We start from the raw sequence: 57671 nt of genomic DNA, 5'->3' as shown, positions 1-57671 counted from the left end.
TATGATTTTGGTTGTTTTGTTCCGTATTTCGGCGACTTTTCTTACGGGAATTCACTCCTGCACAATCAAGAGCGCCACGAATAACATGATACCGAACACCTGGAAGATCTTTAACTCGCCCCCCTCGAATAAGAATTGTAGCGTGCTCTTGTAGATTATGGCCTTCTCCTCCGATATAGGAAGTTACTTCCAATCCATTAGTTAAACGAACACGACATACTTTTCGTAATGCAGAATTTGGTTTCTTTGGGGTAGTAGTATATACGCGCATGCACACCCCCCTTTTTTGTGGGCAGGCTCCCAACGCTGGTACATTACTTTTAAAAGTTTTTATTGGACGTGCATTACGAACAAGTTGATTGACTGTTGTCATTATTAAAATCTCCATTTTTTCTGATAAAACTATATCTCAAATAAATATATGTATACTTATTTTTATTTGCTGTTATTCCTTCCCCTAACTTCAATAACAGACAACGATGCTGTTGTTATTGAATTGTAGTTCAATAAAAATCATAGCAAAGAAGTGGTATGATTATCCACTAAGTTTGATGCAGAAAACACACACTGCATAAACAAAAACGATTTTAATATATCTATCTTTTTAAATAACTCTTAATAAATAAGTATTTTAATAAAATTTTCACTATTTAGGCAAATGAAAAGACGACTATTTAACAAGTATAACATCATTGACCATACCGTATGATATTTTGTAACAAAGTAGTGTTATAAATAACAATATTGTATTCTTTTTTAAAGAATGGTTGTGGGCCAGACATAGCATTGTGTCTTTACCTTGCTTGTTTAGTTATATCGTAGTAATAACATATCCGGTAATTAATCACATTTTTCAAAAATTTATATGATAGTAAAAACTTATAATAGTTTAATTTTTCAACAATTTATGGAAATGTAAATAATTTTGACAATATATATTAATGTATAAAATTCGTCAGATTTTAGGCATAAACCATCCTCAACATTTCCTAAACTCCTTTTATAAGGTTAACAGATAATACCAGTAAGAGCAAGAGAAATAATAGAAATGAATAAAATGAATTTAACAAAAAATGATTTCATAGTTTATACCTATTATAAGATAATTTTATGTTTTATATAATTACGATTACTGTATGATTTTATTAATTTTTGAGTATATACATTTAAATATACATATCTAAATATACAAATTTAAATATCTGAATAATATTCATTTTATGAATATATAATGTGGCATAATGCATTTTGCATCAATGATTTAACAGATTTATATTTTTTAAAAATTTTTTAGTTTATGATGAAGATGCACGAGACATTTCAATATTTTGAAATTTAATCATTTAAATATAATGATATATTTATTGTAGGTGAATACAATTTAAATATTTTATAATATTAGAACTGAAATATTGTAAATATATATATTGACAGATTATGAATTGAAAGTATTTCCTATGTGTATTAGGAAATGATAAAAAAATTTTTTAATTTTAATTATTTATATTTTGTGATTTTTAGTGTTAACATCGCAACTGTTTTGATAATCAGTTGTAATTACGTATTAAAATGGTACAATTATGTAATTAAAATTAAAAAATTTTTTTTATTATTTAACTCAGATGAGTTATAGTATTTTTAATTTGGAGTATCATTGTATAATTTATAATCAATATAATTGTTTATAAATTGAATTATAAGTTATTTATGGCATATTTTGTGTCTAAAGATTAATATGACTATAATCGTCAACATATTTTAAAAATATATTGTTTGTATGAATTTTTGTATTCAGATCATAAAATGAAAAATTATGTATTGTACATTATATTAAAATTACTGTTATCTATGCATATATTAGATGCAATCGCTTGATTTATATTTTTCATTAGTGAATGACATGGCATAACTAATTTTTAAATTTTAATAAATAAACTAATTATAAAATGTATATGCAGTGTATGATTGAATTCAATTTTAAATGAAGGACAATTTTTAAGTATTTCGTTAAATAAGTTACACTGAAGATTAGTATTGAAGTCATACATTCATCTTATTTTAAAAATAAGATGAATGTATGAAGATAAACATTTATTTTTATTTATCAAATATACTAAATATGTTTTTGGAGTGTAGCATCATGATTTATAATTACTGCAAATAACAACAATCACATTTAAGTTTTTAACAAATTTGAAAAAATATTATGAAGTTAATACTTCATGAAATTGTTTAATATCTGATATCCTTGTTCACTTAAGATACTTTCTGGGTGAAATTGCACACCTTCCACGAATAGATTACAATGGCGAATACCCATGATTTCGATACATTTATCATCAACTTTGTTCCATGCAGTTATTTCTAAACATGATGGCATAGTGTTTGGATCTATTACTAGGGAGTGATATCGAACTACATTTAAAGGTTGTGTTACCTCATTAAATATTCCGTTCCCATTATGATGAATTAAAGAAATTTTACCGTGCATTACTTTTTGTGCATATTTTAATTTAGCTCCGAAAAACTGAGCTATAGCTTGATGTCCAAGACATACCCCAAGGATGGGTATTTTTTTATGAAAATAATAAATTGCATCTAAGGAAACACCCGCGTTGTCTGGCGTACCAGGTCCAGGAGAAATTACCAAACGTTCGGGAGATAATTGATCGATATCTGTAGTATTTAAAGAATCGTTTCTTCTAACTTCCACGATACCGCCCATTTCTCTAAAGTATTGATAAAGATTCCAAGTGAAAGAATCATAATTATCAATGATAAGGATCTTATTCATTATAGTTCTATAATTAGATGTAATAATAGGTTTAATTATGTCATGGTCATGTAGTTAAAAGTTTCAGATCATGGTCTTACAGATTAAGTTAATCATTAAGTAAACAATAGTTCTCAAAAATGTATTTTATATTTATTGCGTTAAAGGTAATAATAATGAATACATAAAATACAATTTATTTACATATAAATAATATAAATTAAATACAGTTGTAATTAGTACATTAAATTTTTTATTTATTTTCAATAACCAAAATTAGTATGGATGATTAATTTGAGTGTTCTGTAATAGATATTAATTTATGAAATTAATAATCTGATGAAGATATTGTTACATGTGTATTTTGATAAATTTTAACAAATATACATATTGCCGTTATTAATATGATAATTTTAAATTGATTATTTTTAATTAATCTCTCAATCCTATTGTTTTATACACTTTGTTTAAAGTAGCATTAGCTCTTTTTTGTGCTTTTTTTGCTCCTACATATAATATATTACGTAATTTGTCTTCGTTAACACGTTCAGTATAATAACGACTTTGTAATTTTTTTAACATCGATGAGACTGATTTAATAATTTCATTTTTTAACTGGGAATACGTTTTGTCTTTAAAAACCTCTTCTAAACACATAATAGTTTGATCACTTATTCCAGAAAGTATTTCTAATAAATTAGAAATACCCGGTTTGTTAACAGGATCATATTTAATCATGGGGGGTTCATCAGTATCGGTAACAGCGTGTTCAATTTTTCTTGATACTATATTAATATCGTCTAAAAGAGTAATCGTATTACCAGGTCTACTATCTGATTTGGACATTTTTTTATTTGGTTCTAATAAAGACATAATACGAGAACCACGTGTAGGAATAAATATTTCTGGAATAACGAAAATTCTTCCGTATGCATGATTAAAACGTTCGGCAATGTTACGTGTTAATTCTAAATGTTGTTTCTGGTCAAAACCAACTGGAACTAAATTAGTTTGATATAATAAAATATCTGACGCCATTAATACTGGATAGTTAAATAGCCCGATATTAAGATTTTCTTTTTGTTGTTTTAATTTTTCTTTAAACTGGGTCATACGATTTAGTTCTCCAAAGTACGTATAACAATTTAATAACCAATTTAATTGACTATGTTCTGGAACATGAGACTGAATAAATATTATACTGTTATTAGGATCAATGCCGCATGCTAAATATAAAGCTAATGTATCTAATGATGTGTTGTATAATTGGTGTAAATTATTCCGATTTGTAATTGCATGTAAATCTACTATACAGTAGATACATTGATAATCGTACTGCATTTTAACCCACTGACGTATCGCTCCGATATAATTACCGATAGTAAGTTTACCTGATGGTTGAGCCCCACTAAATAAAATTGGTTTATTCATACAGATATGTTCCATAGTGTTTATAATAAAACAAATAAAATGTTATTATTGTAAGGTTGCATAATAAAAACATGTAATTTGTATGATTATTAAATTACATAACTTAAAAATAGAATTATTTTATAAAATAAATAAATAATACATTAAATAATTTTTTTTTACATAGAAAACTATGGTAACAACATATAATGTTGCCTTTAATTATTTATCTACGAATAAAATACTAAACATCTTTCGTTATTGATTTCTCAAAACAGATCGAAAATCATGCATAACCTTGTAATAATTTGAAGATCCAAAGATGGCTGACCCTATAACAAACGTGTTTGCTCCGGCTTTTAAAATTGAATGTATGTTTTTTATATTAATGCCTCCATCTACTGCTAGATCAATATCATAATTGGAATTATCTATGAATTGACGTGTTTGACGTATTTTATTTAAAATCATAGGAATAAATAGTTGTCCGCTAAAACCAGGATTGACTGACATTAATACAATTAGGTCTATTTTATGCATTACGTATTCCAGACAGTTAAGGGTAGTACTAGGATTTAAAACTAATCCCGCTTTACATCCGTATTCTTTAATCAATTGTAGTGATCGATCAATATGTTCTGTTGCTTCTGGATGAAAACTAATATAATTTGCTCCAACAGCAGCGAAATCCGAAATTAATCGATCTATTGGTTTGGCCATTAAATGTACATCGATAGGGATATTAATGCCGTAATTACGTAGTGACCGTAACACCATAGATCCTAGGCTTAAATTAGGAACGTAATGATTGTCCATAACATCAAAATGTAAAATATCTGCTCCAGCAGATATCACATTGGTAATATCTTCTCCTAATTTAGAAAAATTAGCTGACAAAATAGATGGAGCTATTAAGAGACGTTTCATATAATTTCCATTAAAGATGATATCTTATACAATAGTTTTTTATTTTAATTTAATCAATCAAACAGACAGATAAATTGGAGGATGATATTATGATTTTGTATATAAAAATATTTTAATTTTTTTAAATCTATCAAGACAGAATTGTTACCAACAAGGATTTAGATTGTATATAGTTTGTATATGGACGCAATTAACTGTAGGTGTAAATTACTAATATTTTTATATTGCATAATGTATACATGGATCCCAAATATAATTTAAAATAAAGAACCTAATTAAATGTTACCATTGATGATAATTGAATTGAGTTACACTATAAAAAATAAACATATACGTCGATATTATTCATATATTGATATATATATTCAATTTTAATACTTTTAACCACTAAATACAGTTATTAGTGTTTAGTATCTTCAATGGATAAAGACACTAACTCATGGTTTACGTTAGAGACGGTTTTTACGTTGCCTATAGAAACAGGTAAAACTAAGTTGATCTGTCCTGATGTTGATTTTTTGTCGCGCGTCATATATTCCAAATAGTTTTCTGATGTCATTTCTTTTGGGCCGCGAACGGGTAAACCTGCTCGCGTTAATAATATTTTTATACGTCTTGCGTCACTAAAATTAAATTGATTTAAACGCAATGCAGTATTTACTGCCATCATGATACCTGCGGCTATAGACTCTCCGTGAGACCATTGTGAATAACCTAAGTATGATTCAATGGCATGGCCGTAGGTATGACCAAGATTTAAAATACTTCTAATATCCTGATCTCGTTCATCAATTGTAATTATAGATGCTTTTAATTCACAACAACGACGAATACAGTATACTAAAGATGGCAAGTGTAAAATTAACAAATCATCTAAATGGGATTCTAGCCAACTAAAAAATCTAGAATCAAGAGCTATGGCGTACTTAATGATTTCAGATAACCCAGAAGAAAACTCTTTCGTCGTCAACGTACTCAAGACGTCTAGATTAATCATAACTGCAATAGGTTGATGAAAAGCCCCAATCATATTTTTACCAAGTGTATGATTAATACCAGTTTTCCCTCCGATGGATGCATCTACTTGCGCAAGTAATGTTGTTGGAACTTGAATAAAACGTATGCCACGTTGGTATATTGCAGCTGCAAATCCAGTTATATCTCCAATGACACCTCCACCAAGAGCAATAAGTATTGTACTGCGATCATAATTTTTTTTCAGTAATTTAGTGAATATTGTGTCTAATGTAGTTAGAGATTTATTTTGTTCACCGTCTGGCAAAATTAGTTGATCAGTATTGATCCCTGATTTGATCAATAAATTAGATAATATATTTAAATAGATAGGTGCTACTCGATCATTGGTAATTACAACTACTGTATCCCCAACATTTAATGGCCAACAGGATGAAAAATTATTAAACAATTTGTCCGCAATAATCACTGGATAGCTTCTTGTTTGTAATTTTATGATAATTTTTTCCATAATAAAATCGTGAAAACTTTTAATATTACAATGATTAATTGATAATAATGAACGTCATATACCACTTTGGGCGCGAAGAGCAATAATTTTATTAACAACACTCCTGATATTTTGTTCGTTAGTAGAGATGCTTATATCTGCAATTTCTTCGTATAGCGGATTACGCTCTTTTGCTAACACTTCTAATAATGCGCGAGTATTTTTTGACACCGATGGTGATTTTAGCAATGGACGCCTTTTATCATGTTGTGTTCGCATTAATTGTTTGTCAATAGTTGTTTGTAAGTATACTACTAATCCACGATCGGAAAGATTATTTCGTGTTATGTAAGACTTGACAGAACCACCTCCAGTAGCTAATACAATTCCCTGTTTTTTCGTTAATTCATCGATGATTTTTTCTTCACGATCACGAAATTTAGCTTCTCCTTCTACGTCAAAGACCCAACTAATATTTGCTCCGGTACGAGTCTCAATTTCTTGATCAGAATCAAAAAATTCCATATTTAATTGACTTGCTAGTTGACGCCCAATGGTACTTTTTCCAGCTCCCATAGGGCCAATTAAAAAAACATTATTTTTTTTAAACATATTATTATGATATGAAAATGATTTCTTCATTTTATACGTTTCATCACTTTATATGAAGGATCTAACTGATCGATAAATGCACAGATATAAAAATATGAAGCGTTCAAATCATCGTATTTTTATAAATATACGTCCAATATATAATATATATAAACGATTACAATAATACTATTTATTCTCAGCACATGACAACATGTTATTATTGTAGTACAAATCTTTATCCAGATACAACTCAGAAACTTATTTATTCTTGTAGATCAGAATAAATTTAATAATGGATTAATGAATGCGATCACATACGGGTACGGAAATTAATTTAAGTTTTATATAGATGGAATGTTTTGATACAATGTAATGATGTTTACAATGAGTGATTTACAGTATTTTATTGTTGTAGGGTACAGAATGTTTTTATGTACAAAAGATAAATAATGGGTTTGAAAACGTTGTGTATTATAGTTTTCATCTCATTTTTACATTGACATTGATCCATAATTGATAATTAATTACTGTTGTTATACTTATGTAATTGAAATTATGTATTTCTTTCACTGAATAATATAAAATTATAAGTTATCGTGTTTTATAATTTATGCTGATATAGTATGTTAAGAATTTGGAATACATATATGTAATGTATGTATGAAGTTAGTCGTATTAATTATTATAATTATAAATTATTTTAATAAGTATTGAGCTATAGATTTCTGAATCATGAGCAATACTAATCTAATTGAAAAAAAGAAAGGTCTCATTATATTTTTAATGATAAAAAATTAAAAATTTAATATTAAGGTTCCTTAAACTTTTATTAAGTTGTGATTAGTAGCGGTATTATAAAATATTTTATTAGAATTAGTTGTTGCTGTCAGAAAATGAATGATTATTATTATTCAAATTTTTACACTGTATATACTTATATGATAAAGGTGTTTTATGGATTATACGTAGATATCATAATTATTTGTTCGTGGATTTAAGTATTCGTAAATATCTGTTATTAAAACATGATATGTCTATGAATTAATAATTATTTATGCAAGATACAATTTTTGGTTTTTTTGTGTTATATATTTTTTTAAAACATTTTTTAATTTTTTTTAAAAAATATAATAATTAATTTTCTGTCAATAGAAATCAAATTTTTAAAGCACTAAGATATATCAAATATGTTGTATCATGTTTATTTTAGGTTTTATATTATTCATATCTTGAAATGAATTGGTTATAATAACTTTGCAATATGAATAATATAGTTAATGGATTTTTTAATTTATACGCATAAACACAATTTGTATAGTATGACTTTATAAAGTAAACACATAAAAATAATATATATATATTGTTGAGAGGTATATAAAAAATACAGTTTATGCGTATATGCGCGATATACTATGAAGTATTATATCTTTAAAAAAATTAGGTATCATATCATATGATTTATATAACCCCAATTGCTCAAAAACATTTTGTTAAATTGCTAGTGGATAAAAAACCAGGAACTCAAATACGAGTGTTTGTAGTTCATCCAGGTACAGTTCATGCAGAATGTGGTGTTTGTTTTTGTCCGCCAGAAGAATTTAAATCCAGCGATATAGTTATTGATCTTAAGTTTTTTTCTGTACGCATTGATCAAGTATATGCATTTTTTCTTAAATCTGCGAAAATTGATGTAATGATGAATTCATTAGATTCTCAACTTACTATTAAAGCTCCTAACGCTACTAAAGAATTCAATAATACAAACAACAAGATGAACGATGATTCATTGGAAGAGCGAGTGAGACGTGTATTGCAATTTCAGATTAATCCTCAGTTAGAGCTACATGGAGGCAGTGTATCTTTAATACGTATTACCGAAGATCTATTAGCTGTTATTAAATTTTACGGGGGATGTAATGGCTGTACAATGGCTAGCTATACCATAAAAGAAGGAATTGAAACTACCTTAAAGAAACTTTTTCCAGAATTAAAAGGGGTATTAGATACAACGCAGCATCAACGTGGAACGCACTCTTTTTATTAAATATTTTATTTTTATTTTAATAAAAAATATTCTTAATAAGATAGAACTATAGGTGCATCTATCAATTAGTTTATTGATAGTTTTTGGTATTTGTATGTACTATTTACTTTCTTATTTTAATTATATATTTGTAAATTTAATTTTGTAAGAATAAATAAAAATTATAATAATTGACGTAACATCCTGCGTAATGGTTCAGCGGCGCCCCAAAGTAATTGGTCACCTACGCTAAAAGCTGAAATATATTGGTTGCCTGCATGCAGTTTCCTTAGCCGGCCAATAGGTATTTTAAGTGTTCCGGACACCATAACAGGATTTAATTTTTCTAATGATTGCGTAACATCGTTTGAGATAACTTCTACCCATTTATTATGAGATCGGAGTAATTCTTCTATTTCTATTAAACGAATATCTTTTTTTAGTTTTATAACAAATGCTTGGCTATGACAACGTAATGCACCTACACGTACACATAGGCTGTCTACTGTTATGATTTTAGAAGTATTGAGAATTTTATTAGTTTCTGATTGACCTTTCCATTCTTCTTGAGTTTGACCATTGAACATATAATCACCGATCCAAGGAATAACGTTGCCTACTAAAGGAACTTTAAAACAATCTACTAACAAGGAGTTAGTTTTACTAAACTTAGTGATTATATGTTCAATATCTAGAATAGCTGTTGAAGGAGGTGTTAATAAATCAGTCACTATATTGTATATTTGACCCATTTGTATTAATAGCTCACGCATGGCAAGCGCTCCACATCCAGAAGCCGCTTGATAAGTAGATGTGAAGATCCATTCGATCAAATTATGAGCAAATAATCCACCTAGAGACATCAACATTAAGCTTACAGTACAATTACCACCTACAAATGTTTTGATGCCGTTATTTATACCTTGTTCTATTAATCTTTGATTAACAGGATCTAACACAATAATTGCATCATCATGCATTCTTAAAAATGAAGCGCTATCAATCCAATACCCTGTCCATCCTATTTTTCTTAATTTTGGATACATAATTTTACTGTACGTGCTGCCTTGACATGTAATAATAATATCTAAAGAATTAAGTAGATCGGCGTTATAAGCATCTTGTAAAAATAATTCTTGTGATCCTTGAATATTTGGAGCATGTTCTCCTATTTGAGATGTAGAGAGAAATATTGAGTGAAAATGGTTAAAATCATCTTTTTCTTTCATACGATTCATTAATACTGAACCTACCATTCCTCTCCATCCAATAAACCCAACATTTTTCATTGTCAATCTCACAGTTATTATTAAGTATCAAAATATATGCATCTCAAGTAGTATAAAATACTGAACATTTTCATATAATACACTGCATATTATATGAAAAAATTACACATACATACTATGTCATGCATGTATTATAAGTAATATATTGTAATTATGTTTATAATTAATATTTATAATTTACGCTATAAAAAGCGCGGTGTACATAAAACGCAAATAACTTTTGGGAAAATAATAATGAATGAAATGATATCAGCTACAGTTTTATTGTTTTTAATCATGGATCCTATCGGAAATTTACCAATTTTTATGTCCATATTAAAAGATTTAGAACCAAAACGACGTCAAGTTATAATAATTAGAGAGATGGTAATCGCTTTATTACTAATGTTAGGATTTTTATTCGTTGGTGAATATATTTTAATATTTCTCAATTTACATACTGAAACAGTTTCAATATCCGGAGGTATCGTGTTGTTTTTAATTGCCATAAAAATGATATTTCCTTCAGAAGAAGGCAATGCTACTGGGTCTTTAGATGGAGAAGAACCTTTTTTAGTACCCCTTGCTATTCCTTTAGTCGCGGGTCCTTCAATTCTAGCAACGTTGTTATTATTGTCTCATCAATATCCCCAAAAAACTAATTTTTTAATTTTGGCATTAATTGTGGCTTGGGGATTATCTATGTTGATCTTGATGTTGTCTAATATATTTTCGCGTTTATTGGGTAGTAAAGGTATTGGTGCATTGGAAAGGTTAATGGGTTTGTTATTAGTAATGATTTCTACTCAAATGTTACTCGATGGAATACATAGTTATTTATGTGTATGATTAATGATTAATTAAAAAATTAATTTATTTCATATGTAAATATATTGGATATTTTAATTTTTATTTTTAATAGATTTTTATCATATTAACTAATGCGCATGGTTGTTTAAAAAAATAAATATATAAAATTTTATATATTTATATGTTTCGTTAAAATACAATAATCTGATTTTAATAGAATAATATATATTCCATGCATTCACTACTGTAGTGTATAATATTTCATGTTAAAAATGTGATTTTTTAAAAAATTTTATCGATTATTAAAATTATGTTTTTATTGTTTATTAAAATGATGCAAATATTTTATTATATATGAATGCAAGATATAGGATCATATACATGATACTTCGTGTAGTAAATTTGCATGGTTACTCATTGAGTAATACTACATATTAAACCATAATATTTTTGAAAAATATTATGGTTTAATATTACTCGTTAATGAAGAAATGGATTATTTATTGGCAATAAATATATTGTAAATAATGAGGTACTGCATCATCCTTATTGCTTCCAATGATCTCTAGGGAAGGAAGGGCGTCTTTTAGTCTTTGTTGTGCGTTGCTCATTATACATCCTTTTCCTGTCATTTCTAACATTTCTCGATCATTCATGCCATCTCCAAATGAAATGCAATCTTTTAGTTGATATCCTAATAATTTAACTACCTTCTCTAAAGCCTGTCCCTTAGAAACCCCTTCTGGCATCACTTCAAGACATGTAGGGAGTGAAAAACTAATATTGATTCGATGATTCCATCGTGCATGTAATTTTTTTTCTAAAGATAGCAATCGTTTGTAATTATTACTTGTGAAATATACTTTATAGATACCATGCAAGGGTGATGTATCTTTCTGATATATGTGATAATCAGATGCATATCCGTTATAAAAACAACTTTGATGTGGTTTTGATCGATTGATCAACCATTTATCATTATAAAAAATATTAGTAATAATTTGAGAATCATGGTGTACTATACGTAATAAATCAGCTGTAATTTCTGTAGGTAAATCATAAGAAGCAATTAATTTTCCGTTGGCATTATGTATTTTAGCTCCATTGGAAGTGATCATATAAGAATTAATTTTCAAATTATCACGTATTTGCATGACATTCGTGTGATGTCGACCAGTAGCAAAAACAAAATGAATATTACGAGCAGTTAACAATTTTAGAATCTTTTTAGTAAAAGATGTTAATCGGTGGTCCGGCGTCAGCAGGGTACCATCTAAATCAGACACAACGACGCGAAACATTAATTACCTCGTTTGTTTTACTGAAATGTAGCAATAACTGATATTATACATCAATGTGATTTCACATTATATCAATTAAAAGTTAATACATTATAGATATTATTTTGAATGATAATTTTGTTAAACGAATTTTTTTTTAAAAATAATTAAATATGAAAATTTTTAATTGTAAAATAAATAATTATTTTTGAAAATATTTTACAAGTTTATTAACTGATGATAATTAATATACATATTTAAAAATATCGAGTTTTTATTGTATCTTTACGTTGTAAAGATACATTCAGAATGCGATGTTAAAGTATTTCAGCTTAATCACATTAGTATTGTTTATAATGAACATTATGTATATTGATACCAATCATCATATTATTAATATTTATAGCCAATTTTTATATTTGAAATAGATGTATGGAGCAAGTCCTGATAGAATCATTAAAATAATGGCGCTAGGATAACCAAATGACCATTGTAATTCTGGCATGAATTTAAAATTCATGCCGTAACTAGATGCTATCAAAGTTGGGGGTAAAAAAATAACTGAAAAAATTTTTATAATTCTATTTTGTTCGATATTAATAAATCCCATTGCTGATTGAGTTAAAGAGCTTACTTGATGAAATACATATTCATTATGAGGTAATAGCGATGTAATTTCACTTAAAATATTATTAGCATATTGTTGTTGTACTACAGATAATTTTACTTTACGTATTAAAAATTTTATTCCTCTTTCAGTATCTAACAAGTTAACACGGATTTTCCAACCTATATTTTCCAATATAGCTAAATCAGAAAGTGCATGATCGTATTCTTCGATTTGTTGACCGTTCATAATGACAGAACTCAATGTTTCTAAAGTGGAATAAATATGTTCTATTTTATTTGCTAGATCATCAAGTTTTACCTCAAATAAATTTAATAATAATTCATAAGCATTTCCATTAATCAACAAATGATTATGTAAATGTTTTTGGTACATATAAAATACCGGAAATTCTTTTTTACGTGAGGTATATAGACATCCATTGTGAATGGTAAAGAACACACTAGAGTTATCCATTTGTTTTTGGTTGTTATATGTAAGGAAAAAAGAATGAATGTGTAATCCATTTTTATCTTTAAAAAAACGTTCAGTTTTGTTGATATCTTTCAGTTTAAAAAATTTTATTTTTTGGTGAAGTAATATATTTGGCATATAATTATGGTTATCGTCATGTGAATCTATTATATCAATCCAAATAATATTATTTAATAATGATGTTTTATCTTTTTCATTAATACGAAATAAATGATTATTTTTTAATTGAAATATATTAAACATATATTATTGTTTCCTTAAAGAATACAATTAGTCATACGCTATGATCACAATAACTAAAATTAGATAACCCAATAACTATTTTTTGTCACATAATGTCGATAATATGCATTACATAACACAAAAGAACAGTTATAAATAGTCGCCATGAGGTATTAAATATCTGTAACGTGTAAATAATTCGTAAGGTTTTTTATTTATTTAATAAATATAATTCAATTATGATAATATATTTAAATATATCTGTGGATGTTATTTACTGAGATATTATAAGTCTAATCTTCAGATTAGAGCGGGCATGTTACGCCTAGAATGAAAAGGTTGTCAAATATTTATAAACATTTTCTATCTCAATATAGATATGTTTGAATTATATAATAATCTTAATGAGGATTAGAGTAATAACTCTCTGAAAATTTAATAAAATAGCAATACAAGCCCCTACCAATAACAGGGCTGCGCTCCTGATGAATGATGTCAACATACTTTTAAAAAGTCCTATTGGTAATTTATTTTAACAAAATCCAGATAGTGATTGAATGACCTTTTTCTGTAAATATAACGAGTTTCAGCATAAACTAATTGTTAATTTATGTAAGAACGTGTGATGTCAAATATCAATGAATCTATGGTTTTCTTTTAATAAATCCTTGTTAGTTAAAGAAATAATAATTTGGAAAATCAAGCCTATAATGAATACTTGGGAAAATTCTAATCCTTTTGAAGGATGTAGCATCATGTGTTGTACTGCATCTGGATAAGTGTTAGATGAATTTTATTCAAATTATTATAAAAATAAATATACGATAAAAATTGTTGTAACGGATGCGTATTTATTGTTAATTCTGATAGAATGTTTGTATTGTTCATTCATTGCTATCAACTCTTCAACATTTGTATATTTTCATAATATGCTGGTGTTGATGTATTTTTATACATATCCCATAATCCAATTTGTCTAACAATACAACAATTTGTTCATGAAAAGGTATAATTGGTGGGTATTTGACTTCTTAAAGAATCTATCAACATAATAAATTATTTTAAAGGCAATAGCAGATCTTCCTTTAAAAAATTTTTGTTTGAAATAAATAAGCTGCTTTCCACAAGCTTAAGTGACTTAAATGAGCGGATATTATTTATTAAATAATTTCTACAGTATGTTGACTAATTCTTCTATTAGGTGTACATACTTCGTATGTAATCAGTGTTACTATTTCGTGAACAATAAATTTTAATAAGCTATGATAATATCCTTAATTTCTTTGTGTTCAAAAAATCCTGTCCCTCTGTATATTTGGTGAGATACATTATTTTTAATAAAAAATTTTTTTATAAAAAAGATTTGAAAATTATTTCAATATAAAACAATATGCGCATTTAGTGAACTATTTCATTTTTCTTTTTAATTGATTAAGTTATTTTCTATGAATATAATTTCTTTTATTACGATATCAGAACGATAAAAATCTTTTATTTTTACGTGTTTATAAATTTTTTAAAACGAAATATGTTTAAAAAAATGGGGATATCTGTAGTATCTTCAGATACTATCAGTGATCGGTAGTTTTTTTATAATTTTATATCTTCAAAATTTTCTAAAAATTGTTAAAAATTTTTTTAATTATGTTCCTTTTCAATTATAAATAAACAATCATCATCTCAACAATGATTAAAAATTTGTCATCACCCCTGATGACGGTGTAAATTAATCATATTGAGGTATATTGATATTTTGAAATTCATCTACCAAATAAAATATTAAGAAATTTTTTTGATAATCTAAAACATCTGGATAATTTTAAAATAATATATATATTAATAATTCATGAAAATCTACTAATCCGGAACGGATTATATATTTTGTAGTAAAGGTTCTAAATTCGGAACTATGACATTTATGTTGAATTTCTATTAATGTTTTTACTTAGATTATCCCAATCTTATCTTTCTCTGTATTGATAGAGTGCATAGATTGCATACGCTATATTTATTTTTTGTTTAATTTAAGTAAACGTGCGTATTAATTTTTTAAAAAAGTTGAATATTGGTGGTTCTTATCAAGAATTTGAAAATTTTTTGGTAATAAATTTACATCATACGTAATGAGCATGTAGTTATCTATTTGACAATCCACGAAAGCATTAGTCCACAAATTATTTGTTTTTTGAATACCAATATACGTATGCAATACGATTGTATTCGTAAAAATAATTGCCATTATTAACTATGGTATATATTTTTTACTAATTGTAACTAAGGAGTACGATTATTATTAATATTCGAGTGGTCCGTTACTATTTTAGATAACACCAATATATTTTTAAAATTATTAGAAGTTATTATTTCTTGCTGTCTGTCATTTAGTGGATCAAGAAGATTATAAATATTAATTAAAATATTGCACGCATGGTAAATAATCGTTTATAAATATGTGAATCAACACAATTACGCATATTATAATAAATATGTTAATGATGCTAATTTTGAAATTTTCAAATGTGGTAACAATTTTGTATCAATTGAAAAAAAACGATTTAAATTGTATTGGCTAATCCAACAGGACTGCATTCCAGCATGTATAGCTCCTTTTACATCTGTGTTTAAGTCATCTCCTACATGTAAAATATTTTTACAGGATATTCCAAAACGCTTAGAAGCCAAATAATACATATCTGTATAAGGTTTAGCGCGGCCATGAATTCCAGCGCGTAATACATCTTGAAAATATTTTTGTAATCCACAAAAAACAGGATTTGCATTACCATTAGTGATTGCAATTAATGGCCATTTAGAACTTAATGCTGATAATACATCATGTGTACTAAAAGAGATACTGATTTTGTTGCGCCAATGTATAATAATTTCCATAGTATAATCAGCTCCTAATTGTGCTTCATGTTTAGTTAAACCTGATTGTAGTAAAATTATTTTTAAAGATTTCCAACGCCAATAATTTACATCATGGTAAATATCTGGTTCCGTAAGTCGAAGTGTTTTACGTGCTTGATAATAATCCTTTTTTTGTATTTTAGATAATGCGGGATGATATTGTTGTAAAAACAATAGTGATTTTTCTTCAGCTTGATTTATTATTGGATAATTATCGTATAATGTGTTATCTAAATCTAGAGTTATAGCATGAAAAGGTTGTAATGTACGGTAAAAATGCATAAGTTGTACCTTTAATGTTGTTAAATTAGAATCGTTATATCTTTCGTCAATGAAAGATGTATATATACGATCATCATACACATAAAATTAGGTATTAATTAAATTTTAAATATAAAAATATGTGCGTTGAAAAATAATATTTGTCGCAGGTTTATTGTATGTTTTGTAAATTAATGTGCCCATCATATACATAAGACGTTGATCCAATCATGTACAATGCATTACTTGCTCCTTTCCAATTTATTGATATAGTACCTCCGGGCAAGTTTACGTTTACTGATTCATATAATAACCCTTGTTGAATACCTACGGCAACTGCCGCGCAGGCGGCGGTTCCACAAGACTGAGTTTCTCCTACGCCGCGTTCATATACTCGTAATTGAATGTTATTACGATTGATTATTTGCATAAAACTTACGTTAACTCGTTCTGGAAAACAGTGATGATTTTCTAATGCTGATCCTAATGAAGTAACTTGGATAGTTTTTATTGATTCTACTAAAATAATACAATGAGGATTACCCATGGATACCATTCCACATAGTATGATTTCTGTAGGTAAGAATAAAATATAAATTTTTTGATATTGTGACGTATAAAATGGAATAAGTGTCGGATCAAAAATAGGTGAGCCCATATTGATAGATACGTGATTTTCATTCATGATGGATGAAATGATGTGATTGGTGCGAGTGCTAATATGAATATTTTGTTTTTTATTAGTTAATTTTTTGTAGTAGACAAATTGTGAAAAACAACGCATACCGTTACCACATTGGTTTGCTTCTGTTCCATCCGCATTATAAATTCTACAATGAAAATCTATTGTTGGATCATAGGGAGGCTCTACTATTAATAATTGATCAAATCCAATTCCATAACATCGATTTGCTAAATGTTTGATATTTTCAGCAGTAAGATGTATATTTTGTGTGATAGCATCTATGATGACAAAATCATTGCCCAATCCATTCATTTTGGTAAATCGCATATTCCCTCCACATGATATAAAAAATTTAAATGTGCATCACTCACTAATTTTTGAAAATTTTTTAATATTTTATTGTATTCAATTATTGTTTGATTTTATCGTATTTATGCAATCTCTTCAAAAAAAATGAAAATATTGTTGGTTACATTGTAAAATAGAATGAATAAATATGGTTACATAATATATAATCATGTATAAAAAGAATATAGCTCGTTCTGTTTAGAAAATATCTTATGTAAATTTCAAGAAATAATATTATTTTCATAATATCTATCTTTTGTTATCTATTTTAATTTTATAAATTTTACAAATGATTAACATATTTAAATTATAATTAATTTTTGAATCATTATAAATATGATTATGTTGGAATGATCTATAAAGATGTATTTTTATCTAAAATAAAAACATCATTTTTTAAGAGTACAGTTTTTGTTAAAAGTATTTTTTTTGACACTATTATAATAAAATTGATAGTATTTTAAATAACTAAAAATTTTTAAATCTGTGTTATGTCACAAATAGTATTTTTTTATTTTTATCAATAATCGAAGTATTGAATTTAAATAAATGGAATTAATTTATTCATTAATAATGATCAAACTATTTTATGCAGAATTCTTTATTTTTAATATTGACAAAAAATAATATAAAATTAAAAGTATTGAATGTGGTATTATTAAAATAATTATAAGTAATAACATCTGGAAAGAACTTCTTACATAACTCATCGAATAACTATTTATTGGAATATTAATCTTTCAAATATCAAAAAATTATGATGTGTACAAGATTAGCAATCTGAACTTAACGATTTATTTTAATAATTGATTACAAAAAAAGTAAAACTGATTGAATTAATCAAATTATTTATTTGTTTTACGAATTTTTAATAAATGTTATTTCTTATAATAAAATTGCATATGTAAAAATATTTATATTAATTGAAGATTAGATTTATATATTTTAACATAATTATATTAATGAAAAGTAAAATTTTAAAAATTGCTACTCGAAAAAGTCGACTGGCTATTTCTCAAGCTCAATATGTTTATGATGAATTAAAACGTTATCATCCAACATTACACATAGAATTAATGCCTATTATTACAACAGGAGATAAATTTTTAAATATTGATTCAAAAAATAAAATTAAAAAAGGCGCATTTATTAAAGAATTAGAATACGCTTTAATAAACTTTCGCGCTGACATTGCTGTCCATTCTATGAAAGATATTACGGTGCCTGTGCCAAATGAATTAACTCTTCCAGTTCTGTGTAAACGCAATGATCCACGTGATGCTTTTGTTAGCGTAAAATACCCTAATATGGATACATTGCCTATTGGCAGCACAATAGGTACATCAAGTTTACGTAGACAATGTCAAATACGAGCGCAACGCCCAGATCTGGTCATCGGTAATTTGAGAGGTAATATAGATACTAGATTAAAAAAATTACAATACGGACAGTATGATGCAATAGTTTTAGCTGTAGCTGGATTAAAACGGTTACACTTACATGAGTATATTCGCGTTTATTTTGATCCGTCTGATTTATTACCAGCAATGGGACAAGGTGTCATAGCTATTGAATGTCGTTCAGATGATATTGATATTGTATCCTTATTATCTCCATTATATCATCGAGAAACTTCATTGTGCGTTAGAGCAGAGCGCGCGGTTACTACTTATTTAGAAAGTTATTGTCACTTACCAATTGCTAGTTATGCTGAAATTAAAGAGGATCAAGTGTGGTTACGAGCACTTATCGGGTTACCTGATGGTAGTAAAATTATTCGTACCGAAGGAAGAGCACCTTTGGATCAAGCAGAAAAATTAGGTTTTCTTCTTGCTGAAGATTTATTAATTAAATTTAAACAATAATATGTTTTTGATTTGATTTGATTTGATTTGATTTGATGCAATTGTGTGTCAAATAAAATTTAATGTAGTTGACAAAAACTATGAATATTTTAATTACTCGTCCTTCTCCACATGGAGAGCAATTGGTGAAGAAATTACTTTATTTTGGTAAATTTGCGTATCATTTACCATTAATTTTTTTTTCTGCAGGAAAAACATTGTCGTCATTAGAATATCAGTTAAATCTACTTTCTGAAGGAGATTTGTTATGTATTGTATCACAGAATGCAATTAAATATGCTCACAATCAGTTACTTGACGTAGGAATATCTTGGCCTACTAAATTATCATATTATTCCATTGGTCACGCGACCAGTATAATGATGCACAAGTTATCAGGAATATTGGTGAAATATCCTAAATATCAGGAAACTAGTGAAAATTTATTACGACTACCCGAACTAATGTATAGTTATGGAAAACGTGCTCTTATTTTGAGAGGTAATAATGGACGTACTATTTTAGACCATACCCTTCAAAGAAGAGGAGTATTTGTTGCATCCTACGAATGTTATAGTAGACTGCCATTGCAGTATGATGGAGAAGAACAATCATCTAAGCTATTAGAATTAAATATTAAAATAGTAGTAGTTACTTCTGGAGAAATACTACAACAACTGTATTATTTAATTCCTGAATTCTATCGTACATCTTGGTTACTACGATGTAAATTAATCGTAGTAAGTTTACGTCTAGCTAATTTAGCTAGACGTTTGGGTTGGACAGATATCATCATAGCGCAGTCAGCAAACAATGAAGCATTAGTTCATGTTTTGATTAAACATTCGTAATTTTATGTTTCTAATTTGTATTTAACAATCATTTTATGAACATAGGCATGTAAAATTTTTAAAAATTAAAAAAATGCAATAAAAACGTACAATGATTCTCATCATTGTAAGGTTTATAAGAGTCGGCGAGAGAGGATTTGAACCTCCGACCTCCTGGTCCCAAACCAGGAGCGCTACCAAGCTGCGCTACTCGCCGATAGTTTATTAAACTTTCATGTGATTTTTATATTATATATTCTCCATTAAAGAATATTGAAATACTAATAATAAATCATTTACATTGATAATATAATGGCAATTATCCTGCTGCGAAGGAAGGGATTTGAACCCTCATGTCTTGATAAGACACTAACTCCTGAAGTTAGTGCGTCTTCCTATTCCGCCACCTTCGCTGTATTTCATTTATTTTTAATGGGGTGATTGATGGGATTCGAACCCACGACTTCTGGAACCACAATCCAGAGCTCTACCAACTGAGCTACAATCACCATAGATCAACTTCAATTTTTCATAAAAATTTGAATCAATCAATGCGTCCGACAGGATTTGAACCTGAAACCTTCGCCTCCGGAGGGCGATGCTCTATCCAGTTGAGCTACGAACGCCTAAATCTACATGAGTAGATATTCAGATTTATATTAATAAGAATATGAATCGATCAATTTGTGCTAATAATTTTTCCTACATATATACTGCTCATTAAATTTTATTACAAACAACACGTAGAAAGAAATCTATGAAAATTACAGAATGTTTTATAGTTATAATGTATTTTTAAAATATTTGTATACATTGCTGTATACATAAATCTATATAGTAGACGAAAGGATACTATGTGTAAATATATATCTTCAATATTAGTGTACGCATATTTTATCACATATCGGTATTTGTGTAATATATATATATATATTGAAATAATTAATTTAAATTTTATTACTGATACATAAAGATATGAGAAATATATGGTTTGCAATCATTTTTGATAAAATCGCATCATTTAATTCATGAAAACAAATTATTGCAAAGAATATACATGGAGCAACAATATTCCACTGTATAGAATAATTAAAATTTTATACAAATGATCATTAAAAAAATTTTTTATGTAAAAATCTGACAAATCATGGATATAAAAAAGTAAATAGTCTATTTTATAACATGTGTTTAATACAGTATAATAATAATTATTGTAATAAATTAACAGCGTTTCATCATGTCAAAGAATTCATCATTGGTTTTAGTCATAGATAATTTATTCATCATAAATTCCATGGCATCAATTTCACTCATTGGATGAATAATTTTTCTTAAAATCCATATTTTTTGAAGTTCATCTTGAGTGGTTAATAGTTCTTCTTTCCTAGTTCCAGAACGATTGTAATCAATAGCTGGGAAAACACGTTTCTCAGCTATCTTCCTTGACAAATGTAGTTCCATATTACCAGTGCCTTTAAATTCTTCATAAATTACTTCATCCATTTTTGATCCAGTATCTATCAAAGCAGTGGCTATAATAGTCAAGCTGCCTCCTTCTTCCATATTACGAGCAGCGCCAAAAAAGCGTTTTGGACGATGTAAAGCATTGGCATCAACTCCTCCTGTCAACACTTTTCCGGATGAAGGTACTATAGTATTATAAGCTCTCGCTAATCGAGTAATGGAATCTAACAAAATAATAACATCTTTTTTATGCTCCACTAATCGTTTAGCTTTCTCAATGACCATTTCGGATACTTGAACGTGACGAGAAGCTGGTTCATCGAAAGTAGATGCGATTACTTCCCCGTGTACCAAGCGTTGCATTTCAGTAACTTCTTCTGGACGCTCGTCTATTAGAAGTACTATCAATACACAGTCTGGATGATTATGACTAATACTTTGTGCAATATTTTGAAGAAGTATAGTTTTTCCAGCCTTAGGGGGTGCTACAATTAAACCGCGTTGCCCGCGCCCAATCGGTGATGCTAGGTCCAATACCCTTGCGGTTAGGTCTTCTGTAGAGCCATTTCCTCGTTCCATACGTAATCGTGAATTGGCATGTAGTGGAGTAAGGTTTTCAAATAAAATTTTATTACGAGCGTTTTCTGGTTTATCATAATTTACATCATTGACTTTGAGTAATGCAAAATAACGTTCTCCTTCTTTTGGGGGTCTAATTTTTCCAGAAATAGTATCTCCAGTGCGTAAATTAAAACGACGAATCTGGCTGGGAGACACGTAAATATCATCTGGTCCAGCAAGATAAGAACTATCGCTTGATCTAAGAAATCCAAAACCGTCTTGTAATATTTCTAATACGCCATCTCCAAAAATGTCTTCTCCAGTTTTAGAATGTTGTTTAAAAATAGCAAAAATAATATCTTGCTTACGCATACGTGCTAAATTTTCTAGACCCATACCTTCTCCGAGATGTACTAATTCAGAAACTGGTATGTTTTTTAATTTCGTAAGATTCATCATTATGGATTCTTAAATTGGAGTTATATAATACTGTTGGTATTACAGATATAAAGTATACATGCAACATAATGTAATATTTTCCTTTATAACCCATATTGGAATTGCTTATTCTAAGCTCGCAATATCGAGCACGAACACACGTCAAGTGTTATATTTACTATCGGATTATTACAGAAAATAGATTTACAAAAATTTATCGGTAATCTTTTCAATCATATTGAAACTATGGTTATAATTAATTGTGCAAATTAAATTGTGTTACCTGTATTGCCACCATGTAATAGTAGCAATACGTTTAGATTCCATTATAAATTTAAATATTTATGATTAATCATATACACGTGAGCTATCATTCTACTGTAATCTCAAAGAAACGTCTACTAACATATAAAATAATTTCAAAAATTATGAATGTTTTAAACCAGTATCTGTGTTTGTATATATCTTCAAAAATTCTTGTAATTTTTGTTTAGACAGCAACCCTACTTGAGTGGATAACACTGTTCCATGACGAATTAATAATAAAGTTGGGATACTCTTAATTCCGTAGTGTTTAGTAGTTATTGGGTTTTCATCTATATTTAATTTTGCTACTTTTAGTATGTCACTAAATTCAACAGCAATATCTTCTAAAATGGGTATCATTGCTTTACAGGGATTACACCAGTTGGCCCAAAAATCAATTAAAAAAAGATTATTTTTTTGATTATTAGTAGAGTTTAACACTGTTTCTTTAAAATTAGAATCGGTCAGTTGTACGATAATTTGATTCATTTATCCTCCTTACAATTTATTTTATGATGATTTTACAATAATTATTGTGAGTGTATTTGTTGTTATATATGTTGTTGAACATTTAAAGTTCATTTGTATCAGTAGTTATACAAAATGATTTCATTGTTTTTTATTCAAAAAGAATTCATGTTTATTCAGAAGTTAATGTAATAATCTTTCATTGCAATACTGTCGTTATAATTATGGAAAGTTTATTTTTTAACTATTAATTAAATGATAGACTTTTTATGTTTCGCATATAGCTTCTTAGTTGAGTTCCAATTTTTTCTATTTTGTGATTTCTAATCATGTTATTGGTGTTGCGTAAAACAATGTTATCAACATTAATATTTTCGGATGACATACCTAAATCACCTCGTATTAAATTAGGTATTATAGTCTTTTTTAACAAAGGTACTACTGTGTCGCAAAATAAATAATTACCGTATTCTGCGGTGTCAGAAATTACCATATTCATTTCATATAATTTTTTACGAGCTATAGTATTTGCGATTAATGGTAATTCATGTAATGATTCATAATAGGCTGATTCTGGTGCTATTCCAGATTTTATCATTGTGTCAAAAGATAGCTCTACACCTGATTTGATTATAGCTACCATTAATACTCCATAATCAAAATACGTTTGTTCCTGAATTTTTTGTTGATAGTTTGGAGCTTGTTCTAATGGAAGTTGACTGGTTTGTTTTCTCCAATTAAGTAATTTAGAATCGTTATTTTCCCAATCTAACATCATTTCTTTAGAAAATATTCCATTAAGTATATTTTCCATATGTTGTTCGAAAATTGGTTTTAATATATTTTTTAGTTTTTCAGATAATATAAAAGCACGTATTTTAGCGGAATTAGATAATCGATCCATCATTAATGTAATGCCTCCTTGTTTTAATGCTTCAGTTATGACTTCCCATCCGCATTGAATAAATTTTCCTGCGTATGCAGCATCAACACCATTATTAATCATGTAATCAAAACAAAGAATAGATCCGGCTTGTAACATTCCACACAAAACAGTTTGTTCTCCCATAAGATCTGATTTCACTTCTGCTATAAACGAAGATTCTAATACCCCAGCTCGATGACTACCAAGTGCAAATGCCCAAGATTTTGCTAACGTCATGCCCATATCATATGCATTGTTTTCTTCATGTACAGCAATTAAAGCAGGTACTCCAAATCCTCTTTGATATTCTTGACGAACCTCTGTACCAGGGCATTTTGGAGCGACCATTATAACTGTAATATCTTGACGAATTTTTTCTCCAACTTCTACAATATGAAATCCATGTGAATACCCTAATGTAGCTCCATGTTTCATTAAGGGTTCTATTTCTTGTATCACTGATGTGTGATATTTATCTGGAGTTAAATTAATAATTACATCTGATTTGGGAATAATTTCGTCATAAGTTCCTACAGAAAATCCGTTTCGTGTCGCTTTTTCCCAAGATTCTTTTTTATTAATAATAGATTCACGACGTAAAGCGTATACAACGTTTATACCTGAGTCTCTCATATTTAAACCTTGATTCAAACCTTGAGAACCACAGCCTATTATGGCTACTTTTTTAGATAATAAAGATTGAATTCCATTGGAAAATTCATTGTTACTCATAAATCGGCATTTTTTCAAATGTTTTAATTTTTGCATAAAAGTTAATGTATTAAAATAATTTTTATTCATAAAATGTCTCTTTAAATAATGTTAAAATAATTTGATGATTTTTATCGCAATGTTTTATTAATTTAAAAATACTTTAAATACTGGATTAGTTGTAACATCGTGCCATTCGTATCCTAATTTAGATAGATATTCTTTAAATTCTGGTTCTTTTTGATTGGATAGTTCAAATCCGGCTAAAACACGTCCGTAATCAGTGCCATGATTTCTATAATGAAATAAAGAAATGTTCCAATTAGCACCTAAAGTATGAAGAAATTTCAATAACGCTCCCGGAGCTTCTGGGAACTCAAAACTAAAAATTCGCTCCTGTAAAGGTTGAAATAAACGTGTTCCTACCATGTATTTAACATGCAATTTAGCCATTTCGTTATCAGATAAATCTACCACGTGAAAACCATTAGAAAGTATTTCTTGTACTATCGTTTTTCTTTCGGAATGCCCTTGTTTTAAACGTATACCAATAAAAACACAAACGTTTTTAGATCCATTGAATCGATAATTACATTCCGTTACTGATCTGTTTCCTAATATTTTATAGAATTCCAAAAAACTACCTTTTTTTTCTGGGATAGTAATCGCCATTAATGCTTCTCGTTGTTCTCCTAATTCACAACGTTCTGAAATATAACGTAGTTCATGAAAATTTATATTGGCACCCGAAAGAACATGAGCTAATCTTTCACCGCGGATTGAATGTTTTTGAATATACTTCTTCATTCCAGCTAACGCTAAAGCACCTGAGGGTTCAGCAATAGCACGTACATCTTCGAATAAATCTTTTATTGCAGCACAAATTGCATCATTATCTACTGTAATTACATCGTCTAGGTATTCCTGGCATAAACGAAATGTTTCGTTGCCAACGCATCGTACAGCTACTCCTTCAGCAAATAGACCCACTTTATGCAACCATACTGGCATACCAACTGATAATGCGGCGCATAAAGAAGCCGATTCTGCTGATTCAACTCCTATAACTTCTATTTGAGGCATAAGATGTTTAATTAATACAGATACACCTGCAGCTAATCCCCCTCCTCCTACTGGAACAAAAATACGATCTAAATGCGCATCTTGCTGCAACAATTCCATCGCTAATGTTCCTTGACCTGCGATTACCGTTGGATGATCAAATGGAGGAATAAAAGTTAATTGATGTTTATCAGCTAAATACATGGCTTTAATTTTAGCCTCATCGAAATTAGCTCCACATAATAACGGTTTCCCTCCAAAATCGCGTACCGCATCTATTTTTATGTCAGCAGTATTTATAGGCATAACAATTACAGACGTAATACCTAGATGAGTAGCAGAAAAAGCTACCCCCTGAGCGTGATTACCTGCTGACGCGGTAATAACTCCAGAAGATTTTTGTGTTTCATTAAGACTCGATATCATAGCATAAGCTCCACGTAGTTTAAAGCTATGTACTGGCTGTCTATCTTCCCGTTTAACTAATACTGTATTTTCAAGACGTTCTGACAATTTATTCATAATTTGCAATGGAGTTATTTGAGCTACTTCGTATACATGGGAACGCAAAGCAGTGCGCAGATATTCTGCAGGACATGGTGCATGAGAAAAAGAATAAAATTTTTTCATTCAGGATGTTATCCTAATAATTTAGATTTGTCACGAACCGCGCCTTTATCTGCGCTTGTTACTAAGTGGGCGTATGCTCTTAAAGAAGTAGATATGTTTCTATTTCTGTTGATTGGGGTCCATGCTTTAGTTCCTCGAGCAATTTCCGTTGCATGTCGTATTTTTAGTATATCTTCAGAGACTTCCAAGGTGATGCTGCGCATGTTGATATTGATACTAATTATGTCCCCGTTGTGTACTAATCCAATTAATCCTTTATTAGCTGCTTCTGGAGATATATGGCCAATGGATAGTCCTGATGTTCCTCCTGAAAACCTACCGTCTGTAATTAAAGCGCAACACATATCTAAACCCATAGATTTAAGAAAGGATGTTGGATATAGCATTTCTTGCATACCTGGTCCACCTTTTGGTCCTTCATATCGAATTACAATAATATCACCAGAATGTATATTTCCTGTTAAAATTGCTCGAACAGATTCTTCTTGACTCTCGTAAACTTTAGCTGGTCCACTAAATTTTTTAAGGTTTGTATGAACTCCAGCTGTTTTTACAAGACACCCATCTGCAGCAAGATTACCATATAATACTGCTAAACCTCCATCTTGACTGTAAGCATACTCACGAGAACGAATACATCCAGAGCAACGATCCAAATCTAACGAAATCCATCTATTTTTTTGAGTGAAAGCTTGTATACTACGTTTTCCCGCCGGTGCCGCAGCATACATATTTTTTGATTCCAAATTATTACACGAAACAATATCATAATTTAATAACGTCTCTAATAAAGATTTATTCAATATGGTGCGTGTATCTTGATGTAATAAATTACAACGATGTAGTTCGCCAAGTACACCCATTACTCCTCCAGCTCGATGAAAATCTTCCATGTGATATTGTTGAGTATTTGGGGCTACTTTGCATAAATGTGGTACTTTTCGAGATAATTTGTCAATATCTGCCATAGTAAAATCTATTTCTCCTTCTTGAGCAGCTGCAAGTAGGTGTAATACAGTATTAGTAGAACCACCCATTGCAATGTCTAACATCATTGCATTTTCAAAAGAAGATTTATTAGCTATATTGCGCGGTAAAACAGAATAATCATTCTCTTCATAATAAGATTTAGCTAGGTGAACAATATATTTTCCAGCATTTAAAAATAATTTTTTACGATCAGAGTGGGTAGCCAACAACGATCCGTTACCTGGTTGTGCTAACCCCAATGCCTCTGTTAAGCAATTCATGGAGTTAGCAGTGAACATCCCTGAACAGGATCCGCATGTAGGACATGCTTCGGATTCAATTTTTTGCTGATCAGTATCAGAAATGTTAGGATCTGCGGAACAAGTGATTGCATTAATTAAATTTAACTTAACATTTTGATTAGATAAAGTTATTGTACCAGATTCCATTGGTCCACCGGATACAAAGATAGTTGGGATATTTAAACGCAGTGCTGCCATTAACATTCCAGGTGTTATTTTATCGCAATTAGAAATACATACCATAGCATCAACACAATGGGCGTTAATCATATATTCCACAGAATCAGCAATAAGATCTCTAGATGGTAAAGAATATAGCATGCCGCTATGGCCCATAGCAATTCCATCATCTATTGCGATCGTATTAAATTCTTTTGCAACTCCTCCATGAATATTAATTTGTTCAGACACTAATGCTCCTACGTTTCGTAAATGTATATGACCAGGAACAAATTGAGTAAAAGAATTAACCACGGCGATAATCATTTTACCAAAGTCTTCAGTAGTCATGCCCGTGGCACGCCATAATGCTCGAGCGCCAGCCATTTTACGACCGCGCGTAGTAGTAGAGGAGCGATATTCAGGCATATTTCAACTCCAAGTTATCCTATGATGATGTTATTGAATATTGATTATTTTAAGCACTAATATTTACACTAATTTAGTATTGTTAGTTAATTGGATCTAACCAATTCCATTGATCTTTAGTGATTCCGGTAAATAAATTAAAAAATAAGTTTTGTAATTTTTTAGTAATCGGTCCACATGCTCCAGTACCTATTTTAATTCCATCTACACTACGTATTGGAGTTATTTCGGCAGCAGTACCAGACATAAATACTTCATCGGCTATGTATAGAGACTCACGGGGCAATATTTGTTCTTGTACTTCTAAATCAATATTTACTGCTAATTTAATGATAGCATCGCGTGTAATTCCGGGTAATATAGAAGAAGCACATGGTGGTGTTAAAATAACATTATTTTTAACTTCAAATAAATTTTCACCGGAACCTTCTGAAATATAACCGTATATATCTAAGCCTATTCCTTCTTGATAACCATTTCGATGAGCTTCATTACTAATTAACATAGATGATAAGTAATTTCCACCAGCTTTTGCTGTGCTTGGAAGAGTATTTGCTGGAACCCTATTCCAAGAAGATACCATAACGTCAATTCCTTCTTTCAAAGAGTTTTCTCCCAAATAAGGTAACCAAGAAAAAGCTGCTATAGCAATGTCGGCGGTAAATCCGGGATCCGGATTAATTTTCATGCCTACATTTCCAATAAATACTACAGGACGGATATATGCATTAGTTAAATTATTTCTTCGAATAATAGTTCTACAGGCTTGCATTAAATCATCAATACTCCAAGAAATAGGTATCTGGTAAATTTTTGAGGAATTATACAATCTTTGTATGTGTTCGCGATGACGAAATATAACGGGACCTTTATGTGAATTATAACATCTCATACCTTCAAATACTGATGATCCATAGTGCAAAGCATGAGACATTACATGTACTTTAGCTTCCTGCCATGGTACGATTTCTCCATTAAACCAAATAAAATTTGATGTATTCATCTGATATCTTCCGCGGTAATATAGTTGAATAAAGTATGAAATTTAAATTATGGTTTTTTAATTCATTCAATTTTAATATAATATATATCCATTAATTTATTTAGTTGCGTAGATAATAAATATATTGCTTTTTTGCTGGAAACAGTTAATAAAATGTTTATTTTTTTTTTGCTGAACTTACTATATGACAGCATATTTAATGTATGTAATTCAAATCCACGATGACGAATGACTCGAAGAATACGTTCAAGTACCTCTGGGCAAAATCTGGCTTTTATCAATAACGAATAATGTGTCATATTACTGCTCCAACATAGCATCATTTGAAGCGCCAGGTGGCACTAATGGCCAAACGTTTTCGTATTCATTAATTAATACATGTAGTAAAAAAGGTCCTGTGTATGTAAATAACATATTGATCGCATCTAAAATTTGAGATGTACGAGTAATACATATCCCATGAATATCAAATGCTTTAGCTAAAACAAGAAAGTTGGGATTATCTGTTAACGTAGTTTCGCTGTAACGTTTGTTGAAAAATAATTGTTGCCATTGACGCACCATTCCTAAACGTTGATTATCTAATAAAACAATTTTAATAGGTAAATTTTTGCGTTTAATAGTGGCGAGTTCTTGTATGTTCATCATAAATGATCCATCACCAGAAATACAGATCACCATATGATTGGGTCGTCCAATTTGAGCTCCAATGGCTGCTGGTGTGCCAAATCCCATAGTTCCAAGACCTCCAGAAGTAATAAAATTCTCCGGACGACTAAATTGCATATGTTGAGCAGCCCACATTTGATGTTGCCCAACATCTGTGGTTACTACAGTATCGTAAGGAGCATTTTCACTGATTGTTCTCAACAAGGTTGGTGCATAAATTTTATCATCCGGTGGTTGATAAGACCAACGGTACTTCATTTTTAAAGATTTTACTTTTTTTCTCCATGGACTAATAGACAAGGATTGTGTTAATGCAGATAATAGATCATTTAAGTTTCCGGATAATGAAACATGCGCCAATCGCAGCTTACTAAATTCTGAAGGATCAATATCTAAATGAATTACTTTTGCTTGCGGAGCAAAATTATGTAATCGGCCAGTTACTCTATCGTCAAATCGAGCTCCTATTGCAATTAATAAATCAGATTGTTGTACTGCTAAGTTAGCTGCTTGATTTCCATGCATTCCTAACATTCCTAAATAACAGTCTTCTGTATAATCCGGTGCACCTAGTCCTTTTAATGTTACTACAGTAGGTATTTTTGTTTTAGAAATAAATGTACGTAGTGAAGTGACTGCTCCAGCGATACCTACCCCTCCTCCTACATAAAGGATTGGTTGGTATGCTTCTAGCATTAGCACCCGAGCTTTTTCTATATCATTTGCAATACTACACATATATTTTTTATTAATACAGTAGTTTGATATTAATTTTCCAGTGGATAATTGAATGTCTTTTGGTATATCTATCAACACTGGACCTGGTCTTCCTTCAGCAGCAATAAAAAATGCTTCATCAATAATATTAGGTAACATTTTTAATGAATAAACTAAAAAGCTATGTTTAGTGCAAGCTAGAGATAAACCTAGTACATCTATTTCTTGAAAAGCATCAGTACCAATAAATTCTAATCCTACTTGTCCAGTAATAGCTACTATAGGGATGGAGTCTAATAATGCATCCGCTAATCCAGTGATGAGATTAGTAGCTCCTGGGCCAGAAGTCGCAAAACATACACCAATTTTTCCAGTAGCTCGAGCATATCCTATAGCAGACATGATTGCTCCTTGTTCATGTCGACATAATAAATGCTCTAATTCAGAACCAAATAATGCATCATATATCGGCATAATTGCTCCACCTGGATAACCAAAAATAACTTCTACACCTTTGTCTCTCAGTGCTTTTATGGTCCACTGAGCTCCGTTCATATTTTTTTCCTCGTATGATTTAATGAATGAAATAACAACCTAATTAAAACACCTGTATAAATAAAACGATTTTTGAATCAATTGTAAAGTATATGGAAATTACATATTGTTTATTAGATTCAAGTAGAACTGAAATATTTGCAACGTTGCATAATAATGTTAAAAAATAATTTTTTATTTTTAAAATAACTATGTATTTCCGGCTATATATAACAATATAGATGCAAGTCTATTATTGTGTTAATTCTATAGAAGATCTTCTATTTTTAAAATTAAATAATATAATAATATTTTTAGTGTACAGTGAAACACTGTTGCGTATATATACACTTAGTTGCATATCGTATAATTACAGCTAACCTTCAAATGACCATCCTATTACATATTGTATTAAAAATTAACAATAATTTTTTAAAGAAATTAATTTTTATGTTCTTATAAGCATAAGAGTTAAGAATATTATGTGTGAATATTATTTTTGGGGTTTTGTATTTGTTTTATGTCAAAATTGGTTTCAATCATGCGTTAAGAGTAGAAATGTGTAACTTGTTGATATTAGAAAAATATTAAAGCACTTTATTTTGTGTTTAAAATTTTTAGTAGATACTTTTTATGTTATATAACCATACATTCGATTCAGTTATATGATGTAACTGAGTTATGTTTTATGTATCATATATGACGATATTTGGCAATAATATTTTTGAAATAATGTTATTTCTTCTCAATTACTGATTATGATTGTAAATTAATTTTGTTATTATTTGTTTCTCGTTATTGTGGTAATAATTGTTATTTTTTTTTGAATAAAGACGATCAATTTTATTGTTAAATTTGTTTAATAAAATCTGTTTATTTGAAATAAAATAATAGGTGAATTGCATCATTATACTGTATATTTTTAATATTTAACATTTAGATTATAAATTTAGTTTATTACAAGATCATAGAACATAAGCAAGATTTCAGTTTATTAAATTATTGGTGCGGATTTTATATAGCTTACAACATGGGTAACCATAGTGTGAATACGGTATTGATTTAACGATATACTCATTCTTCAGTGTGATATTGTAAATTGATATCTAATCGAAAATAAAAATATCACAAATAAAGCACAAATATAGATAAATAGGTTAACAACATCCTATATTCTTTATAAAGCTATTATACATGCCTATGTATGTTAATATGAATGGTGAAGTTTAAATACTATTTGTATCTTTTACAGGGGTGAAGAGACTTGAACTCCTAACACCCGGTTTTGGAGACCGACGTTCTACCTATTTGAACTACACCCCTTGTATTGCGATGATCAAGTATACGGTGCGGACGGGACTTGAACCCGTGACCCTCGGCGTGACAGGCCGATGTTCTAACCAGCTGAACTACCGCACCCTATTATAAATAATATTTTATATAGATAAGAAAACTCATAGTAATCGATTTGACATAATTTAAAATTTGTTAAGATAATATTACATGTGAGATTTTTGATATTTTTATTATTTCCTATCAGGAAATATATAATTACTTTATATATGCATTCATCATGGAGCTAAGCGGAATTGAACCGCTAACCTTCTGCGTGCAAAACAGATGCTCTCCCAATTGAGCTATAGCCCCACACCAAAAATCGTCTATATTCTAACAAGTTTTACGTAAACATGCAAATAAAACAATATAATTATAAATTTGGTTTTTCACAATTAAATAATTTTGAATAAGATTTGAATATATGAAATATAATTGATTTTGTATTATCAACATTAAAATTAGAAATGTTGAAGTAGTATTAATATAATTGAATAAAAACATATTTTCGTGAAAAGTCAATTTATGATTTGTTGTGAATTTGTTACACGTTCGTTAATAGGATTAATTGAGTTTAATAGACGTATCTATACGATGCAATGCATATCAATCTATTAATATAAAAATTTTTATATTCTACAATAAATCTGGATGAAATAATTCGACAGAGAAAATTATGATTTACTATTCAATATAAATATATGTTTTGTATCTGTGAGTATAATAATTAAATTATTCGATTACTAATTTAACTAACAAATATTGTATGTTTTGTATTGGAATATAATAATGTGTCCAGATTATATTGATAAAATTTCTAGAGAAAAAAAATTGTAATGAGATAATAAAATGGATTTTAATTTGATAGTTTTTTCTGTGTTCATAGAACAATAGATTTTATTTGGTTTGCAAAAATAAAAATTTTTTGTAGGTTCATTTATATTCTTTTTTAGCAAACGTAAACTATATTTAGCCACTGAGTGTCTCGAATCTATTAAGTAGCTATTTGAGGATAATACTGTGATTAGTTCTTTTTTTAATAAAGAAAAATGAGTACATCCTAGTACTATAGTGTCAGGAGGTTGTTTCATGTTTAACCAGGGGGTGAGAATATTCCGAAGGATTGATATTGGTATTTTTTTTCCATATATCTTGGATTCAGCCAAGTTTACTAGTTCAGATGTACCTAATAACATGACTTTATATTTATTGGCAAAGCGTCGTATAAGACCCCAGGTATAATCATGATTCACAGTACGATGTGTCGCCAATACTCCAATAATGCCATTTTTAGTTAATTTAGACGCCAATTTAATAGCGGGGATTACTCCAACTATGGGACATAGAAAATGATTTTGTAATATTTTTAATGATACTACACTAGCAGTATTACAAGCAACAATTATAAGATCTAATTGATGTTGTTTTTGTACAGCTTTAATTATAGAAATTACGCGATTTATAATGAACAATTCTGAGTGTTCACCATAAGGAAAAGCTTGATTATCAAAAAAATATAAATATCGTACATGTGGTAACAATTTTTGTATCGCAGTATAAATAGATAAACCACCCACCCCAGAGTCTAATATTAATATTGTTGGTTGCTTACATGTATTTTTAAAATAAATCATATGTTTTATTAATTATTCAGTTTATGCGCCATATATAAAATATACATAAATTTAAATATATACGTAATGTACCCTATAATTTAGGTATAATTATTTTTTAATGTAGAGTAGTACATATCTTCATTCAAAGAATCCTTTTTGTTTTACACACATGCTATGTTGAACTTCATTCTTCGTATTGTAACGTAAATATTTATAAATATATATGCTCAAGAGTTCCATTTATAACTGAACAATGTTGATATAGATTCATTACATAATACATATACAAAATATATAGTGTGTTTGATTGATGGTTAATATAGTACAATGTTGATTATTTATTTAAAAGTTCAGATCTTCGAGATACGTATATTTAAGAGAATCTAATAAATAAATCATCATTTTTAAATGCATGATTTGGGGTGGGTGTGATTGTTTAATTAATTTGACAGGATTGTTTATACATTATATTTGTTATTTTTTATTCCTAAAGTATGACATATTGCATATGTTAGATCTGATCTGTTAAGAGTATAGAAATGAAAATTTCTTACTCCTTCTTTAAGAAGGACTCTGATCATGTCTATTGCTACGAATGTTCCAAGCATTTTCTGTGTTTCTAAGTCATGATCTAATCCATTAAAAATTACATATATCCAATGCGGGATCTTTACTTTAGTAAAAGTAATAAAATGTTGTAATTGACGAAAATTAAAAATAGGTAATATTCCAGGAACAATTTCTATATCAATTCCTACAGATACGCAAAGATCTCTAAATCTTAAATATTGTTCTACATCAAAAAAAAATTGAGTAATTGCACGATTCGCACCGGCGTCTATTTTTTTTTTTAAATTGATTAAATCTGATTGAGCGCTCTTTGCTTCTGGATGTACTTCTGGATAAGCAGCCACTGCAATATCGAAATTTCCAATTTTTTTTAATAAATATACTAAATCTGCAGCGTACATAGACGATTGATAAGTTTTTTTCATTTGATCGCCTCTTAATGCAACAATATTATGAATACCATTATTCCAATATTCTTGAGCAATAATTTGTAACGCTTGAGGGGTTTCGTTAATACATGTTAAATGAGGAGCTGCTATTAATCCAGTATGTTTTTTTATATCTTTGATCGTTTTATCAGTATGATTGCGTGTTCCAGAATTAGCGTTATATGTTACAGAAACGAAAATAGGATTTAATTTACTTAATTTGTTTATAGTTTTCCAGAAAATTTGTTCCATTTCATCAGTGCGTGGAGGAAAAAATTCAAATGAAACATTGATATTTCCTTCTTGTAACTCAGCTAAATATTGATTTAATATGGCTTGTTGAGTGGCATGGAACATACTCATTTTTTCCCTCTTGAAACTATAAAATAGAAGCTATCCATGTCAATATTGACAATTGTAATAATCATATACCATATGTTAGTTTTAAAATAAAAATCATCATTATATGTATAACCATTGAAATTAATAATTTTTAAAAAACTGTATTGTGGGTATTTTAATGAATATAACTAATTGAAAAAATGTCCGTTTATATGTTATTACTTTAGTAAATTAAATTAATTATATGTGTTTGTGTTGCAAATAAGATCTAGATAGATACAGTTCCATTAATTAAACGTTCAACAATATTTATTGAAAATATCAATTTATATATAAATGTTGTGATTACTTAATTGATCAATAAAAATTTATAGCATACATTCATTAAAGTTTATTCACAACAAGACTATTGCAATAATGTACCTAATAGTAGTATAAAGATATTTTATTGTATTGACGCAAATGCCTGTTTTAAATCCTCAATAAGATCGTCGCTATCTTCTAATCCTACTGACACACGCAGCAACATGTCACTGATTCCAGCGTTTTTCCGAGCGTTTTCTGGCATAGCAGCATGCGTCATAGTGGCTGGGTGAGCAATTAAACTCTCTACCCCCCCGAATGATTCTGCTAATGTAAATAATTTTAATGATCTTAAAAATTGTGGCAATACATTTGTAGTCCCCTTAAGTTCGAAACTAAATATTGATCCAAATCCACTTTGTTGTTGACAAACAATATTATATCTAGGATGAGTTGGTAATCCCGGATAGTATAACGCATTGATTTGGGGTTGTTTTTGAAAAAAATCAATAATTTTTTTTGTATTATTTTGTTGTTGATGAACACGCGGCATTAAAGTACGCATGCCACGCAATAACTGATAACTATCAAAAGCACTTCCAGTAATACCAAGCGTGTTGCCCCACCAAGTTAATTTGTCAGAAATGTATGTATCCTTTGATATTACTACTCCTGCTATTAAATCTGAATGTCCATTCAAATACTTACTACAAGAATGTACTACTAAATCTGCACCTAAAGTTAATGGATTTTGAAATACTGGCGTCATGAATGTGTTATCTACGACATATAAGATATCTTTTTTGAAATTGCAGATAGTATGAATATCTACTACGCGAAGCATAGGATTACTTGGGGTTTCTATGAACATTAGTTTAGGTTTGTATGTTAATGATTTTAATAAAATCTGTATGTCATTTTGGTCAATAAATAGTACTTTGAATGCACCTTTTTTACTTAAGGCATCTAATAATCGATAAGTACCTCCATAACAATCATAAGGCGCTATTAATAAATCGTTTGGTTCAAGCAAAGCAGAGCATATCAAATAAATAGCAGACATACCACTACTTGTCATGATTGCGTTTTTTCCATATTCTAAATCTGATAAAGTTTGCTGAGCTACATCACGAGTGGGATTTTTACGTCGTGAATAATCATAAGGACGAGGTTGATTTAGTCCAAAAAAATTATAAGTTGTTGAAAGAGTAATGGGAGGTACAACACATCCATGTTGTTCGTCGCTATTTAAACCACTTCTAACACTAATTGTGGATTTTTTTATGTTCATAATAATAACTAAACCTACCTATGTTGCTAAAACATCTTTGTTTTTTTAAGTGTAGAAAATTGTATTTATGTGCACTAATGGTTTAGTGACCATATTTAATATGGCTTTATCTAATGATAGTGATATTATTAATATAATTTTCTGGTAATAACTATAATTTACATGTGTTTTGATACAAATCATCTATATCAATAAAACTTAATTCACTCATATCTATTGTCTATCAGAATACCGATATTTTATTACTATTGTGTTGCATGTTTTTTAAGTCAATAAGATCTATGTTTATTTTTTATTTGATTTTTTGTCAATAGGTAAGAAATTAGTGTTAACAGAAAGATCAAAGCGCTTGTTAAAAATGTTTACACGCCCACGCGTATCTAGTATACGTTGTGTACCTGTGTAAAATGGATGACACAAATTACATACGTCTATGTTCAAGTTATGATTTAAAGTAGATTTAGTATTAATAATATTTCCACATGAGCAATATGCAGATATTTCGTTGTATTTTGGATGAATATTTTTTTTCATAATGTATTCTTATATCATTCAAATATTATATTTTGATAAACTAATATAATATCACAATAAATGTAAATTATAAATTTATTTCACAATCCTTAATAAGATTAGATTTTTTTGAGTGTTTATGTATAATCAAATGTTTCTGACTGTTAACAACAATTGTTGTATATTTAACTATTTAAATGCGTGGGTCATGATAAATTGTATAAAAATTCACAATATTGTTGCACGTATTGCAAATATATACGCCCAAATATCATCAATAATAAAAAGTAATCTATAATTTATCATGTTATATATTAGTGATAGTTAATAAAATTCTTATTTGTATATGTTTGAAATAGAAATATTTTTATATCGTACGTATCAATATCGATTCTGATCGATAATCACAACTATTATTTTTTGTTTATGATTACTATAATTTATTGATATTTTTACGTAATTACACGAGAATTTATATAATTACATGCGTAAATACGTAACATTTTAATCTCATCAAGTAATTCAAATATTTATTTGATATAATTTTTTTGATATATGATAATTATTTGGATTATTTAAAATGAAATATAGGATATTTACAAATAATTGCGTATACACTGTATAAGTAGATTTAATAAAACATACAAGAATTGTATCTTTTATTTTTTGTAAACACAATATATGTAAATGTATAATAATAGGATATTAATTCCTAATTAACGTACAATTGACATATTTTTGAAAAAATTATAGTTGAAATTTAAAATATAACAATTGGTTGTATGAAGTATAAACAGTATTTACAGTTATTTAAAATAAACTATTATATTTAGTAAACTAAATTTTTAGAAAGTGTGCAGCGTAGTTACGTTCAAAGAGAGCTAGGTATGTGTTTATTAATGATTATAAGTTCATGAATAACTTGTAAAATTTTTGTGTATTTTCATGATACTAATAATTTTATTGATATACATAGCAATGTATAATTTTTTAATGATGATATAATGCTAAAATTATAATTGAATTATACGTATCACGAAAATTTTTTATAAAAATAATCGAATAATTAAAGTAAGGTTGAATTGGATATTGTAGATTTTTTCATTATAGATTAGTCTGTAACCATGTTATATTACCATAGTTAAAACATTATTATACATGCATTGCGATATAATGGTTATTATATTGTGTTTGGTTTTATCAATAAAAATCTTATATATAAAATGATTTTGTGAAAAATTATAATATTCAGGTATCTCTGATGAAGTGGTTATGATGTTAGTGCTATCAAAATTATGTTCATTGAATAAATAATAATTATGATATGTTTTTGTTGGTTGTTGTTGGATAAAAATTAGATGTCAGCGTTTTATATTAATGTTAAAAAGTTAGATAGTAATAAATTACGAATTTCAATTACTAATTCTTGATTATATCAATGAGGTTAATTTAATAATATTAAATATTTGAATACAACTGATACTGGATACAGGTAAACTTGATGTCTACATGGGTCACTGGAAAAATTATTGATGTAAAACATTGGACGGATTGGTTGTTTAGTCTTGTCGTACGAGCTCCAGTAAATACATTTGTTGCTGGACAATTTACTAAAATAGGGATCAATATAAATAATATAATCGTGCAACGGGCTTATTCATATCTTAATGCCCCGCATAATCCAAATTTAGAGTTTTATATCACCACTATACTAAAAGGAAAATGCACCCCATTATTATGTACTTTACGTCCCGGTGATACTCTCATGCTTACTAAAAAATCATATGGACGCTTTATACTCAATGAAATTCCAAATTGTAGAAATTTATGGATGTTGGCTAGTGGTACAGGAATTGGCCCATATTTATCAATACTTGAAGATCATGATAAAAGATTACATCAATTTACAAACATTATATTAGTATACGCAGTACGATTTTATAAAAATTTGAATTATTTATCTCAAATAAAAAAATTACAAAATTTTTATAGTGGTAAATTGCGTGTGCAAACCATCATAAGTCAAGAAGAATCTTCTAGTTCTCTTTTTGGTCGCATACCTACTTTGATAGAAAATGATACTTTAGAAAAAGAAGTAGGATTACAATTGGATATTAACGATAGTCACGTAATGTTATGTGGAAACCCACAAATGATACAAGATACGAAAGAAATATTGAGTAAAAAATACGGAATGAAAGATCATTTACGATGCAACCCAGGTCATATGACTCAAGAACGTTATTGGTAACATGAATAGGTTATAATTTATGATTTCTATAATTATAACTAAAAAAACAGCATACTACAAAATTTTTATTATTTCTGCATCTTTTTCAAGGTTGCAGTATGTTGCAATGTATATATAATTGTCCATCTTTTAATTTTATAAACAGTACTAATCGTGAATTAACAAGGATTTATTTTATTTTATTTAATGCTCATTAGTATTAATGTGTTATAATCATTATTATTAAGTGATTTCTGTAGGAGAAAAAAATGTGAGGCGGCGGCTATTGGTAATAGGAAATTGGAAATTAAATGGCAATAAAAATACTATAACTAATTTAACTATTACATTAGTCAATACATTTTGTAACATTTCTAAATGTAGTGTAGCCATAGCTCCTCCTGTGATGTATTTAGATATAGTTAAGCGTTATTTATTAAATAATACTCATATTCAGTTGTGTGCTCAAAATGTTGATATTCATTTATCTGGAGCATTTACCGGTGAAATTTCTGCAGAAATGTTACAAGATTGTAACGTACGATATGTACTTATAGGTCATTCTGAACGGAGAATACATCATAAAGAAAATGATGCATATATTGCTAAAAAATTTTTTATCTTAAAAAAGGTCGGATTAATTCCTATTTTGTGTATAGGAGAAAATAAAAGAGAATATGATTCTGGATGCACGCAATCAATATGTATTAATCAAATTAAAACAGTCATCAAATTACTTGGTATAGAAGCATTGAAGAATTCAGTTATTGCCTATGAGCCTATATGGTCTATAGGAAGCGGTGTGAGCGCATCTCCAGAAAGCGTGCAAATGGTGCATAAATCAATTCGGGATTATATTGCAAGTTATGATGTATCTGTAGCCGATGAAATAATAATTCAGTATGGAGGTTCTGTAACACCAGAAAATGTTACTCAATTTTTTGATCAAAAAGATATCGATGGTGTATTAGTAGGAGCCGCTTCTTTAAACGCTAACAGTTTCGCCATGATAGTACAAACTGCTGAAAAACACAAGAAATTATATCTTTCTTAAAAATGTGTAAAGAAAGCAGTATATTCGTTGGCATAACAATGATATTTAATGGTTTTGTACATTAAATAAGCGATTCTTATACATAAGTTACACAATATCGTGTTACATAATACGATATTGTTGATCTAATAGTATATGATTAGAGGAGATAAGTTATGCATGCTAATTTATAAAATTTAAAATAATTTTTTAGCTGTTGTTAATAAATCTTGTCGAAATGGGCGTTGCATATATTGTATAGCATCATTAATGTCATGGTGTACCAGTTTTTCATTTTGTACCCCAATACAACGTCCTGTATAACCTTTTAATAGTAGATCAATAGAATACGCTCCCATCCTAGATGCTAGAATACGATCATATGCAACAGGTTTACCTCCACGTTGGAGGTATCCTAAGACGGTAGCGCGGGTTTCTCTACCGGTTTTTTCTTCAATATATTGAGCTAAATAAAATACATTACAAATACGTTCTGTAATAGCTACTATTGCATGATTTTTTCCTTTTGAAATCCCAGATTTAATTTCATCCACTAGATCTTGTGGATTAAATTCTACTTCAGGAACTATAATAAATTCGCAACCTCCAGCTATCGCCGCTGCCATAGTTAAATCCCCGCAACAACGACCCATCACTTCTATAATAGAAATACGTTGGTGTGAAGAAGATGTATCGCGCAATCTATCAATTGCATCCACGATTGTTTCTAAAGCGGTGAAATACCCAATGGTGTAATCAGTTCCGGCAACATCGTTGTCGATAGTTCCAGGTAATCCGATGCAAGGAAATCCTATATCACTCAATCTTTTAGCACCTAAATAAGATCCATCTCCTCCAATGATTATGAGAGCGTCAAGGCTATGTTGATGGATATTGTTAATAACTGTTGCTCTAATAGCATCCTCTTTAAATTCAGGAAAACGAGCAGAACCAAGAAACGTTCCTCCACGGTTGATAATATCTGAAACACTACGACGACTCAATGGTATCATTCGATTTTGAAATAATCCTAAATAACCATCATATATTCCATAAATCTCCAGTCCTTCAGAAAGGCCTGTCCGTACTACGCCTCGAATAGCCGCATTCATTCCTGGTGAATCACCGCCGCTTGTTAATACTCCTATTTTTTTTATCATAAATACAGAACTCTATTATGTTGTTGTTTTCAGCAGACTACAACTATGTTTTGTATAAAATATAAGATAATATTAAATATACATGATAGTTATATATAAAATTGCTGCGAGTTTTTAATTTATTGATATTTTAATTAAATTAAAAAAATTATCCAATATGTTTTCTAAATATTGAATATTGGAAGCGTTATTGATGTACAATAACAATACCCATATATCATTGGTATTGGAGTACATTAGTTTTAAATTTATATATCTTTCTTAAAGTTATAAGGTGATTATTTCAATAAATGATCTTAATTATACGAATTATATCATGAGGATTGTTTTTTAAAATATTGAAATATGAAAGCAGATATTATCCATGATATGTAGATGACCATGGTATATATTATGTGTAATTTCAATTACATATTAAGATACACATATATCTTCATTTTAATGTACAATTATATATTTTATAGTTAAAAATATAAGTATATTTTTAATATACTAATCATTATAGAAATATATTTATTCTTAGGGCTTGATATGTACAGTGGTGTTTTAGATTATGGTTCCTAATAGAAATGTATATAATACAACATATATTTTTATGTAATATGTTATTAATTTATTGTAATTTATTGATTTTTTTTATAAGTCTAGCAGGTTTTCCTGTAACTGTAGCATAAGGTGGTACAGAGTGTAGTACAACAGAACCAGCTCCAATTTTAGCTCCATATCCTACTTCAATATTACCTAAAATAATAGAACCGGCTCCAATCATTACTTTTCGTCTAATTTTAGGATGACGATCTCCACTTATTTTTCCGGTTCCACCTAAAGTCACAGATTGCATTATAGATACATTGTTTTCTATAACTGATGTCTCTCCAATCACTATTCCGGTTGCATGATCCATCATAACGCCATATCCGATGCTTGCAGCAGGATGAATGTCTACATTAAAAGTGGTGGAAATGTGGTTATAAAAATACATAGCTAATTCTTTACGATTATGATTCCATAACCAATGAGAAATACGATGCGTTTGCAATGCATGGAATCCTTTTGAATACAAAAAAGGAGTAAAATATTTAGTAATAGATGGATCATTAAAACGTATTGCATAAATATCTTGTGCAGCAGAAGTAATGATATTGTCATCAGTTCTACATATGTCTTCTAATATCTTAGTTGCAGAAAGAGTAGATATATCTGGAGTGGTTAATTTTTTGGATAATATATAAATTAATGCATCTTTAAAGTTTGCATGTCTTAATAAGACCGTATGTATGAAACTAGTCAATATAGGCTCAGAGTCAATTAGTAGTCTTGCTTCGATTTTAATGTTGCTCCAAACTATTTCTAATATATTTAAAGTCATGCATTTACCTGATTGTTATAGTATGAATGATAATTCAAATCTATTATTAATGATTTTAACTATCTATTAATTTTTTCTTCTTTTTGTGTGCGTTCTAATAAAGAGTGAGCTGCATCATGAACATTCTTATTTTGATATAGTATCTGATATGTTTGTTCAGTAATAGGCATATCTACTTTGTATTTAACGGATAACATATATACTTCTTTTATGTTACAGAATCCTTCTATTGTTTTCCCAATTTTTTTTTGAGCATGATGTATATTGAAACCCTGTCCCAATAACACACCAAAGCGACGATTACGTGATTGATTGTCCGTACAAGTCAATATCAAATCTCCTAATCCAGATAAACCCATAAAAGTATCCGGCATAGCTCCAATCGCTATGCCGAGGCGAGACATTTCTACTAAGCCTCGGGTAATTAATGCTGTTCGCGCATTGGATCCAAATCCTATGCCATCAGAAATACCTGCCCCAATAGCAATAATATTTTTTACTACTCCAGCTATTTGAATACCGATAGTATCTGTGTTGCTATATATCCTTAAATTTTTACTGCAATGCAGTATATTTTGTAGATCATAACTTAATCTAGTATCATTAGAAGCTAATGATATTGCTGTGGGTAATCCCATAGCGAGTTCTTTAGCAAAAGTTGGACCGGATATAATTGCGATAGGAATGTTTTTTCCTAAAATATCATGTGTTACATCTTGTAATAAACGTCCAGTTTTTGGTTCTAAACCTTTAGATGCTATGATGATACGAGTATTGTTCTTTAAATTTGGTTTTAATCGCATCACAACATGACTAAAAACATGACTGGGCACTGCAATCAATAAATTTCGGCATGTAGATACAGCTGCAGATAATGATGTTTCTAAGTATAATGATGACGGAAAAGTGATATCAGGCAAATAGTTTTGATTACATCGACTAGTTTTGAGTTGTTGAATATGAGTCACATTATGTCCCCATAACAATATGGTATGCCCATTTCTAGATAACGCAATAGCTATAGCTGTTCCATAGGAACCTGCTCCAAGTACAGTTATAGTAGGATATATAATAGACACAATAATTTTTTAACTGCTTACTTTAAGACATCAAAGTTTAAATGTATCATCATATTTTTTGTATAGAGACTGAATAAACAAAGTATCAAAATTAATTGGGTTTAAATTAATTTGAGGGAAAGTTCCTCTAGACACTTGGCTGCTAATGCATTCGCTGGCATAGGGAAATAAAATACTCGGACAATGTGCGCTAAAACAGCGTACCATTTGTGTTTTGTTCAGCCCTGCAACATGAAAAATGCCGGCTTGTTTGACTTGACATAAAAAAGCAGTATCTTCCCCAATTTTTGCAATCACAGTAATACACAACACTACTTCATATAAGTCGGTATGAATTTTTTTAGCATCACTATTTAAATCTACTTTAATTTTTGGACTCCAATTGATTTGGAATACTGCAGGAGTGCTCGGAGCTTCAAATGAAATATCTTTGGTATAAATTCTTTGTACATGAAATAAGACGTTATTACTGTTGTTTTCTAACACAACTACACCTTTAGTAGTACTACATTTAGTATTTGATAAGTATAAATAATTATTTACTAACTTTTTTATTCATTAAGATTAGATCTAATTTTCCCTGATCATTTAAAAGTACTAAATCATCTGATCCTCCAATATGTAGACCGTCTATAAAAATTTGCGGAAATGTAGAACGACCACCAGATCGTTGTTTCATTTCTGTTTTTATATTGTCTGGCACGTCACTGCGATCTATAGAAATTTCTTTAAAATTCAAAGATTTTTTTTCTAATAATGCTTTAGCGCGTTCACAGTAAGGACAATTTTTTTTTGTGTAAATTTCAATATAAGCCATTCTTTGTTCTCATTATTTTATATTTTATTTTTTTGATAAAAGAGGAAAATTATCAGCTTTCCATCCCACTATACCACCGTGTAGTACATATATTTCTTTAAATTTTAGTTCATGCAGTAGATGTTGTTTAATTGAGTGTGCTAGTACATTATTATCGTGTACAATAATCAACGGATGTTGTTTTAATCCTTTTAATTTACAAATATTATTACTTTTAATTTCTTCTATTGAAACATTAATGCTATTTGTGATGTGTCCTGCGTAATAGTCATCTTGACTACGAATATCTATTACCATCGCGTTTTTTCTATTTATAAGATAAATTGCTTTATCACGTAATATTTCAGAATGTCCGAATAACCAATTGTTAATCACAGTATACAATGTAGCAATGAACAAAAGAACCCATATTGCGCTAAGTATTATATGTTGCTGTAAGAATGTTATGATTTCTAATATATACATGGGTTGTAAACTTATTTAAAAAAATAAATTTTATATGTAGTATACTATAAAATTTATGTGTATATTATACAGTGTCATGCACACAGCTTTAATAAAACTAGTGATCTATGAATGATTACATCATTTATGTTTGAATGCATATTTTTGGATTTGATAGTATTGATATTGCGTTAAATGATAAATATCATGAATTAACATAAATACATGTATACGATTCTATATCACAAATACATCGCGAAAATGTATTATATTCTACATTTAAATAAAAAACTAGTGCACTTTGTTATAAATAATTCAATAAATACATGTTCTTTATGATATACTCTTGTTTTTGGATAGCGCAGAACTCAGAAAAAGTAATCATAATATAAAATTATTAATATAAAATATGCTATATTGTACATAGTAAATAACTTAAAGTAATATATTTTTTTACTGAATATTTAGAATTATTTTTCATGATGTTGCGTTGTTGAAAAAATAATTCAAATTATTGTGTGAATTTTTGTTTATTAATATATATGTAACGATGTGAGAATGTATGATTGTGGTCACTGGAGGAGCAGGATTTATAGGTTGCAATATTGTTAAATCTTTAAATAAAATTGAATACAAAAATATTCTGGTAGTAGATGATTTAAAGAATGGGGAAAAATATAAAAATCTGAACAGTTTGCATATTGCGGACTATATGGATAAGAATTACTTCATTAATAAGATACTTAATAGTTCTGTTAATTCTTATATTAAAGACATAGATGTAGTGTTTCATGAAGGAGCTTGTTCTTCCACTACTGAATGGGACGGTAAGTATATGATGGAGAATAATTATCAGTATTCTAAAGATTTATTATTTTATTGTGTTAACAATAAAATTCCTTTTATATATGCTTCTTCTGCATCAGTGTATGGTAGAGATACCAGCGCGTTTGTACCTCCCCATACATATGAACAGCCTGTGAATATATACGGTTATTCCAAATTTTTATTTGATCAGTATGTGCGTTCTGTATTGCCAAAAGTTTCATCTCAAGTTTGTGGATTAAGGTATTTTAATGTTTACGGTCCTTATGAAGCACATAAAGGCAGTATGGCTAGTATAATATTTCAATTATATCGGAAAATTACAAACAAAAAACATCCAACACTGTTTATTGGAAGTAAAGAATTAAAACGGGATTTCATACACGTTGAAGATATAGTTGATATAAATCTTTGGGTTTGGAACAATAATATATCTGGAATTTTTGATTGTGGAACAGGCAAGTCTGAATCATTTGAGTTTGTTGCTAGTATTGTATTAAGTTTTTGTAATCAAGATATGAACATTAAATATATTGCTATGCCAAAAAAAATAAGCGATCATTATCAAATATTTACTCAGGCAAATATCTCTCAGTTAAGAAAGTCAGGTTACTGTAAGGAATTTATGAATATTAATCAAGGTATATATCATTATTTAAATTGGTTATCTTGCAATAATGTTAATCATTATAATGGTAAATAATAACTAATATTTTCACGATGAAAATATTAGTTATTAGTCCTTCATGGATTGGCGATACCGTGATCTCACATAGTATGTATCAATTGTTAATGAAGAAATATTGTTCCAATATTAATATTGATGTACTTACTTCAATATGGTGTAAGGATCTATTTAGTCATATGCCTGAAATTAGTCAAACATTGTTTATTCCTTATAGACATGGATCTTTAGAGTTATCAAAATGTTACCACCTCGGAAAATTTTTAAAAAATGAGCAATATCAACAAGCAATAATATTACCTAATTCGTTTAAATCTGCTTTAATACCATTTTTTGCAGGTATTCCAGTTCGAACTGGATGGCGTGGAGAAATGAGATATGGTATTTTAAATGATTTGAGGATACTTAACAAAACATCCTTTCCGTTGATGGTACAACGTTACGCCGCTTTAGCATGCGATTATAATGTTGCAACACATTTTTGTAATTTACCTGATCCGTTGCCGTTACCTCGATTAAGCGTGAGTGACAAACAAATTGAAAATGTATTATGCAAATTTAATTTGTATTTTTATAGAAAATCATTGATTGGTTTATGCCCAGGCGCAGAATTTGGATTAGCTAAAAGCTGGCCTCATTATCATTATATAACGTTAGCTGTTCGATTGATTCGTGATGGATATCATGTGGTAATATTAGGATCCCCTAAAGATCAATTAATTAATAGATTTATTAAACATAGTATTCTCAATAATTTGAAACAACACTGTAACAATCTTATAGGAATCACATCATTAGGCGAAGCGATTGCAATTATAGCGACATGTATAGGAATTGTTAGTAATGATTCTGGTTTAATGCATATAGCTTGTGCATTGAAACGTCCTGTAATAGGACTGTATGGGCCTAGTAATCCTAAGTTTACTCCCCCTTTGTTTTCTCAATCTATTGTGATTCGTCATGTGAAAGGATATTATGCAATAAGAAATGGAGATAGTTTATATGGTTATCATAGCAGTCTAATGACTATTACTCCAGATCAAGTTTTCAAGGAATTAAAAACATTATTAATGGATTAACTAAAGAAAAGATATTATAATCATCATGAAAGTTTTAATCATAAAAGTTTCTTCTATGGGGGATATTATACATACTTTACCTGCAGTTACTGATGCATCGAATGTTGTACCAAATATATTGTTTGATTGGGTTGTAGAAGAAACTTTTTCTGATATCCCTAGATGGCATCCCGCAATACATCAAATTATTCCTATAAATCTTAGATTTTGGATAAAAAATTGGTATAAACTCTCTTCATGGAAGAGATACCGTGAATGTTGTATACAATTAAAAAAGAGATACGACGTAATTATTGATGCTCAGGGTTTATTGAAGACATCATTATTGATAACGTGTATTACACGTGGAAAAAAATATGGTATGGATTATACAAGTGTACGAGAGCCCATGAGTTCTTTTGTTTATCATGAACGACATTACATTAAAAAAAGTCAACATGCTGTAGAACGCATTCGACAGCTGTTTTCTTTTAGTTTAAAATATCCTGTCCCGTCTTGCATAGGCAAATATAATATTGCGCATTTATTTCCACTTCAAAAAAATAATGTTCCTTATTTAATATTTTTTCATTCTACTACTAAACTTCAAAAACTTTGGCCGGAATTTAATTGGAGTATTATAGCTCAATACGCTATTAATGCGGGATATTTCATTAAATTACCTTTTTGGACGAAAAGTGAAGAATTACGTACTAATCAGTTAGCAAGATTATATTGTAACCAAATAATAATATTACCAAAATTAACGTTACAAGAGATTGCCTGTCAAATATCTGGGGCAACTGCAGTAATATCTGTTGATACTGGACTTAGTCATTTAACGGCAGCTCTTGGATGTCCTAATGTGACATTATATGGACCAACTAACCCTAAATTAATTGGAACATATGGTCAAAATCAAGTTGCTTTACGGTCTTCAACTAAAAAAATGAAACATTTAACTCCTACACATGTCTGGGAATCATTGCAAAAAATTATCAAATGAAAATATACCTCAACACTTTTTTTGTACTTATTAAAATTAATTTTTTTAAAATTAATTTGTAATGATTTATTACAAATTAATGTTTTTAAATTATCTTTGTTTATTATAAGTAATAGTATTCGATGTGGTTTAAAAGTAAATAATTATATATTTGAGAAGGATGATAGATACACATTATATGTGGGTGATGAATATCATTATTTTTTTAATTGAGATTATTTAACATCTGATTATATATCACTTCAAATAATTAGTTCATAATTAACAAATTATATATATTTTTTAATAAAAAGTATCAAAATATTTTCATTATTCTAGTGCTGTCATATTTCTTGATATCATATTGATTGTAAAATTTAAATATGGTTTTAGAATATTAAAATGCTCGAATATGTTCGTTATTTATTTTTTTATTTTTAATTGTTTAGTTTTATTTAATAGAAATTGAAATTTTTAAATAAAAGTAGATATTAATGTTTTATTAGATATAAAATATATTTTATTAGTAAATAAAAAATATATTAATAAAAATAAATGATACTTCTATTTTATTATTTTCATTTTACAAAAAAATTCATATTTTATAAATAAATTACTGTTTTATTTTTATTATAAAATTTCTATCAATATAAATTTAATAAATAAGATATAATCAGAGTCTATATATAATAAAAATGAATTTACAATTTAATCTGATAGGTAATCAAAATTATTTTTATATTTAATTCATATATAACATCGGGAGATGTTGTTAATTAAAATTTTTACTGTATCAATGAAGATTGATGTATGATGCGCCGAAGTCATCGATATTTTGAAATATATTTCATTATGCATAATTATATAATTAAAATATAAATTATTTTTTCAATTTAAAATAGAAATGTAAATCTGTTTATATAGAGAAAATAAATTCTTCAAAATATTAAAATTATAGAAATAAAAATTGTTTTTAACATGATTTTTATTTTTTTGAATAGAGTGAATTAATTCATCATTACGGTGAAATTAGGCAAATGTGTGATAGTATTGAAGAATAGAGTATCTACGTTAGTTTAATCCTATTATTTAATATTAAAAAAAATGGTTTTATGATATTTAAATTTTAATCAATGTTTAAAATAAGTAAATGTATTATATATGTAAATTTCTATTAAATGTATTTGATATATGCCAACAAATTTTCAATTTGTGATTATTATATATTAATAATAGTTAGTGAATAGATTTTTTTAAATTTAATTTTAAAAAAAATAAATTGATGTTAATACAAATTCTTTCAAGTAAAGAATGATGCGTTTTTATTATGTGTATTTATCTGGATAAATATTTATTTTTTAGTTGTACGGAAAATTAATTAGATTTTTTAATTTATATAATTTATTTATTATAAGCATCATGTATAAAATGATGTGGATAATTAAATTTTAATCATTATTAAAAAAATTTATTTGAATGGATAAACAAATATTGAATCAGTAATTAATAATTGTACATATAAAATATAATATTTAGTTCTAAAATATATTTTTAATAATTTATTTTTTTAATATAAAATAAAAAAATATTTCATAAATATAATTAATGAAAATAGTAGTCTATTTGAGATAGTTTTTAAACAAAATTATTTTAAATTTTTAAGAATTAACTATTAAAATATTTAATATAAGACATCAATGATTATTGATATGTAATTAAATACATGTAAAATGCTTAAATTAGTAATTATAAATGTAATAATTAACTTGAGATATTATATGTTTAAACTATATATTGCAATATATAGTATTATTATGTATGTTGCTCAACCTATAATATGGATACGATTATTATGGCGTAGCAGACGATCGCCATCGTATCGTAAACATTGGTTGGAGCGTTATGGATTTTACAAAAAACCTATTCAATCTGATGGTATTATTCTGCATGCTGTGTCTTTAGGAGAAACATTAGCAGCGATCCCTTTGATACGTGCTTTGCAGCAGCGTTATCCAGAAATAGCAATTACATTAACTGCGATGACTCCTACAGGAATAGAATTAGCACGATCTAAGTTTCATCATAACGCACACTGCAGTTATTTACCTTATGATTTACCTGGTGCTATGAAACGATTTATTGATCAAGTTAAGCCCCGATTAGTTATTACCATGGAAACTGAATTATGGCCAAATCTCATTAATATATTATATCAACGTGAGATTCCTTTCATTATTGCTAATGCTCGGTTATCATTTCGTTCTTTTATTAAATATAAAAGATTTAGTCATTTTATTTCACTAATTATGGAACGTATTACGTTAATTGCTGCTCAAAATAAAGAAGATGCTTCTCGATTTCTTAAATTAGGATTAAAAAAAAATCAATTGTTTGTTATGGGTAATCTAAAATGTGATATTGAAATGAATCAGGATTTATTAAACAAAATTTCATTTTTAAAAAAAAATTGGATCAAAAAACGGAAGGTATGGATAGCTAGCAGTACTCATGCAGGAGAGGAGATATTATTGCTGAAAGCGCATAAACATCTTTTGGCAAGGTTTCCTGATTTATTGATGATTCTGGCTCCACGTCATCCAGAGCGTTTTGTTGATGTTAAAAACATTACTGAACAAGCTGGATTTTCTTATATCATGAGAAGTAGTGGGATTATTCCATCTAAAGCGACACAAGTAATTATTAATGATACTATAGGAGAATTAATGTTATTATATGGTGTTTCAGATATAGCGTTTATTGGGGGTAGCTTAGTAAAACATGGAGGACATAATCCGTTGGAGCCAGCGGCACATTCTATTCCATTGATTATGGGGCCATACACTTTTAATTTTAATGATATTTGTGTTAAATTATATAAATCAAATGGATTAATTACAGTAACTGATACGGAATCTTTAGTGAAGGCTATTGCTATGTTACTGGTAAATCAACAATGTCGTTTAAGTTATGGCTGTAGAGCTATGAAAGTACTACAAAATAATCAAGGAGCACTACAACAACTATTGTATTTATTAGACAAAACTATTTATTAGTGCAAAAGATAACCTATTATGCGGTATTTTATAATGGTTATAAATTAGATTATGATAGTTGAGATTTTTAATATTAAAATATTTATGAATGATAGAGCATTATACTCTAACTATGATATGAAATTATACTAAAATATAATAGATAAAAGTATTATTATATATTGCATGGGGTATAGCTGTTATCAATGGATAATTTTAAAAAATATTTTTATTCATAAAAATATAAATTGAGAATAATTTAATTTATAAACGTTGTTATAATTTATTTTTATATCTATTGTATCGATTGTTAACAATTGTTGAATAAGTCATTTTTTTTATTATTCTTATTTGAGAATTATAGTCTACATAGACGAAGTTGAGTTTTCCATGTTTGGTATATAATATGTATACGTATATATATTGTGGTCTTTTTATTGTAATAAAACATAATTATTAATATTCTCATGACAATTCAGGTTATGTATCCAGGGACTTTTGATCCATTAACTTATGGACATTTAGATATAATTATTAGAGCTCATAAAATTTTTGATAAAATATTTTTAGCTGTAGCTGAAAATTCACAAAAACATCCTTTATTTAGTCTTGAAGAACGCGTAATATTTGCGAAGCAGGCGACTGCAATGTTAGATCATGTAACAGTGTTTGGTTTCAATGACCTAACCATAAATGTGATGAAAAAAAAAAAGTGAATATTTTAATTCGTGGTCTCAGAAGTAGATCAGATTTGGAATATGAAATACAACTTGCAAAAATTAATAATTATTTTTCAAATGAAGTAGAGACTATATTTATGGTATCCACAGATATATGGGCGTCACTCTCTTCTAAATTAGTGAAAGAAATTGCTCAATATGGTGGTGAATTAGATCGTTTTATGCCTTCTTTTATTGCTAAGAAGGTTATTGAAAAACTATGTATTACTGAAAAAAAACACAGCAATACTTCTTTCTCTAAAAAAGAGAAAATTGTGTAGGTCTAAAGTTCTATACATGTAATATAATGTGATTTGATTTAACATTTTACTCTATAAATATGCAAAATACAGATAGATGAATATAGCGATATTTTAAATAATAGTTAAACTAAACAACCCTGCACAGCCTCAAAAAACATTGAGGCTGTGCAGGGTTGTTATATATTGTTGAGTTTTGATTTTTATTTATTTAACCATTCTTACCTTCTATGTATTTTACATGTTTTCGCACAACGGGGTCAAATTTTTTTAGTGTCATTTTTTCAGAGTTAGTGCGTTTGTTTTTTGTGGTGCTATAGAAATGTCCATTCTTAGAAGAAGAAAATAACCGGATTATTTCTCGTGTTTCTTTGGCCATTAGATTATTCCTGTTGAATATTATTTATTTTTTGGAATATATTTTAGTAAAAAATGTTCAATCCCAAACTTATCAATTAATCTTATTCCTTTAGCAGATAACCGTAACGCAACGAAACGTTTCTTACTTGCTACCCAAAAACGATGAGAATGAATATTAGGTGAAAACCAACGTTTCGTTGCGTTCATTGCGTGAGATCGTTTATTTCCGTTCATGGGACGTTTTCCTGTAATTTGACACATTCGCGCCATACGTTCTCCTTTTATTTTTGTTACGAATAATTGTTTTAAAGTTAAAATAAAATATTTTTATTTATTCTTATTTTTTGGTTTTTTAGTTTTGATACTGCTTAAGGTACCTAAATTTAGGATTATAAACATAATTATAATTACTTACTTGTTTTATTTTTGCACAATTTAAAATAAGAAAATTAAATAATTTTTAAAAATTATTTATAGCACTAGATATGTTGTAAAATAGTAGATTTATTTATGAAATTTTATTTCATCATTGTCTATATACATTCTCGCATATATCTTAGCTGTTATATATAATAGTTAAGATATATTATATGAAGTTTTTATGTTATATTACAATGTAATTATGAATTTTTTAAGTATTTTATTTTGAAATGTAATATGACGGGATTAATTAACAAACATATCATATTAGGAGTAAGCGGTGGTATCGCGGCATATAAAACTATAGATCTTGTTCGATGTTTAAAAGAACGAGGATCAGAAGTTAAAGTGATTATGACAAAATCTGCAAAAAAATTTGTTACTCCCTTAAGTCTTCAAACAATATCATGTCATCCAGTATTAGACAATCGTTTAACCACTCAAATAGAAACTACAATGCCTCACATAAAATTAGCTAAGTGGGCCGATTTAGTTTTACTAGCTCCGGCCACAGCTAATCTGTTAGCTAGATTATCTGTAGGATTAGCTGATGATTTACTATGTAGTTTATGTTTAGCTACAACGGCTCCTATTGCTGTTGCTCCATCTATGAACCAACAAATGTACAAAGTTATTGCAACTCAAACTAATTTAAACATTCTAAAAAAAAGAGGAGTTTTAATATGGGGCCCAGATTATGGATGTCAAGCTTGTCATGATATTGGGTATGGGCGTATGACAGATCCAAAAATACTTGCTGAATATGTAGAGCATTATTTCTATTGCGATAGTTCTTTGAGTCATCTTAGTATCATGATTACTGCTGGTCCGACTCACGAAGCTTTAGATCCTGTTCGTTTTTTTACTAATTATAGTTCGGGAAAAATGGGATTTGCTATCGCGCAAGCCGCTGCAGATAAGGGAGCGAAAGTTACATTGATTGCAGGTCCAGTAAATCTACGCACCCCTATTCGAGTACATCGTATTAATGTTATCTCTGCATTAGAGATGAAAGAAGCAGTTATGCGAGATATTTGTAATCAACAAATTTTCATTGGTTGTGCAGCGGTGTCAGATTATCGTATTTGTCATGCTTCTCTTAAAAAAATTAAAAAAAATAAAAATACTTTAAAAATAATTATGATTAAAAACCCCGATATTGTAGCGGAAGTAGGGTCTTTAATTGAAAACCGTCCTTATGTCGTGGGTTTTGCTGCTGAAACTAATAATATAAAAAAATATGCTCAAGACAAACGAATTAGTAAACATTTGGATTTAATTTGTGCCAATAATATTTCTCGTATGAACCAAGGATTTAACAGTGATGATAATGCTTTATATTTATTTTGGAATAAAGGAAGTGTTGTATTACCTTTAAGAAAAAAAAAATTATTAGCACAACAACTTATTAATTAAATTATTAATCGTTATAATGAAAATAATTAATGTTAAAATTATTAATGATAAGGTTTATAAGAATTTTTCTTTTCCAAAATACGCTGCATTAGGATCTGCTGGGTTAGATTTATCAGCTTGTTTGGATAAACCGTTGACCATTTGTCCTGGGACAACTCATTTGATTTCTACTGGTATTGCGGTACATATTGCTGATTCAGAAATAGCAGGTGTTATTTTACCTCGTTCAGGTTTAGGCCATAAATGTGGTATTGTTTTGGGAAATTTAGTGGGACTGATTGATTCAGATTATCAAGGAGAATTGATGGTGTCTTTATGGAATCGTGGTTTAAAAAAGTATGTTGTATATCCCGGACAACGAATAGCACAATTAATTTTTATACCAATACTTCCAGTTAAGCTTTCTGTAGTTAAATCGTTTATACCTACCGAACGTGGGTCGAATGGTTTTGGACATTCAATGTAAAATACTGTTAATTATACATAGCAATTTTTGTGTATTGTCATTCAAATAAACAACTTTAATTATTTAATTTATATAGTTATATACATATTAATAGAGTATTTATAGTTATATTATGCTGAATGTTTATAGCAACTTTTATTAATATAAATTTTTAAATAGTCGTTTATTTTTTCAATAATTTTTTACAAGTTCACAAATAGTTTAATGATAAAAGATCATAAAAAAATAAACATAATATACTTTTTATATATGTGTATATATCGTATGCAGATTTTATTTTATATATTTTAAATCCATTGTGTTTAGTATTTATATATATGCTATATTATATAGCAAAATAAATTTTTTGAAAAAAAATTAAGCATTTTAATTGTAGTTTTTTTATTTTTGGATACGAACAATAGTTTTATAAATTAAAGTCCATTATAGTGTTGTAGATACTACTATCTATTCAATTAATTTAATAAAAATTGAATGGGTATTAAATAAATTCTGAAAATTTTTAAAATTACACCGATATATGTGTGTGGAGAGGCTATTCTAATGACAGGATAGATGACAAAATAAAATTATTGTATTTTTTAAATTATACATATTAACAAATTTAGGTGATTATTATGATTCATAGTATGACTGCGTTCTCAAAGAATGAAGAAAAATATACATGGGGTAATGTTACCTGGGAAATTTGTTCTTTAAATCAACGTTATTTAGATATTCATATCGATTTACCTAAATATCTTTATGGTTTGTCATGGGTAATTCGTAAAAATATTAAAGATTCTCTTATTAGAGGGAGAGTAGAATGTGTTTTAC

46 protein-coding genes, 7 tRNA genes and 1 pseudogene (2 of these 54 cut by a window edge) are annotated in these 57671 nt (G+C 28.5%); 16 read left to right on the top strand and 38 right to left on the bottom strand.

All coding sequences use genetic code 11. The features are described from left to right. From rpsL to aroK, 6 genes and pseudogenes are all read right to left on the bottom strand, one after another. A pseudogene (gene rpsL, locus M9409_RS03155) lies at positions 1-373 on the bottom strand (30S ribosomal protein S12) (it extends 1 nt beyond the left edge of the window). A gap of 1839 nt (positions 374-2212) precedes the next feature. Then, the gene (locus M9409_RS03150; RefSeq protein ID WP_250226905.1) at positions 2213-2794 is read right to left on the bottom strand and encodes an anthranilate synthase component II; all 582 of its coding nucleotides are present in this window, start codon (positions 2792-2794) and stop codon (positions 2213-2215) included. 411 nt (positions 2795-3205) lie between these two features. Next, positions 3206-4204, bottom strand: coding sequence for a tryptophan--tRNA ligase (gene trpS, locus M9409_RS03145; protein ID WP_250226904.1), 999 nt, complete (start codon positions 4202-4204; stop codon positions 3206-3208). A 237-nt stretch (positions 4205-4441) separates the two neighbouring features. Then, a complete protein-coding gene (rpe, locus tag M9409_RS03140) occupies positions 4442-5110 on the bottom strand; it encodes a ribulose-phosphate 3-epimerase (protein ID WP_250226903.1) in 669 nt (222 codons plus the stop codon). 400 nt (positions 5111-5510) lie between these two features. Further along, positions 5511-6596 (bottom strand): 3-dehydroquinate synthase, encoded by a 1086-nt coding sequence (gene aroB / locus M9409_RS03135; protein WP_250226902.1) that lies wholly within the window; start codon positions 6594-6596, stop codon positions 5511-5513. 54 nt (positions 6597-6650) lie between these two features. Next, positions 6651-7187: a shikimate kinase AroK gene (aroK, locus tag M9409_RS03130; RefSeq protein WP_250227214.1), complete on the bottom strand. Its 537-nt coding sequence runs from the start codon at positions 7185-7187 to the stop codon at positions 6651-6653. 1435 nt (positions 7188-8622) lie between these two features. Here aroK and M9409_RS03125 point away from each other — a divergent pair. Beyond that, positions 8623-9213 (top strand): NfuA family Fe-S biogenesis protein, encoded by a 591-nt coding sequence (locus tag M9409_RS03125; protein WP_250226901.1) that lies wholly within the window; start codon positions 8623-8625, stop codon positions 9211-9213. Positions 9214-9374: 161 nt separating this feature from the next. Here the strand turns inward: M9409_RS03125 and asd are convergent, their stop codons facing one another. Continuing rightward, a complete protein-coding gene (gene asd / locus M9409_RS03120; RefSeq protein ID WP_250226900.1) occupies positions 9375-10481 on the bottom strand; it encodes an aspartate-semialdehyde dehydrogenase in 1107 nt (368 codons plus the stop codon). Between the two features lie 234 nt (positions 10482-10715). On the opposite strand from asd, the gene M9409_RS03115 reads away from it, so the two are divergent. Next, positions 10716-11309, top strand: coding sequence for a YhgN family NAAT transporter (locus M9409_RS03115; RefSeq protein WP_250226899.1), 594 nt, complete (start codon positions 10716-10718; stop codon positions 11307-11309). 461 nt (positions 11310-11770) lie between these two features. On the opposite strand, the gene yigL is transcribed toward M9409_RS03115, so the two are convergent. Further along, positions 11771-12571: a sugar/pyridoxal phosphate phosphatase YigL gene (yigL, locus tag M9409_RS03110; protein ID WP_250226898.1), complete on the bottom strand. Its 801-nt coding sequence runs from the start codon at positions 12569-12571 to the stop codon at positions 11771-11773. Between the two features lie 379 nt (positions 12572-12950). Further along, positions 12951-13895 carry a magnesium/cobalt transporter CorA gene (gene corA, locus M9409_RS03105; RefSeq protein ID WP_250226897.1) on the bottom strand — a complete coding sequence of 315 codons (945 nt, stop codon included), beginning with the start codon at positions 13893-13895 and terminating at the stop codon, positions 12951-12953. A gap of 617 nt (positions 13896-14512) precedes the next feature. On the opposite strand from corA, the gene M9409_RS03100 reads away from it, so the two are divergent. Next, complete coding sequence (locus M9409_RS03100; protein ID WP_250226896.1) at positions 14513-14653, top strand: hypothetical protein; 141 nt, start codon at positions 14513-14515, stop codon at positions 14651-14653. A gap of 1696 nt (positions 14654-16349) precedes the next feature. Here the strand turns inward: M9409_RS03100 and yigB are convergent. Together yigB and dapF are read right to left on the bottom strand one after the other, a co-directional pair. Further along, positions 16350-17066 carry a 5-amino-6-(5-phospho-D-ribitylamino)uracil phosphatase YigB gene (yigB, locus tag M9409_RS03095; protein WP_250227213.1) on the bottom strand — a complete coding sequence of 239 codons (717 nt, stop codon included), beginning with the start codon at positions 17064-17066 and terminating at the stop codon, positions 16350-16352. A 151-nt stretch (positions 17067-17217) separates the two neighbouring features. Further along, on the bottom strand, positions 17218-18057 hold the full coding sequence (dapF, locus tag M9409_RS03090) for a diaminopimelate epimerase (RefSeq protein WP_250226895.1): 840 nt from the start codon (positions 18055-18057) through the stop codon (positions 17218-17220). 983 nt (positions 18058-19040) lie between these two features. Between dapF and hemC the strand changes: the two genes are divergently transcribed. Next, the gene (gene hemC, locus M9409_RS03085; protein WP_250226894.1) at positions 19041-19943 is read left to right on the top strand and encodes a hydroxymethylbilane synthase; all 903 of its coding nucleotides are present in this window, start codon (positions 19041-19043) and stop codon (positions 19941-19943) included. An 80-nt stretch (positions 19944-20023) separates the two neighbouring features. After that, the gene (gene hemD, locus M9409_RS03080) at positions 20024-20773 is read left to right on the top strand and encodes a uroporphyrinogen-III synthase (RefSeq protein ID WP_250226893.1); all 750 of its coding nucleotides are present in this window, start codon (positions 20024-20026) and stop codon (positions 20771-20773) included. Between the two features lie 122 nt (positions 20774-20895). Here the strand turns inward: hemD and M9409_RS03075 are convergent. From M9409_RS03075 to rpmE, 19 genes are all read right to left on the bottom strand, one after another. After that, positions 20896-20969: transfer RNA gene (locus M9409_RS03075), tRNA-Pro, on the bottom strand. A 111-nt stretch (positions 20970-21080) separates the two neighbouring features. After that, a tRNA-Leu gene (locus M9409_RS03070) sits at positions 21081-21165 on the bottom strand. A 20-nt stretch (positions 21166-21185) separates the two neighbouring features. Continuing rightward, positions 21186-21261, bottom strand: a tRNA-His gene (locus M9409_RS03065). Positions 21262-21304: 43 nt separating this feature from the next. Beyond that, positions 21305-21378 (bottom strand) — tRNA-Arg (locus tag M9409_RS03060). A gap of 595 nt (positions 21379-21973) precedes the next feature. Next, positions 21974-23233, bottom strand: coding sequence for a transcription termination factor Rho (gene rho / locus M9409_RS03055; protein ID WP_250227212.1), 1260 nt, complete (start codon positions 23231-23233; stop codon positions 21974-21976). Between the two features lie 408 nt (positions 23234-23641). Beyond that, complete coding sequence (trxA, locus tag M9409_RS03050; protein WP_250226892.1) at positions 23642-24010, bottom strand: thioredoxin; 369 nt, start codon at positions 24008-24010, stop codon at positions 23642-23644. A 226-nt stretch (positions 24011-24236) separates the two neighbouring features. Next, positions 24237-25715: a ketol-acid reductoisomerase gene (gene ilvC, locus M9409_RS03045; RefSeq protein ID WP_250226891.1), complete on the bottom strand. Its 1479-nt coding sequence runs from the start codon at positions 25713-25715 to the stop codon at positions 24237-24239. 57 nt (positions 25716-25772) lie between these two features. Beyond that, positions 25773-27317: a threonine ammonia-lyase, biosynthetic gene (ilvA, locus tag M9409_RS03040; RefSeq protein WP_250226890.1), complete on the bottom strand. Its 1545-nt coding sequence runs from the start codon at positions 27315-27317 to the stop codon at positions 25773-25775. An 8-nt stretch (positions 27318-27325) separates the two neighbouring features. Then, positions 27326-29176, bottom strand: coding sequence for a dihydroxy-acid dehydratase (gene ilvD / locus M9409_RS03035; RefSeq protein ID WP_250226889.1), 1851 nt, complete (start codon positions 29174-29176; stop codon positions 27326-27328). A gap of 82 nt (positions 29177-29258) precedes the next feature. Continuing rightward, entirely contained in the window at positions 29259-30179 is a 921-nt protein-coding gene (locus M9409_RS03030; RefSeq protein WP_250226888.1) for a branched-chain amino acid transaminase, read from the bottom strand. 62 nt (positions 30180-30241) lie between these two features. Continuing rightward, complete coding sequence (gene ilvM / locus M9409_RS03025) at positions 30242-30478, bottom strand: acetolactate synthase 2 small subunit (RefSeq protein WP_250226887.1); 237 nt, start codon at positions 30476-30478, stop codon at positions 30242-30244. 1 nt (position 30479) lies between these two features. Next, positions 30480-32120, bottom strand: coding sequence for an acetolactate synthase 2 catalytic subunit (gene ilvG, locus M9409_RS03020; RefSeq protein ID WP_250226886.1), 1641 nt, complete (start codon positions 32118-32120; stop codon positions 30480-30482). Positions 32121-33348: 1228 nt separating this feature from the next. Continuing rightward, a tRNA-Trp gene (locus M9409_RS03015) sits at positions 33349-33422 on the bottom strand. Between the two features lie 22 nt (positions 33423-33444). Continuing rightward, a tRNA-Asp gene (locus M9409_RS03010) sits at positions 33445-33518 on the bottom strand. Between the two features lie 155 nt (positions 33519-33673). After that, a tRNA-Ala gene (locus M9409_RS03005) sits at positions 33674-33746 on the bottom strand. Positions 33747-34234: 488 nt separating this feature from the next. Next, positions 34235-35068 (bottom strand): glutamate racemase, encoded by an 834-nt coding sequence (murI, locus tag M9409_RS03000; protein ID WP_250226885.1) that lies wholly within the window; start codon positions 35066-35068, stop codon positions 34235-34237. Between the two features lie 440 nt (positions 35069-35508). Next, positions 35509-36411: a methylenetetrahydrofolate reductase gene (gene metF, locus M9409_RS02995; protein ID WP_250226884.1), complete on the bottom strand. Its 903-nt coding sequence runs from the start codon at positions 36409-36411 to the stop codon at positions 35509-35511. Between the two features lie 424 nt (positions 36412-36835). Further along, positions 36836-37984 (bottom strand): cystathionine gamma-synthase, encoded by a 1149-nt coding sequence (gene metB / locus M9409_RS02990; protein WP_250226883.1) that lies wholly within the window; start codon positions 37982-37984, stop codon positions 36836-36838. A 285-nt stretch (positions 37985-38269) separates the two neighbouring features. Then, positions 38270-38518, bottom strand: a complete 249-nt coding sequence (gene rpmE / locus M9409_RS02985) for a 50S ribosomal protein L31 (RefSeq protein WP_250226882.1) — start codon at positions 38516-38518, stop codon at positions 38270-38272. 1480 nt (positions 38519-39998) lie between these two features. Between rpmE and M9409_RS02980 the strand changes: the two genes are divergently transcribed. Beyond that, positions 39999-40748, top strand: a complete 750-nt coding sequence (locus M9409_RS02980; RefSeq protein ID WP_250226881.1) for a ferredoxin--NADP(+) reductase — start codon at positions 39999-40001, stop codon at positions 40746-40748. Positions 40749-40974: 226 nt separating this feature from the next. After that, positions 40975-41781, top strand: coding sequence for a triose-phosphate isomerase (gene tpiA / locus M9409_RS02975; RefSeq protein ID WP_250226880.1), 807 nt, complete (start codon positions 40975-40977; stop codon positions 41779-41781). A 176-nt stretch (positions 41782-41957) separates the two neighbouring features. Here the strand turns inward: tpiA and pfkA are convergent, their stop codons facing one another. From pfkA to M9409_RS02945, 6 genes are all read right to left on the bottom strand, one after another. Next, positions 41958-42920 (bottom strand): 6-phosphofructokinase, encoded by a 963-nt coding sequence (gene pfkA, locus M9409_RS02970; RefSeq protein ID WP_250226879.1) that lies wholly within the window; start codon positions 42918-42920, stop codon positions 41958-41960. Positions 42921-43533: 613 nt separating this feature from the next. Then, entirely contained in the window at positions 43534-44289 is a 756-nt protein-coding gene (gene cysE / locus M9409_RS02965; protein ID WP_250226878.1) for a serine O-acetyltransferase, read from the bottom strand. 59 nt (positions 44290-44348) lie between these two features. After that, positions 44349-45368, bottom strand: a complete 1020-nt coding sequence (gene gpsA / locus M9409_RS02960; protein ID WP_250226877.1) for an NAD(P)H-dependent glycerol-3-phosphate dehydrogenase — start codon at positions 45366-45368, stop codon at positions 44349-44351. A gap of 30 nt (positions 45369-45398) precedes the next feature. After that, the gene (gene secB, locus M9409_RS02955) at positions 45399-45854 is read right to left on the bottom strand and encodes a protein-export chaperone SecB (protein WP_250226876.1); all 456 of its coding nucleotides are present in this window, start codon (positions 45852-45854) and stop codon (positions 45399-45401) included. Positions 45855-45903: 49 nt separating this feature from the next. Then, a complete protein-coding gene (gene grxC / locus M9409_RS02950) occupies positions 45904-46185 on the bottom strand; it encodes a glutaredoxin 3 (protein WP_250226875.1) in 282 nt (93 codons plus the stop codon). 24 nt (positions 46186-46209) lie between these two features. Next, positions 46210-46650 carry a rhodanese-like domain-containing protein gene (locus M9409_RS02945; RefSeq protein ID WP_250226874.1) on the bottom strand — a complete coding sequence of 147 codons (441 nt, stop codon included), beginning with the start codon at positions 46648-46650 and terminating at the stop codon, positions 46210-46212. 541 nt (positions 46651-47191) lie between these two features. Here M9409_RS02945 and rfaD point away from each other — a divergent pair. The 6 genes from rfaD (at position 47192) to M9409_RS02915 (ending at position 54214) form a co-directional block, all read left to right on the top strand. Beyond that, positions 47192-48157 (top strand): ADP-glyceromanno-heptose 6-epimerase, encoded by a 966-nt coding sequence (gene rfaD / locus M9409_RS02940; protein ID WP_250226873.1) that lies wholly within the window; start codon positions 47192-47194, stop codon positions 48155-48157. A 17-nt stretch (positions 48158-48174) separates the two neighbouring features. After that, positions 48175-49218 (top strand): lipopolysaccharide heptosyltransferase II, encoded by a 1044-nt coding sequence (waaF, locus tag M9409_RS02935; protein ID WP_250226872.1) that lies wholly within the window; start codon positions 48175-48177, stop codon positions 49216-49218. 25 nt (positions 49219-49243) lie between these two features. Next, positions 49244-50203 carry a lipopolysaccharide heptosyltransferase I gene (gene waaC, locus M9409_RS02930; RefSeq protein WP_250226871.1) on the top strand — a complete coding sequence of 320 codons (960 nt, stop codon included), beginning with the start codon at positions 49244-49246 and terminating at the stop codon, positions 50201-50203. A gap of 1757 nt (positions 50204-51960) precedes the next feature. Next, positions 51961-53235: a lipid IV(A) 3-deoxy-D-manno-octulosonic acid transferase gene (waaA, locus tag M9409_RS02925; protein WP_250226870.1), complete on the top strand. Its 1275-nt coding sequence runs from the start codon at positions 51961-51963 to the stop codon at positions 53233-53235. Between the two features lie 446 nt (positions 53236-53681). Then, complete coding sequence (locus M9409_RS02920) at positions 53682-53930, top strand: adenylyltransferase/cytidyltransferase family protein (RefSeq protein ID WP_250226869.1); 249 nt, start codon at positions 53682-53684, stop codon at positions 53928-53930. Beyond that, positions 53927-54214 (top strand): nucleotidyl transferase family protein, encoded by a 288-nt coding sequence (locus M9409_RS02915; RefSeq protein WP_250226868.1) that lies wholly within the window; start codon positions 53927-53929, stop codon positions 54212-54214. Before M9409_RS02920 ends, M9409_RS02915 begins: the two co-directional genes overlap by 4 nt. A gap of 190 nt (positions 54215-54404) precedes the next feature. Here M9409_RS02915 and rpmG read toward each other — a convergent pair whose 3' ends face one another. Further along, on the bottom strand, positions 54405-54572 hold the full coding sequence (gene rpmG / locus M9409_RS02910; RefSeq protein WP_250226867.1) for a 50S ribosomal protein L33: 168 nt from the start codon (positions 54570-54572) through the stop codon (positions 54405-54407). 20 nt (positions 54573-54592) lie between these two features. Beyond that, positions 54593-54823 (bottom strand): 50S ribosomal protein L28, encoded by a 231-nt coding sequence (rpmB, locus tag M9409_RS02905; protein ID WP_250226866.1) that lies wholly within the window; start codon positions 54821-54823, stop codon positions 54593-54595. Positions 54824-55210: 387 nt separating this feature from the next. Between rpmB and coaBC the strand changes: the two genes are divergently transcribed. The 3 genes from coaBC to M9409_RS02890 all read left to right on the top strand — a co-directional run. Further along, positions 55211-56389, top strand: coding sequence for a bifunctional phosphopantothenoylcysteine decarboxylase/phosphopantothenate--cysteine ligase CoaBC (gene coaBC, locus M9409_RS02900; RefSeq protein WP_250226865.1), 1179 nt, complete (start codon positions 55211-55213; stop codon positions 56387-56389). A gap of 13 nt (positions 56390-56402) precedes the next feature. Beyond that, positions 56403-56855 (top strand): dUTP diphosphatase, encoded by a 453-nt coding sequence (gene dut, locus M9409_RS02895; RefSeq protein ID WP_250227211.1) that lies wholly within the window; start codon positions 56403-56405, stop codon positions 56853-56855. A gap of 617 nt (positions 56856-57472) precedes the next feature. Next, positions 57473-57671, top strand: partial view of a YicC/YloC family endoribonuclease gene (locus M9409_RS02890; RefSeq protein WP_250226864.1) — the 5' portion only. It continues 686 nt past the right edge of the window; 199 of the gene's 885 nt are visible here — the first part of the coding sequence; it begins with the start codon at positions 57473-57475; its stop codon lies beyond the right edge, outside the window.

The sequence above is a fragment of the Blochmannia endosymbiont of Camponotus sp. C-046 genome (genome assembly GCF_023585865.1).
In the GTDB taxonomy this organism is placed as follows: domain Bacteria; phylum Pseudomonadota; class Gammaproteobacteria; order Enterobacterales; family Enterobacteriaceae; genus Blochmanniella.
The sequence above is the reverse complement of the archived record's forward strand: the minus strand, read 5'-3'. Positions and strand labels throughout refer to the sequence as shown.

What these genes read in the sequence shown, in the direction of transcription:
- M9409_RS03150 (WP_250226905.1), bottom strand. Translation starts at nt 2,794, where the DNA reads ATGAATAAGATCCTTATCATTGATAATTATGATTCTTTCACTTGGAAT.
- trpS (WP_250226904.1), bottom strand. Translation starts at nt 4,204, where the DNA reads ATGAATAAACCAATTTTATTTAGTGGGGCTCAACCATCAGGTAAACTT.
- rpe (WP_250226903.1), bottom strand. Translation starts at nt 5,110, where the DNA reads ATGAAACGTCTCTTAATAGCTCCATCTATTTTGTCAGCTAATTTTTCT.
- aroB (WP_250226902.1), bottom strand. Translation starts at nt 6,596, where the DNA reads ATGGAAAAAATTATCATAAAATTACAAACAAGAAGCTATCCAGTGATT.
- aroK (WP_250227214.1), bottom strand. Translation starts at nt 7,187, where the DNA reads ATGTTTAAAAAAAATAATGTTTTTTTAATTGGCCCTATGGGAGCTGGA.
- M9409_RS03125 (WP_250226901.1), top strand. Translation starts at nt 8,623, where the DNA reads ATGATTTATATAACCCCAATTGCTCAAAAACATTTTGTTAAATTGCTA.
- asd (WP_250226900.1), bottom strand. Translation starts at nt 10,481, where the DNA reads ATGAAAAATGTTGGGTTTATTGGATGGAGAGGAATGGTAGGTTCAGTA.
- M9409_RS03115 (WP_250226899.1), top strand. Translation starts at nt 10,716, where the DNA reads ATGAATGAAATGATATCAGCTACAGTTTTATTGTTTTTAATCATGGAT.
- yigL (WP_250226898.1), bottom strand. Translation starts at nt 12,571, where the DNA reads ATGTTTCGCGTCGTTGTGTCTGATTTAGATGGTACCCTGCTGACGCCG.
- corA (WP_250226897.1), bottom strand. Translation starts at nt 13,895, where the DNA reads ATGTTTAATATATTTCAATTAAAAAATAATCATTTATTTCGTATTAAT.
- M9409_RS03100 (WP_250226896.1), top strand. Translation starts at nt 14,513, where the DNA reads ATGAATCTATGGTTTTCTTTTAATAAATCCTTGTTAGTTAAAGAAATA.
- yigB (WP_250227213.1), bottom strand. Translation starts at nt 17,066, where the DNA reads ATGCATTTTTACCGTACATTACAACCTTTTCATGCTATAACTCTAGAT.
- dapF (WP_250226895.1), bottom strand. Translation starts at nt 18,057, where the DNA reads ATGCGATTTACCAAAATGAATGGATTGGGCAATGATTTTGTCATCATA.
- hemC (WP_250226894.1), top strand. Translation starts at nt 19,041, where the DNA reads ATGAAAAGTAAAATTTTAAAAATTGCTACTCGAAAAAGTCGACTGGCT.
- hemD (WP_250226893.1), top strand. Translation starts at nt 20,024, where the DNA reads ATGAATATTTTAATTACTCGTCCTTCTCCACATGGAGAGCAATTGGTG.
- rho (WP_250227212.1), bottom strand. Translation starts at nt 23,233, where the DNA reads ATGAATCTTACGAAATTAAAAAACATACCAGTTTCTGAATTAGTACAT.
- trxA (WP_250226892.1), bottom strand. Translation starts at nt 24,010, where the DNA reads ATGAATCAAATTATCGTACAACTGACCGATTCTAATTTTAAAGAAACA.
- ilvC (WP_250226891.1), bottom strand. Translation starts at nt 25,715, where the DNA reads ATGAATAAAAATTATTTTAATACATTAACTTTTATGCAAAAATTAAAA.
- ilvA (WP_250226890.1), bottom strand. Translation starts at nt 27,317, where the DNA reads ATGAAAAAATTTTATTCTTTTTCTCATGCACCATGTCCTGCAGAATAT.
- ilvD (WP_250226889.1), bottom strand. Translation starts at nt 29,176, where the DNA reads ATGCCTGAATATCGCTCCTCTACTACTACGCGCGGTCGTAAAATGGCT.
- M9409_RS03030 (WP_250226888.1), bottom strand. Translation starts at nt 30,179, where the DNA reads ATGAATACATCAAATTTTATTTGGTTTAATGGAGAAATCGTACCATGG.
- ilvM (WP_250226887.1), bottom strand. Translation starts at nt 30,478, where the DNA reads ATGACACATTATTCGTTATTGATAAAAGCCAGATTTTGCCCAGAGGTA.
- ilvG (WP_250226886.1), bottom strand. Translation starts at nt 32,120, where the DNA reads ATGAACGGAGCTCAGTGGACCATAAAAGCACTGAGAGACAAAGGTGTA.
- murI (WP_250226885.1), bottom strand. Translation starts at nt 35,068, where the DNA reads ATGATTTATTTTAAAAATACATGTAAGCAACCAACAATATTAATATTA.
- metF (WP_250226884.1), bottom strand. Translation starts at nt 36,411, where the DNA reads ATGAGTATGTTCCATGCCACTCAACAAGCCATATTAAATCAATATTTA.
- metB (WP_250226883.1), bottom strand. Translation starts at nt 37,984, where the DNA reads ATGAACATAAAAAAATCCACAATTAGTGTTAGAAGTGGTTTAAATAGC.
- rpmE (WP_250226882.1), bottom strand. Translation starts at nt 38,518, where the DNA reads ATGAAAAAAAATATTCATCCAAAATACAACGAAATATCTGCATATTGC.
- M9409_RS02980 (WP_250226881.1), top strand. Translation starts at nt 39,999, where the DNA reads ATGTCTACATGGGTCACTGGAAAAATTATTGATGTAAAACATTGGACG.
- pfkA (WP_250226879.1), bottom strand. Translation starts at nt 42,920, where the DNA reads ATGATAAAAAAAATAGGAGTATTAACAAGCGGCGGTGATTCACCAGGA.
- cysE (WP_250226878.1), bottom strand. Translation starts at nt 44,289, where the DNA reads ATGACTTTAAATATATTAGAAATAGTTTGGAGCAACATTAAAATCGAA.
- grxC (WP_250226875.1), bottom strand. Translation starts at nt 46,185, where the DNA reads ATGGCTTATATTGAAATTTACACAAAAAAAAATTGTCCTTACTGTGAA.
- M9409_RS02945 (WP_250226874.1), bottom strand. Translation starts at nt 46,650, where the DNA reads ATGTATATATTAGAAATCATAACATTCTTACAGCAACATATAATACTT.
- rfaD (WP_250226873.1), top strand. Translation starts at nt 47,192, where the DNA reads ATGATTGTGGTCACTGGAGGAGCAGGATTTATAGGTTGCAATATTGTT.
- waaF (WP_250226872.1), top strand. Translation starts at nt 48,175, where the DNA reads ATGAAAATATTAGTTATTAGTCCTTCATGGATTGGCGATACCGTGATC.
- waaC (WP_250226871.1), top strand. Translation starts at nt 49,244, where the DNA reads ATGAAAGTTTTAATCATAAAAGTTTCTTCTATGGGGGATATTATACAT.
- waaA (WP_250226870.1), top strand. Translation starts at nt 51,961, where the DNA reads ATGTTTAAACTATATATTGCAATATATAGTATTATTATGTATGTTGCT.
- M9409_RS02920 (WP_250226869.1), top strand. Translation starts at nt 53,682, where the DNA reads ATGACAATTCAGGTTATGTATCCAGGGACTTTTGATCCATTAACTTAT.
- rpmG (WP_250226867.1), bottom strand. Translation starts at nt 54,572, where the DNA reads ATGGCCAAAGAAACACGAGAAATAATCCGGTTATTTTCTTCTTCTAAG.
- rpmB (WP_250226866.1), bottom strand. Translation starts at nt 54,823, where the DNA reads ATGGCGCGAATGTGTCAAATTACAGGAAAACGTCCCATGAACGGAAAT.
- coaBC (WP_250226865.1), top strand. Translation starts at nt 55,211, where the DNA reads ATGACGGGATTAATTAACAAACATATCATATTAGGAGTAAGCGGTGGT.